Below are 52,656 nucleotides of genomic sequence, written 5' to 3' on the forward strand. Positions count from 1 at the left end.
GTCGACCTCGGCGAGGCGTTCCTGGGCGATCAGCGCGATCAGCTCGGCGCCGCGCCGGGACCGTACGAAGGCCACCGAGCGCACGGGCGCAGCCCCCGGGCGGGGCGGAAGGGGCGGCAGCCCCTGGTGATGGGACGGGTAGGGGCGGCGGGGGCGAAAATCAAGGCACAACCCCCGCCCGCCCGACATCGAGCAACGGCCCCAACAGGTCCCCGTACTCCCGCAGCCGTCCCTCCATGTCCCCCGCGAGAAAGCGGAGTTGAGCCACCGACCCGCACCCCTCCACCTCCCCCCACGTAACCGGCGCAGACACCCCCGGCTCACTCCGCGCCCGCAAGGTGTACGCCGTGGCGGTGGTCTTCCGCGCAGCGTTCTGACTCCAGTCGACGAACACCTTCCCCGCCCGCAGACTCCGCGTCATCCGATGCACGACGAGCCGAGGCAAAGCCTTCTCCGCCTCCACGGCCAACTCCTTCGCATACGCGACAGCCCGCTCCGAAGACACCGGCTCCACCCCCGCCAACAGATGCAACCCCTTCGCCCCGGACGTCTTGACGTACGCCTCGATCCCGTCCGCGACGAGCCGCTCCCGCAGCCACACCGCGACCTCACAGCACTCCACGACGGTCGCCGGCGCCCCCGGATCGAGGTCGAAGACGAGCCGGTCGGCGAGGCCGGGCGCCCCGATCACCCACTGCGGCGTATGGAACTCGGTGACGAGGTTCGCCGCCCACATCAGACTCGCCAGATCCTGCACCAGCACCATCCGGGCCGGCCCCTCCGACCGGGGCACTTCCGCGGTGGTGACCCAGTCGGGCGTACCCGGCGGCACGTTCTTGGCGAAGAAGACCTGACCCTCCGGCCCGTCCGGATACCGCAGGAAGGACACCGGCCGGTCACGCAGATGGGGCAGCAGAACCTCGGCCGTGGTCGCGTAGTAGTGCAGAACCTCGCCCTTGGTGAACCCGGTCGCCGGGTACAGCACCTTGTCCAGGTTGCTGAGCGCGAGCCTTCGCCCCTCCACCTCTGTGATCGGCGTCATACGATGAGAATCCCACGGAAACGTGACGAACCGGACGCGATCCGGAATCGGAAACCGGAAGTGAAGCCGGAATCGGAAGGCGGGTGCGGCAGGTGCGATCCATATGGAACGGCGCCATCTCCTTCGGCCTGGTCAGCATCCCGATCAAGCTGGTGAACGCGACCGAGAGCCACTCCATCTCCTTCCGCCAGATCCACACGGAGGACGGCGGCCGTATCCGCTACCGCAAGGTCTGCGAACTGGAGGACCGCGAGGTCGCCCAGGCCGAGATCGGCAAGGCGTACGAGGCCGCGGACGGCACGATGATCCCGATCACGGACGAGGACCTGGCCCAGTTGCCGATCCCGACCGCGAAGACGATCGAGATCGTGGCGTTCGTGCCGGCCGACCGGATCGACCCGCTCCAGATGGACGCGGCGTACTACCTCTCCGCGAACGGCGTCCCCGCGGCCAAGCCGTACACGCTGCTGCGCGAGGCGCTGAAGCGGAGCCAGAAGGTGGCCATCGCGAAGTACGCGCTGCGGGGCCGGGAACGCCTCGGCATGCTGCGCGTGGTCGATGACGTGATCGCCATGCACGGCCTGCTCTGGCCGGACGAGATCCGCGTCCCCGAGGGCGTCGCCCCCGACACGAACGTCACCGTCCGCGACAAGGAACTCGACCTCGCGGACGCCCTGATGGACACGCTGGGCGAGGTCGACCTCGACGACCTCCACGACGACTACCGCGAAGCGGTCGAGGAGATGATCACCGCGAAGGCCTCCGGCGAACAGCCCGCGGCATCTCCGTCCCCGGCCCCCGGTGCGAAGGTCCTCGACCTGATGGCGGCCCTGGAGAAGAGCGTCCGCGAGGCGAAGGAGTCGCGCGGAGAGGAAACGGACGGCAAGGAAACGGGAACGAAGGCCGAGGTCAGACGTATCTCACCCCGAGCAACCCCCAAACAGACCCCCGGCAAGAAGTCGACCTCCACGGCAACGAAGAAGACGACATCGGCGAAGAAGTCCCAGTCCCAGGCATCGGCACCGGCGAAGAAATCAACACGGACGACCAAAAAGCCGACGGCGACGAAGTCAACGGCGACCAAGTCCACCGCCGCCGCGAAGAAGACCCCACCAAAGAAGGCAACTCCCCGCAAACGAACGGCCTGAGCGGCAGCCCCCTCGCCGGTCCCGCGCAGCGTTACCCCACCCGCCGTCACCGCGACGAAGCCCACGGCGACCGCGAAGAACCCCTCGGCGAAGACCCGGCAACGAAGCCCCCCGGCAAGCCAACCGCTTGAGCCGCAGCCTCCTTGCCGGTCCCGCGCAGCGTTACCCCACCCACCGCCCCCGCGACCGCGAAGAAACCCCCGGCAAGGACCCCGGCAACGAAGCTATCCCCGCGCAAGCGAACGGCCTGATCTGCAGTCCCTTCGCCAGCCCCCCCGCGTAGCGTCACCCACCCACCGCCACGGCAACCAAGCCCACCGTCACCGCGAAGAAAACCCCGCCGAGCTCCCCGCCCAGGCCCCCGCCAAAGAAGGCCCCCGCAAGCGAACTCCCTGAGCCCCAGCCCCCCGCCCCCTCGCCGGTCCCCGCGAAGCGCTACCCCACCCGCCGCAAAGCCAACACAGCGTTATGCCCCCCAAACCCAAACGAATTGCTCAACGCGAGATCCCCGTCCCCAGGCCGCCCCGCAGGCAACTCCCGAGCCACCCCCGTCACCACATCAAGCCCGATCGCGTCATCCAGCTCACTCACCGCCCCCACAGTCGCCGGCACCACCCCGTGATGCAGCGTGAGCACCGTCGCCACGGCCTCGACCCCGCCCGCAGCCCCCTGCAGATGACCGAGATGCCCCTTGATCGCGGTGACAGGAACGTTTCTCCGGCCGAATACCGCCCGCAATGCCCCCGCCTCGGCGAGATCCCCCTCCACCGTCGCCGTGGCGTGCGCGTTCACGTGGACGACGTCCACGACATGCCCGCCCGCGTCCCGCACCGCCCGGCGCACGGCGAGTGCGACCCCGGCCCCGGACGGATCCGGCGCCGCCATGTGGTGCGCGTCGGCGGACAGCCCCCACCCGGCGGCCTCGCAGTAGATCCGCGCTCCACGCGCGCGTGCGTGTTCCTCGGCCTCCAGGACGAGCACCCCCGCACCCTCCCCGTTCACGAACCCGTCCCGGTCCTTGCCGAACGGCCGTGACGGCGACGAACCGTCCGCCAACCCCCGCGTGGACAACGCCCGCATCGCCGCGAACGACGCCATGATCGCCGGCGTGACGACCGCCTCGGCCCCGCCCGCGAGGGCGATGTCGACACGGCCGTACCGTATGCGGTCGATGGCCGCCCCGATCGCCTCGGTGCCGGAGGCACACGCCGCTGTGACGGTGCGGGCCTCGCCGGTGATGTGCAGGTCGAGGGAGACCTGGGACGCGGCCTGCGACGGAACGGTCATCGGGGTGGTGAGCGGCGAGACGCCGCGCGGCCCCTTGTCCCGCAGCTTGCGGTCACCGCCGACGAGCACGGACGCGTCCCCGAGGATCGCCCCGAGGCTCACGCCGACCCGTTCCGGATCGAGCCCGCTCTCCCGGGTGCCGCCCGCCACGAACCCGGCGTCACCCCACGCCTCCCGCGCGGCGAGCACGGCGAACTGCGCGGCCCGGTTCATCCGCCGCGCCGCCTGACGCGGCAGCAGTTCCGCCGGATCGACGGGCACGGTCCCGGCCAGCCGCACGGGCAGTTCCGCGAACTCCTCGCCGTCCAGCTCCCGTATCCCGTGCCGACCGTCGAGCAGCCCCCGCCACAGCTCGTCGACCCCGACCCCGAGCGGTGTGACGGCCCCCAGCCCGGTGACCACGACCCGCCGCGGCCCGGCCACGGCCGCCGCACGCTCCGGCCGCGGATGATGCCGTACGACGAACTCGCCACCGACCCCCGCACCAGCCCCCGGCGCTCCCGCACCAGCAGCCGCCGCACCAGCCCCCGGCGCCTCCGAGCCGGCCCCCGCACCACCCCACCCGCGCACCTGCGCATCGGTCACGACGTCATCCCCCGTCCCCCCGTCGAGGTCCCGATGCCACACACCCCAACGCCGTACGTACGACTCCTCGTCGGCCGCCGGATCGACCACCCGCAGCGAGGTCACCCGGTCGCCCTCCCGGAACTCGACGGACGTGAGGTCGTCGGAGACGAGTCGCGGCACCGCCCCGGCGTCCAGTCGCCGGCACGCGCTGGTCACGCGGCGGTCGCGGTCGAGCACCTCGTCGTGGTCCGTCCCGCCGAGCGGAGGCCGCAGGGTGACCCGGATCGTCTCGGGCGTCTCGGGGAGGGTGTGGGTCACGACGTACCAGCAGGCGCGTTCGGCGTCGTCCGGGGTCAGGGCGATCAGGTCGCCCGGGATGACTTCGGCGGCGGTCACCGGGTGGGGAGCGAAGGGGACTTGGGATGAATCGGACGAATTGGACATATCTGTACACGCTTCCTGGGGACGGAACGGGCTTATGCCCTATGGCAAACCATCCCGAAGTGAACTAGATCAAATCGGAAAAAGCCACGGTTGAAAGATGAACCTGTTGCACTCCCGAGGCCCTCAAGGGCCGCCCGAATGGGGTGAGTTGCCCGGATTAGTCAACGGACTTATGTGTGGAACGTCACTTTCGCCGTCGCGGCCGCCGTCCCCGCACTCACTTGTTCCCGGGATTTAACGTGAGGCCCTCTGGCAACTCCCTTTCTACGCGCGTAACTTGAGCCGACTCCCCACAGGCACCCGGTATCGGCAGCTACACGAAGCACGAGGAGACCGCCAGCGTGTCCAGACCTGAAGGGCGCAGACCCCGCGCCCGCCGCACCGCCCAAGCGATCGTCTCGGTGGGCGCGGCGGGAGCGTTCGCCTTCACCGCCCTGCCCACCGCGTCCGCAACTCCCTCTGCCTCGGCGGTCATTGCCGAGGTGTACGGCGGCGGGGGCAACTCGGGAGCGACCCTGACCCGGGACTTCGTCGAACTCGGCAACGCCGGTGCGACGGCCTACGACCTGTCGGGATACAGCGTCCAGTACCTGTCCGGTACGCCTTCCTCCGGCTCCACTTGGCAGGTCACCGCGCTCACCGGCGCGATCGCCCCCGGCGCCCGCTACCTGGTCGGCGAGGGCACCGGCAGCGGCGGCACGACCGCGCTGCCGACCACCGACGCCACCGGCTCGATCGCGATGAGCGCCACCTCCGGCACGATCGCCCTGGTCTCCGGCGCCACCGCGCTGACCTGCAAGACCGCCGCGGACTGCGCGGCCGACCCGAGCGTCGTCGACCTCACGGGCTACGGCACCGCGGTCGTCCGCGAGGGCAGCGGCCCGGCCACCGGCGCCTCCAACACGGCCGCCGTCGCCCGCGCCGACTCGCTCGCCGACACCGACGACAACGCGGCGGACTTCACGAGTGGTACCCCGTCACCGGTCAACTCGGCCGGACAGACGCCGGGTTCGGGCGACGGCGGAGGTGACGGCGGTGGCGGCGGCTCGCCCACCGACCCCGGCACCGTCCGCGTCCACGACATCCAGGGCACGACCCGTCTCTCGCCGTACTCCGGCCAGACGGTCACCCGCGTCCCGGGCATCGTCACCGGCGTCCGCAGCAGCGGTTCCCTCGGCTACTGGATCCAGGACCCGGCACCCGACACCGACCCGCGCACCAGCGAGGCCGTGTTCGTCTACACCGGTTCCGCCAAGCCCACCGTGGCGGTGGGTGATTCGGTCCTGGTCACCGGCAAGGTCAGCGAGTACTACCCGAGCAGCACCAGCCAGTCGAACACCGAGATCGCCGGCCCGACCACCACGGTCCTCTCCAGCGGCAACGCCCTTCCCGACGCCGTCGCGCTGAACGCCACCTCGGTTCCCGACGCCTACATCCCGACCGCGTCCGGCGGCAGCATCGAGTCCCTCGCCCTCCAACCGACCGTCTACGCCCAGGATTTTTACGAGTCCCTGGAGGGCGTGCGGGTCACCTTCGCCGACGCCCGAGTGGTCGGCGCGAGCGACGCGTACGGCGAGCTGTGGGTCACCGTGAAGCCGGACGAGAGTGCCACGGCGCGCGGCGGCACCCTCTACTCCTCGTACGACCAGCCCAACACCGGCCGTATCGAGGTGATGTCGCTCGACACCACCTCAACCTTCCCCGTGGCCAACGTCGGTGACGAACTGTCAGGCGCGACCACCGGTCCCCTCGACTACTCCACCTACGGCGGCTACAACGTCCAGGCCACCCAGCTCGGCACGCTCGTCGACAACGGTCTGAAGCAGGAAGTGACACGCCGTCAGAAGAAGGACGAGCTGGCGGTAGCCACGTACAACGTGGAGAACCTGGACGCGCTCGACACCCAGGAGAAGTTCGCCCGCCTCGCCGAGGGCGTCGCGGTCAACCTCAACTCGCCCGACATCGTGGCCCTGGAGGAGATCCAGGACGACAACGGTGCGACGAACGACGGCACGGTGACGGCCGAGGCCACCCTGAAGCGTTTCACGGACGCGGTCCGCGCGGCCGGCGGCCCGGTGTACAAGTGGCGTTACATCTCGCCGACCAACGACGAGGACGGCGGCGAACCCGGCGGCAACATCCGCCAGGTCTTCCTCTTCAACCCCAAGCGGGTCTCCTTCACCGACCACAAGGGCGGCGACGCGACCACCGCCACGAGCGTGGTGAAGACCCGCAAGGGCGTCGAACTCACCTACTCCCCGGGCCGTATCGACCCGACCAACGCGGCCTGGGAGGACAGCCGCAAGCCCCTGGCCGGCGAGTTCACCTTCCAGGGCGAGCAGGTCTTCGTGATCGCCAACCACTTCATCTCCAAGGGCGGCGACCAGCCGATCCACGGCCGCTACCAGCCCCCGGCCCGCAGCTCCGAGACGCAGCGCGCGGCCCAGGCGGCGGAGGTCAACACCTTCGTCACGTCCCTGCTGGCGGCGGACAAGAACGCCAAGGCGGTCGTCCTCGGCGACCTGAACGACTACGAGTTCTCGCAGACGGTGACCACTCTGACGGCCGGCAAGGTCCTCAAGCCCCTGATCACCACCCTCCCGGCCGCCGAGCGCTACACCTACGTCTACGACGGCAACTCCCAGACCCTGGACCACATCCTGACCAGCCCCGCGGTGACGTCCTTCAACTACGACGTCGTGCACATCAACGCGGAGTTCGCGGACCAGGCGAGCGACCACGACCCGCAGATCGTCCGGATCGACCTGTCGAAGTGCCGTAGGCGCTGAGGCCGAAGTTCCCTAAGCAACAAGGCAGTTGGAGGGTCAGCCACCAAGGCTGTTGTGCAGTGACGGGGCGGGACGGCGCACGCTGTTCCGCCCCGTCACCATGACCAGCCCGACCCCCACCGCGAGACCCAGCGCGGGCAGCACCGGGAACCGCCCGTCATAGGCGAACCCGTGCCCGGCGAACCATGTCAGCGCACTCACACTCGCCGCCAGGCCGACCCACAACGCCCAAGGCCGACGCGGGAGTTCAAACGGGAGATCACCCGGCCGCGTCCGCTCGTACGCCAACGCGAGCCCACGTTCCAACGGCCGCAGCGCCGCTACGACCCCCACCAGCACGACCCCGAGCACGGCCAGCCAGGGCACCCGCAGCGCCCACCAACTCCCCGACCCGTAGGCGGGTTCGGGAGCGAGCCCGGTGAGATAGAAGGCGGCGGCGATGATCAGCACCGGCAGCATGTGCCACAGGTAGAGCGTCATGCTGGCGCCGCCCAACGGGCGTACCAGTCCCCAGAGTTGCTCGCGTTCCAACAGCCGTCGTAGCACGGGCGCGAGAAGCAGCGCCAGCCCCACCTGGCCGACTGCCCAGGCCAGCATCGCGGCGGACGGGGGATTGGTGTTGCTGGGGCTCTGTCCGGTCACCAGGATCAGGCTCACCGGGAACGGCCCGAGGGCGACCAGCACGGCGAAGGCGACCGCACCGCCCGCGGCCATGCAGGCGGGGAGGGCGGACCGTTCGGTGAGAAGCATGTCCCGCCAGCAGAAACCCAGTTGATAGGCGACGCCCCACACGAGCACGTAGTCGATCAGCCCGACGAAGGGCGCGTGCACGGTGACCACCAGTGTGTCGGCGACCAGGGCGACCACCCCCATCGCCACGGGCACACGCAACCCCCACCGCCGATGTGCCGCGTGCAGAACCGGAGTTGCCGCGCTGAGCAGCAGATACACCGGCAGGAACCAGAACTGCATGGCCATGGCCCACCCGACGAGCGCGAGGATGCCGGGGTCCACCCCGACCACCGAGCAGATCGCCACGGCGACCAGCACCAGCCCGCTGTACACCCCGGCCGGCAGCAGCAGCCGTAGCGCCCGCTGCCCCACCCAACCGGTCGCCGTACGGCCCTCGGTGCGGGCCCGCGCCCAGGAACCGCCTGCGGCATGTCCGCCGGCCAGGAAGAACAGCGGCATGATCTGGAAGCCCAGGGTGAGCCACTGCGTCCAGGGCACGGTGGCGAGCAACTCCGGTGCGCTGATTACCCCGTTGGGGTCCCGCACCAATCCGGTGATCAGCCAGTGCCCGAACACCACCAGCACGATCGCCCACGCCCGCAGAAAGTCGACGTAGCGATCCCGGCCCCCGCTCAAGGTCCCCATGGGACGTCATGGTGCCGTCGGTGGGCGGTAGTTGTGGGGGAGTGGCGCCGTCCCGCAACCAATCCGTGCCCGTCATGACACCGGCACTACTTCCGCGGCGTCCAACCGGGTTCGTACACCGTGAGCTACCCCGCCACCGGCACGGTCTCCCCGACCGAAAGCCTTTCCCTGCCCGGCACTTGGACCCAGTGCGCGCTGTCGGGCGGCACGCGCGCGGTCTCCGGCACGAAGACCGTCGCGTTCGGAGCACAGGGCAAGTTCGCCTACACCACGACGAGTTCAGCAAGCGCCTGCACCACAGCCACCTTCGGCGACCCGGCGAGCGGCATCGCGAAGGCCTGCTACGTCCAGTCCGCACCGCCGACCACGAACGTCTGGTCCCAGTGCGCGACCGAGAACGCCACCTGCGCCTTCACCGGCGCGATGACAGTGGCCTACGGCGCGAACGGCAGCTACCGCTACGCGACGTTGTCCGACGGCACCCCCTGCACCAACGCGGTCTTCGGCGACCCGATCTCAGGCACGGCGAAGTCCTGCCACGTCGTATCGCCGCCCCCATCCTTCGCGACCTGGACGACATGCGCGGCGGAGAACGGAGCCTGCTCCTTCTCAGGCACGCACGAGGTGGCGTACGGAGCCAACGGTCAGTACTTCTACGGCTCGTTCAACGGCGGCACCCCCTGCACCAACGGGGTGTTCGGTGACCCGGCATCAGGAACGGCGAAGAACTGTTACTACCAGTAACAATGCGCAGGTGGGAGGCCCACCGTTACTCACTTTCGGGTGACGCTCCCGGCGGGCCTGGGGTGGCGCACCCTGGCGACCGCGGAGCTCGGCCCAGTGCCCACAAGACCCCTCCGCTCGCCAGGGCGTCAACCTGGTGCATCACGCACATAAATGGACGGTACAGGCGACAGTGACGGAAATACGACCGACTCGTAACACGATTCACGTATCGCTCATATCCCATCCGCCCGGTGGAGAAGGTGTGGGTGCGCGGCCAACAGGCCGCCACCCGCACACCGCACAGCCCGGGATCCGGCCGTAGCCGTATCCAGGGAGGTGCCCGCACCATGCTGGGGGAACCCGTGACCTCTTCACCTTCCGTGTCCGTCCGCCGTCTGGCCGCAGCCGCTCTCGCGGCCGGCGCTCTCGTCGGCGCGGCGGCACTGCCGGCGACCGCTGCCGACCACCACGCGGCCCGGGCGAACGTGGAGATCAGCCGCGTGCAGTACGACTCTCCGGGACCGGAGGACCGCTCCAACCGCTCCCTGAACAACGAGTGGGTGGAGATCACCAACCACACCCGCAGCGCCGTCAACCTCGACGGCTGGAAGCTGTCGAACAAGGACGGCCAGACCTACACCTTCCGCCACTACCGCCTCGACGGCCACGCCACCGTCCGCGTCCACACCGGGGTGGGCCGCGACACCAACCGCGACCTCTACCAGGACCGCCACAACTACGCCTGGGACAACCGCTCCGACACCGCCACCCTCCGCAGCGACCACCGCCGCCTCGTGGACGACACGTCCTGGGGCAACCACGAGGGCGGCCACGGTGGTGGCGGTCACAACGGCGGTGGCGGCCACAATGGTGGTGGCGGTCACAACGGTGGTGGCGGCCACAACGGCGGTGGCGGTCACAACGGTGGCGGCGGCCACGGTGGCGGCGGCCACCACTGATCACCCGCACTACGACGTCATGACGCTACGACGCCGTGACGCCATGAGGTGACGTGAGACCTGCGGCGCGCTTCCCCATCCAGGGGCGGCGCGCCGCTCGCGTCTGTGCCGGAGGGGCTGGTCGGCAGCTTGCTCGCCCGCCCGCCCGCCCGCACCGAGGGCACGTATGGGTAGCCTCGTCCGGACCACACAGCAGCGTCGGGGGCGTTCACGCGATGGCGAAGAAGCCGGTACGCGCGGCACTGGGAGACATCTGGCTCAAGTGCCAGGTCTGCCAAGGAGATCTGTTCCGAGAGCGGGGCATCCTCCTCAACAGCACCGGCATGGAATTCATGAAGCTGGCCTGGGCCGACGAGAACGCCACCGGCCTGATCTGCTGGCGCTGCGGCTACGTCCACCTGTTCGTGAACAAGGACATCAAGCTCTACCGGGCGGACAAGTAGCAAAGACCGTGGAACCAAGTGGACTGGTCGGCCGGCCTGTTGGGATCGGCAGCCGACACCGGAGAGGCTATTTGGCCACCGGAGAGGCGAGTTGGCGAACGACGCGAGCAACGCGAATCCGAACCGCCTCACCTCCGCACACGGCGTCTACTGAGTCCCGGCAACCGGTCCGGCGGCCTGGGCCCGCTCTACGGCGAGTAGGTGCGCGAGGCCATCGCGCGAGCTGTCGAGCGTGGCGAGCATCTGCAAACGGGTCTGCTCGAAGTGACCGGGCTCACGTGAAGGAGTTCGGGACTGCTAAGGAAGAGCGCGTGTTCGGCAATGAGCGCGGGGGAGTGGTCGGCTCATCCACCTACTGGCGGGTGTGGGAGGAGGCCCGAGACTATGCGTTGCCGCCGGAGCGTGCCGCCTCACCGTTGGCTGGACGTCCGTACGACCTGCGGCACGCGTGCATCACGCGGTGGCTGAACGCCGGGGTGCCGATCGCTGAGGTGGCCCGGCGGGTCGGCAACTCCCCAGAGGTAATTCACCGTCGATACCACGGCCGCGTTGACGGCCATGAAGAAGCAGCCAATGCGAAGATAGCAAAGGCACTGAAGGATGAGGGTGATTGATCCTAGCGGGCTCAAGAGGCAGGTGGCGCCGCGCTGTCAGCGGCGCCTGCTGCTTAGGTAGAAATCGTAACGACAATTTTCTGGTCACGGAGCATCCACGGGAAGCGCGGCCGGATTATGCCCGAAAGACGGCAGGACGACGAATTGTCCTGATCCAATGGGTTGCTCGACGGAAGCGTTCCTGATGCGTTGAGCCCAGCCCTTCGGCCATTTAGTGGTGCGCTCATCCCAGATTAGCCAGCTTAGGTCTATTCCAGTTAGTTTAGCCGTCCGGAGGTCAGAATTTCGAAAATCGTTAGCTGTGTTCCTCAACTCTTTGATAGCGCTTTCCAGATCCCTTGCGCGATTCTCGGCTAGATCTCCCTCTATGGCCAGGAGGAGGGTATGGGCTCGCTCGCGAGCACGAATCAAATCCCGACCTATCGATCGATCGAGAGCGCGAGCCAGATCCAGGGCGCGGGCGCGGGCGTAGATGATTTCGATGGCGATCTCATTCGTCAATTCTTCGGCGCGTGCGCGAATGATCGAGAGGTCGAGAGCGAACGTGAATTCATGGAACGGGTTGTCGTCCCCCTCTGTGCCGTAGGTGCCATTGATGTCACGGTCGAGGGCATCATCAAGAACACTCGCGAGGTTCCGAATGAAGGTACGGACAGTCGTTCGCTGATCTGCGGTTCGGAGGGCTTGATCGCGGTCCAGGGCTGCGTTAAGTTCACGGGCGTGCAGGCGGTCACTGGCGCGATCACGGTCTAGAGAATCGGGACTGGTAAGCGATAGTTCGAGGTTTTGCGTCATCTTTCGCGCTAGTAGGAGTGCGCGGGGTTTGTCGATTTGAAGGCTGAAATTTTCTTGACGAATATCGGCCTCAAGGTCAAGAGAGAGTGCCATCGATATGTCACGAGCGAGGCTGCGAGTCAATTCTCGAATGTAGGGATAGTCGAGGTTCTGGGGACGGTCGCTATCCAGGGCGCGGACCAGCGACTGTCCGCGTTCACGAGCTTTGCCTAGGTCGAGGTTCCTGGCCAGACTATTGGCCATATCGCATGCGCCTGCGAGTGCATCGGCCACTTGTTGGATGTTAGAGCGGTGGTAAAGGCGATCGGTCGCTGGCCTTTCTTTCATCCGTTCAGTGGTGGTGGTGATTCCCTTGGTCACTTCGCCCTTTTCCGCGGTGGAAATATCTGCGGGCCGCAGTGAAGTGCGTTGAGCCTGGATAGGGTGGAAAGCCAAAGCCGCGCGGAGCCAAAATGTGAAGCTTGACTCGGGTGAGAGACTGCGTCGCGTGTGGCTTGGGATTGCAGCTAGTTGGTCGCGTATGGCGCGTAGGAAAGAGGGATTGTCACTGGCCATCGGGACTCCCGTGGTCTGTGGCAGGGGTTACATGTTGAGTGTGCTGCTTGTCTGTATTGCTCGAATGTTCCGAGGTTTCGAGGCGCGCGGGCGAGGGTGTGAAAGCCTCGTTATCGAGCCGCTCATCAAAGGCGGATTCTTGCTTCTTTGGTAAAGTCCCCTCGGCTAACTGCTGGATAAACATAGGGGCCGCGATTCCTAAAGTAAGGGCTCCTAGAGAGCCCGTTACCTGGTTGGCTGAAGCGTATGCGGCGTTGATTCCGCCAGCCATGAAGAATCGTATTGCCACTGCCGCCACATAAGGTTTCGCTTGGGCGCGTCCGTCGAGCTTCCAAGGGAACTCGTTGTTTTGGCGATAGAGTTGCCACATCTCTTTCGCTTCGATTAGCCCAGCACCCAGCAAACCCCAGAGGCATGCCTCCCATATCGCCATCGCAGCCCCCCTCTGGCCAAGATATACCTATGAACTACGCCCTACGCGGCAAGGCGGTCCATCACGATCCCGCTCAGAAGTAGCAGACTAGCTGGCATGATCGTGACCCTTTCGGGGAAGTTGCTCAAGATCAAAAATAACCTCTCTGCTCATAGTGTTCCCCGGGCAGTTCCTGGCCAGTCCCGGAATCTGTAGATCCATTTACATGGCTGCCTGTGCGCCCTTGCCTTCAACTTTCGTCCACGGAGCCCGTTCCGTGGTGGCCAATTGACCAAGCGCACCCATCAAGGTCGGTATGCCTAGTTCCCAGAGGTAAGGGTCATGCCAGCCTTGCTCCCGTCCAGCCACCCGCCCCGGGCTTTTTCGGGAGTGCAGCTAGAACCTTTCGGCTGACCCACCTGATCGCTGGCGGCTGAGGCCAAATCTCCGATCAGGTCGCATCCGTCGGCGATCAGGCCCGCCAATCCATCACCTCTCGGATCATCCTCAACGCCGCTGGCGCGGCATGCCGCAGCGCATTACGGCTGACGAGTGTGTCGGAGGTGTGTCGCGAACGCTGAGAGACAACGAGAAAGAGCGGGAGTCAGTGAGACTGACTCCCGCTCTCTCATGCTGGCATCCGCACAGGTCAGAACCCGGTTTTAAGTCTCTGACTGGCGAGTGCCCCCGGCAGGATTCGAACCTGCGCACACGGCTCCGGAGGCCGTCGGATTCCCGTGTTTTTTCGCAGGTCAGCGGCTTATCTGGCACTCTGTCAGGCCCGTCGTCCCGCGCATGTCCCGCGAGAATGAAATGGCCTATTCGCTCGCCTTGTCCGGATCATTCCCTGTCGCGGCCGATCCATGCACCATGACGTGGATCAAGACTTCCTCGGGCAAGCGTAGGGGTATACGGTGCGCCCCTCAATCGAACAGGGAGGCTGTCCGGAGCGCGCAGGTAGGCCAAGCGAGCCGGTTGTGCGCCGGGGGTGGCGGGGCTGCTCCCGCATGGTGGCAGGTTGAACGATGGCTGGCGGGCGTGTCCCGCCGTCTCTCGTCCGGATGCCTTGAGGGCATTCGTTCATGCTGGGCTTCCGGCAGGCCGGGTGGGAGGTCCATCGTTGACGAGGTGCCGTAGTCGCCACCACGTGCTGGCCTGCGAGTTGGTGTTGGCCGCACAGCGCGGTCAGGTCCTCGGGGTCCGAGGTGAAGATCGTGACAGGGCTGGGGGCGACGATTGCTATGGCGCTGAGCATGGCGTATTTGTGGCCGTGCAGGCCGGTGTCGGCGAGAAGGGCTGCGGCGCGACGGGTGACGGGCTCGGTGACCGGCTCGACGGCCAGGCAGGAGAGTGTCCACTCCAGGGCCGGGCGGTTGATCCGGGGGTGGACCACCTCCACCAGGGGGCCGCGTACGTGATCGCGCGCAGGTCGTCGGCGCAGGCCAGGGCGAGCCATCCGGTGACGGATCGGTCGCGCAGTACGGCCTTGGCTGACCATCCCCGCCCTTCCTGGCGGCATCCTGGTCATGGACAGAGAGGGCCGGGCCGACGCTGCGAGCTGTTCCTTTAGGCGTCGTTCTCTCGCCGTTGGCGGGGAGCCTGATCAGCTGGTGAGGTCCAGCCCCAAGCCCTATGGTTCGATTGGCGAAAACACCACCACTCCCGAATGGGAAAGGGTTCGAATGAACGCCTTTACATCTGACGCGGCATATCAATTTGAAGAACTGTGGCAAAGATTTGAGTCGTGGCTCATTCATAATGCGCGTGAAGATCATCAGGCGCTTCGTCCAGGTGCCACCAGCGCGGAGATATCCAACCTGGAACGGGAGATCGGGTTCTCGGTCAATGATGATCTTAAGCTGCTACTCTCGAAGCGCAACGGTGTTGCCCCGCGTCGGTCGAGCATGCAGGCCGGCGCCTTCCTCCTCGGTTACAGCCTGCTCGACACGGAGGGGATTCTGGAGTGGCAGCAGAAACTCGCCGCAATGTCGCGGGAGGCCGCAGAAGACGGCTACGAGGAAGAGGTGGTCGGGTACATCGCGCATGAGCGGTGGGTGCCCTTCGCGCAAAGCCTCACCGGCGATCTGTTGTTCATCGACCACCGGAGCGACCACTACGGGGACATAGGGGAAATTTCGTTCGGTGCCCCTGAGTATCTCTGGCTGTGGCCGGGTATGCGTTTGATGCTTCACGACCTGTGCGACTCGGTCGAGGGTATGTCTCCTCTTCCCACGCTGGGCCGCCGCCCTTCAGTTCATGAAGGACGCATGGTGGAGTGGGTTGCTGCCTGACATTCCGGAACAGGGATCGGCCCGCTGGACACAGAGGTCCAGCGGGCCGATCCGGTGGGCTGTTTTCTAGCTGATGTTGCAGACGGATCTGATGTCGCAGCCTTCGAATCCAGTCTGGACGAAGTACGCATCATCGTCCAGGAGCCGGACGTCCGTAGTGAGCCGTCCGAGGTCGCCGCCCGCATCGGTGTTCTGTTGGGTCGGAACTGCGGCCCGGCCGCAGACCTCGTTCCAGGACGGCAGAGGGTAGTTGTTGTCCAGTTCCAGCATCCAGGAGCCATCGGTCTGCTTGGCAGCGTACAACTGGGCGCAGTACTTACCCGAGCTGAGTGTCATCCCGCCGCTCTCTTTTGACTTGGCGAAGGGATACTCGTCGCAGCTTGTTCCGTCCGCGTTCGGGTTCGGGTTCCATTCCGCCACGGCGAGTAGGCACATCTTGTTCTGGTTGTCCCTGGCCGTCGTGTCGTTGGCCAGGCGGTGCAGCGGATTGTTGTATTTCTCGCTGCCCGGGTGGGATGCCAGTTTCTCCATGAGCACCCAGTAGTAGGCGGCAGCAGCAGGGTATTTTTTCGTGTTCAGCAACAGTGTCGGGGTGTACTTCGGGAATACGCACCCCACGTTACGGCCCACCTTGTCGTCACACCGGATGTCGAAAGCGTTGTTGCTCCACTTCGGAACCGCCTCGACGACGGCCTCCGGTGTGGACCAACTGCTGTTCCAGGTGAAGTTGAGGAGATCCTCACCACCGGTGACCTTGTTCCACGAGTAGGTGTTGGTGCGCGTGGCGACGTGCGGGTCCCCTGCAGTCCATGTGGTGCTACCGGTCCAAGTGCCGTTGCTCTCGGTGCAGGCGGTGGTGGTCCAGCATTCTTCGTCGAACGAGGTCAGAGTGGTCGAGCTGATGCCCGTCATGTTGACCAGGGAGAGCTCGGTCCATGTGGTGAACTGATTCGTCTTGGGGTCGAGTTTGATCTCTTGGATGACTTTCATGGTCGCGTTGCCGACGGGAGCACCGTCGCGGGTCGCGGTCAGGACGAGAAGTCCGCGCAGACAGCCGTCCGTCCTTGTCTGCAGGGCAGCCCCGTTGACGTCCTGACACCATGTGACGGGACCCGTCGCAGCGGCGGTCAAGGCTTGCTCGGCGGCCTGTGACGACTTCACGCTTTTCGTGTTTGTCTCGTTCAGTGGCTTGTACCTGGCGCAGATGGTGGCGCCGTCGTTGCCGGTCGAGCACGATTCCTTGCCCGAGGTACCGCTGAGCGACGAGGACGTGAGCGACGAGGTGGCGCTGACTTCCTTCGCGTCCTGAGCGGCTACGAAGTCGATGTCGGGGGCGTTCGGGTCCGCTTCCGGGAACGTAATGGCGTTCAGGCCGTCGTAGTCGCCGGGTACGAACGCGACGGCGTCGTAGGCCACGTCCTTGTCGGCGGCGCCGTCCGACGTGGAGTTGGTCAGCTGTACCTCCGGTGCCTGGTTGTTGAAGTTGTAGGCGCCCAGGGAGACCCAGCTGTTGTTGTGGGTGTTCTGGTTGATGGTCTTGGTGACCGCCCCGAAGGGTGTGATGACCTTGTAGGTGGCGTTGGAGACCTGCGCGCCGGTGTCCGGGACGTGTACGAAGACCTCGGCTTGCCTACCGGAGATGGCGGAGTTCAGTTTCCAGTCGCCGAGGATGGTCATGCGTCCGCCGTCGCCGCCGAGGTGGTCGGTGTCGCGTGCGTGGGTGAACCAGAAGTGGCCGTTGTAGCCGCCGCCGATCTGGTGCAGGTCGGCCTTGGCGTCGTATTGGCCCAGTCCTGGTCCGGTCGCGTTCGGGTCGGGGTAGAAGGTGAACTGGAACGAGCCGTCGGTCGTGGTCGTTCCGCAGTCGCTCCAGGTGTTGGTGCCTGCGGGGACGGACTCGACGACCTTCGCGCCCGAGGGTGCGCCGGAGCATACGGGGGTGCCGTACTGCAGGCGGTAGCCGCGGCCGGGCTCATTGATCGGGGTCAGGTACTTGATGCGCTCGATACCGCAGCTGGCGGAGCAGTCGGACTTCCAGGTGGTGTTGGATTCGTGCCACCAGTACTGCGTGTAGCAGCCCGCGTCGGGGCAGTCGGGTGGGTTGGCGGTGTCGCAGTTGTTCTTGGTGTTGCAGAATGCGTCGAGTGGCGGCGAGACGTGCGCGCGGCGGTATTTCCCGCTGGCCGGGTCGATGACGCTCCCGGTGGTGCCGTTCCAGGTGGCAGGGTAGAAGCCGGCGGAGGAGAAGCCGGACTCGCCCGGCCAGTCCTGCCGGCCGGAGGTGGCGTAGGAGTAGCCCGCGTCCTGAGACCAGGCGGCCCAGCCCATCACCTTCTCCTCGTACGGCCAGTTCTGGGGATGAGCGGCGTCCTTGTTGGCCAGCGGGTCGAGGTCGGTGTTCATGAAGGCCAGCCGGGACGCGGGATAGACGGGGTTGGCGGGGTTGTTGAACCAGCCGAGCCCCCAGTTGCCGTTGGTGCCCTCGTCCGCCTTCTTGTTGAAGCCGAGGTTGTAGTTCCATACGGCGGTGAACCAGTTCTCGGGTTTGGCCGAGTCGTCGTTGTTCACCGCGATGGTCTGGCCGGACTCGTGCACCTCGTTCCATTTGTCGGCGAGGATGTAGAGCGAGGCAGCGATGTTGGTGGCGTAGTCGATGGCGATCGCACGCTGCGTGGCAACGTCGTGAGAGGTCTCGCCGTCCTTCTCGTGTCCGGCCAGGCGCATGCCGTCGGTGACCTGGCCGACGCCGTAGCCGCAGTCGGACTTGTTCCAGTTGATGGTCCAGAAGCTGTCGAGGGTGCCGCCGGTCTGGTGGCCGTAGAAGCCGTCGACGGCCGCGAGCGGGCTGCCCATCTGGCCGGGGATGGAACCGGATTCGGCCTGCCACAGGTTGGACTCCTGGGCGAGGATGCCCAGTTGGACCTGTGCGGGGATGCTTCCACCACCGTTCAGAGGGGGTTTGGGGAACATACCCTGTGGATCGATGGTGGAGATCCCGGTCTGTGATCGCCAGCCGCCCTGCGTGAGGTAGTTGGAGCGCAGTTTTCCCTGGACGGCCATGTCCACGGCCCACTCGACCTGGTTAGGCGTCGGCTGGAGGGCCTGGGTGGCGACGTCGTTGCGGGGCACGGAACACCAACGGTCGGTGTCCACAGGGTCGTTGGCCCTGGGGTCGGCGTCGGCCGTGGTCGCGGTGCTCATCGTCGATATCTGCGGCTTCGAGGAACCAGTCAGCGCCGGCGATGGCTTGCCGCCCGCGGTGGTGCCGGGCTCGGCGGCCTTCTGGCTTGTGTGCTTGCCCGTGCCCGGCACCGAGCCGGTGATGGTCAGGGCATGGCTGGTGCGGCCAGTGGTCGTCTCCGCCGCCGGTTCTTTGGTCGCGGTACCGGTGAAGCCGCGGCCGGCGTTCTTGATGGTGGCGACGCCTGACTGCACCGCCGGGGAGACGACCGGGTCGACGGCCAGGCGGCCACGCGTGGACAGGTCCGCGTCGGGGGAGACGGCCAGCGCCTTGATGCCGCTGGCCGCAAAGCCCTTGCCGTGGCTGGTCTTTCCGGTGAGATAGATGGTGCCGTCGGTGCCCTGGCGCAGGTTCATCTCGGTGAGCCTGCCGCTCGCGACAGTGGTTTTCCTGCCGTGCGCGTAGGTCTGCACGTTGGCTTCTGTGTTGCCGGTGCGGTCGATGTAGCCGACTGTTCCATCGTCGGCTACGCGGATGCCGTACGGGGCGTGTTTCGTGGCGGCGAGCTTGGTTGTCCTGCCCTTGTGGTCGACGTGGACGAGCCGGTTTCCGGCGGCACCGATCACACCGTCCTTGGTGGGGACAGCAGAGGTGATCTCACCCTCGGCGGTGGTGTCGGCGACCGTGGTGCCTTTGCTGTCCACCGTGATCAGGCGCGTTTTGCTGTCACGCAGCGCGGTGAAGACGGCGGTGTGCGTGGCCGGGCTGCACGTGGGGTCGAAGTAGGCCAGGGACGCGGTGAACGGGAGCTTGGTGACGCTTCCGTCGTCCAGGTTCACGATCGCGGTGAACGCGCCGCCCATCATCAGGTCGGGCTTGTTGGTGAAAGTGCGGGGAGCGTAGACGACAGCCGCGTGATGGTCGTCCATGACACAGCTGTTGCCGATCCAGGTGTCGGCCGGAAGCTGAGGCTCACTCAGGACGGCAGCCGTCCTCCAGGCGTAGCCGTCCTTGCTGTCCGCGACCAGGAGGTGCAGTCCGTCGCTGTCGGCTGCCGCCGTCACGGCCCGGTCGGCAGAGGTCTTCCAGCCTTTCCCGAGAACGGTGTCACGTTCCTTCAGCGGGACTGCCGACGCGGACTTCTTCTCCGGTGTGACGGCCGGTTTCTGCGCCGACTTCTTGGGCGGGTTCGGTATCGCTGCTTGTGCGGTGCTCGTGGTGAAGGTGGAAGCGATCAGCGCGGTTGCTGCGGTGATAACCAGTGCGGATGACTGTCTCCTCCTTCTTGCCCGTGTTGGATAGTGCATGATGTGCTGGTTGTCCTTCCAGTAAGTGGCCGGCCCGGCAAGGCAGTTGCTGGTTTCTGCGGAATGGGTCAGTAGTCACAGCACCGTGCGTCCACTGTCACGGTGTCGATCCGGACCGACGAAGTTCTCGCCCGCGCCTTCAGTAGGTTTCCAGCGCGTCGACGTAGATCTTCGGTTGCTGCGGAATGGGTCCGAGGTGTGGTCCGCCTACCGTGCTGGCGTGGCTCTTGACGCCGTGGGCCGGCACGCCTTCGATGCGGAACTTGTTTGAGGCGACCCAGTCGACACCGTCGCCGACGCTGACATCGATGTCGTAATTGACGGGCTTGCCAGTGTCGTTGTGGACTGTGACGGTCGTGAAGATGCCGTCATCCTCCGGCGTGGCATCCACTTCTGTGTTGCCGTAGTACAGGACTCTGGTCTTTCCGTTCTGTGAGAACGAGGCCGTCGGCTCCGGGTCCTGCGGTGGTTCGCTGGACGCGGCCGAGGGCCATGGCGTGCTCGGCTGCGCGGGGTCCGTCACCGGGTGCTTAACGCCAGGGATTCCGCTGTTCTCGGTTCCGCCAAGGCACCCGCCAGTCAGAAGCGCCAGGGCGAGGACGATGCTCCCCCGGACGAAGACGGGTCCGCGGGATCGTACGTGTGGCAGTGGCGTCAGTCGCATGTGCCGACACTGAGGTAGTTGTCGACGTCGACCTTGCCGCTCGACTCCTCCATGTAGGAGTACGCCTTACCGCAGTAACCCTTGTTCTGGTAGACGGGGCCGGCGTACGAGGAATAGGCGCCGAAGTCCTCAGTGTCCGCGGTGGCGGTGTAGTTGTCCGCCAGACGGACGCCCATGTACCGGGTGGAGCCGAGGTCGTTGAAGAACACGGCGCAGATGGGGCGGTCGTAGAGGTGGTTGGTCCCGCTGTAGGTGTTGTTCCACCAGGTGTAGGCGGTGCCGTAGGTCCCGTAGCGGGCGGCGCCGGTGGAGACGGTGTAGCCCGAGCCACACACGTTCGCGGCCGCGGCCGCCGCGACGGCGTTGGACTCCAGGATCTCCTTGGTGCCCTCCGGCGCATTCGCCGCCATGGCCAGGCCCTTGCCCTGCCCGCCGGCGAACTGCACCGTCTCCAACGGTGTGTTCGCGCCCGACTCAGCCGCCGAAGCGTACGGCGCGGCCGTCATGAAGCCCAGCACGGCCACGGCAGCAACACACACACACGTAATGCAGTTCTCAATTTCACTCCTCGGATTAGGCATGACCATGTCATGCCGATTTCGGTTCTGTCGTACAAGAAGGCATCAAGATGGGAAGCGGGCGACCGGTGCGGCACGCAAATACGCGTTTAAGTTAGCCGGGATTTCATCAGGTCGTGCAGAATTTCCATACGCATCGGAACCCTGCAAACCTCTGGAATTCCCCACGGTTCCACTGCAATTCAGGCTTTGCAGCCCTTGCGCCAGAAGCCGGGTATGCCCCTTGCTCCCGACCTCGGCAGTTCAAGGGGTTCAGGGCTGGGGCGCCCCGCGATCCGATTATCAGCCGACCGCCGGCCACGGCATCGATGCGCGCGGCGACATTCCTGCGTCACCGGTCACGGGGCAAGAACGGCCCTTAAGGGCTTGGCTGACTGTGCGACTGAGACCAGGAAAAACCTGTTGAACTCAGCACGCGACAACGAATTCGCCGTTCGGCAGCGCAGACCCGCATGACTTCCCCCTCTGTTGAGCACTTTATGCTCGTAACCGCGGGAAGATCCGGATTCAAGAACACCGGACTGTACGTGCCCCCACGCCTCGCGGTCAGCAAGAGCCTATATCAGGCTCAGGGATTGCGAGAAGGGCTCCGGGATCGCAGGGTCCCGGTTTGCTGGGGAATGCTGTCACCGACAGTTTCACGCCATGCCTGGTTTCACTCTGTATGCGGCATGTTCCCCGTTTGCTGACTTTCTTGCGGGCTGTCGGATTCAAGTTGGCGAATCTCAGCCACTCATGCGCATGCCCGCAGGCCCGATTGCACATTCCCAGAGGTCTGGACCAGAAGGCGGCGGACCCCTTTAGCTGGCGAAGTGTTGGGGTATTGCATGGGCAGGTCGCCACCCGTGCCAGGCTTGTGATTTTCAGCCGAACCGTGCGCCGGGCCGAGGTGGAACGTCTCTGCTGTGGCGTGAGCAGAGAGTAGCCGATGCGAGAATGTGGTCTTGCTCATACTCGGCAGTTGTAGTTCTTGATCGTCATCGTGGTGTCATGTGGTCGCGTCGGCGGTGATGTCATTTCAGCGCTGGTGGCAGGCTTGCGTGGTGGCTCGATGACGGCGTCGCCAGGCGGACCAGTTCAGCAGTTGGTCGGTGTTGTGGCGGAGCGGGGGCAGGGTGGTTGCCCGCAGGACGGTCAGCAGCTCGCGTGTGCTGACCGGGGTGAGGCCGAGGGCTGTGGTGCGGGTGCGGTTGAAGCCCCAACGGTTGTCGAGCGGTTGAGTGCGTTCAGGGTCTGTCGCGTGGTTCTCGCCATGCATCCCCCCACGGTGTCCGTGCCCCGGCTGGCCGGGAACGGTAGTTCGGCACATCGGGGCGCATGCAAGTGCGCATAGCGCGCCAAGGGCCGCAACCGGCCACACCGGGACCGGATATGACCAGTGGCGACGCAAGCCGGGCTGAACGTCTGACAGTCCGCGCTCGTCAACCGGATGCTGCCCGAGTGCCCTCTTGCGAGGGGATGTTGGAGTGGGTGTGCCGGGCAGTCATGCTCCCGCCGATCAGAAGGAGGCGGGTATGGACCTGAACGAGTACCACGGTGCTGCACCTCTTCCAGAGCAGCCTGCGGACCGATCCCCGGTGCAGCCGCATGGTGGTGGACGGCCGGACGGCGGCAGCGCGGTCGCGGGCTTGGCGGGCGAGTTCGGTGCGGAGCTGGTGCGGGCCATCCGCGTGGGACTGGCCGAGGTGAGCAGCTCCGGCCAGGGGTCCCGGGGGCCGTCGCAGCTGAGCTGGTACGACTTTGCGGCCGAGTACGCGCGGGCGCACTGGCCGGGTCGGGCGGCGAAGACCCGGGACGAGGTCAGCGACGCGCTGACCACCGTCACGCAGGCGATGCTGTGGGACCTTCCGGGCCGGCCGACCGGACAGCTGCTGCGCCGCGCTCTGCGGCACTGGGCGTTCGTCGTGCCCGGGCCGGGACGGGGGGAGATGCCGGCGCAGGACCGGTTGGTGCTGCAGTGGGTGGCGAAGGCGTCCAGGCCCCTGGTGGACCTGAGTGATCCGGTACTGGCGCGGGATGTGCTGGAGTCGCTGCGCCGCAAGCTGGACGGCGGTGAGGCGGCGGTGGAGACGATGCGCCGCAAGCGCAAGGTGCTGGTGCACGCGCTCCACTACGCAGTGGAGCGTGGCGAGTTGGGCAGCCACCCGTTGAACAGGGTCCGCTGGCGGGTGCCCAAGCCGGCGGTCACGGTGGACCCGCGGGTGGTGGCCAACCCTTACCAGGCACGGGATCTGCTGGACGCCGTCTCCTACGTGGGCGGCTACCGGCGGGCCCGCGGCCGTCGGCTGGTCGGGTTCTTCGCCGGCATGTACTACGCGGGTCTGCGTCCGGAGGAGGCGGTCGCGGTGGCGCTGCCGGACTGCCGCCTGCCCCGCACCGGTTGGGGGCGGTTGATCCTGCACCGTACCCGGCCGCAGGCGGGCAAGCGCTGGACCGACAGCGGCGAGTTCCACGACGAGCGCGGGCTGAAGAACCGCCCGCCGGGGGAAACGCGGGTGGTGCCGCTGCCTCCGCATCTGGTGGCCCTGTGGCGCGAGCATGTCGCGACGTTCGGCACGGCCGACGACGGTCGGTTGTTCTTCACCGAACAGGGGCGGGTCATCAGCTACGGCACCTACCACCGGGTCTGGCACGAGAGCCGCGACCTTGCCCTGCCGCCCGCTCTCACCGGCACTCCGCTCGCGAAACGGCCTTACGACCTGCGGCACTCGGCGCTGTCCACGTGGCTGTGCGCGGGTGCGGACCCGGCAGAGGTAGCCCAGCGGGCCGGCAACAGCGTCGAGGTCCTGCTGAGCCGGTACGCGAAGTGCCTGTACGACCGGCAGTCCATCAACAACCTGCGCATCGAAGGGCTGTTGAGCGAGTACGACCAGCCACGCGAGCCCGGCGAGCCGGACGAGGAGTAGCCCTTCCTCTCTTCCGGATGCGCAGTGCCGGATGCCGGAGTGGTGCCGAACAGACGAGTTCTGCCCGTTGGATCAGGGTGCGCCCGACGGTCTGTAACGGCTTTTGGTTGGCTACTGCCGCCGGTCGTGCCCCGCGTTGGTCAAACCCCTCCTGCAGAAGGGCTTGCCGGGCCTGTTGGGCGGGCGAGGTGCTCCGGCTCCGTCACGCCGGTGCGAGGTGCGGCAGTCCGAGTGCTGTGACGGCGTCCGTCAGCTCTTTGTCGTAGGTGACGAAGCCGTCCAGTTCCCGGTGCAGAGGGGCGGCTGTTGCCAGGTGAATGGCGTCCAGGGTGCCGAGTCTTTGCACTTCGAAGCCGGCGGCGCGGGCCAGGACGTCGTCGCCGAGGATGATCTGGTCAATCCCGGTGAGCGTGTTGCCGACCAGGAACGGCACGCGCTGCCGGTCGACACCGGCTCGCCGGAACGTGCGCGCGATCTCCACCCCGGCCAGCTGGGAGGTCACCAGGCGGCCGTCGACGCCCAGCGCTGACCGCCAGCTGCGAAGCGCCTGCGTCTCTGCCTGCTGCTGCACGAACTTCAGCAGAGCGCAGGTGTCCATGTAATAGATGCTCAACGCGTGCGCTCCCGGTCGCGCTCGGCGATCAGCGCATCCGACAGTGAAGGCAGCTCGGCCAGATCGCTGATCAGCTCGGGCAGCGCGCCCGGATTCACTGCACGACGCACCTGGCCGGTCGCCATCAGCTGGTCCAGGGCCGACGTGGGCTCTTCGGCGGGTGACATGCGGATGACAGGCTTGCCGTGCTCAGTCACGACGAGCGTCTCACCAGCGCGAACCCTCGCTGTGACTTTCGACGGATGGTGGTTCAGCTCTCCCAGCGGAATAGTCTCCATGACATAAAGGTACACAAATAATGTGCACAATGGGAGGTCGAAGTGAGGTAGGTCTTCTGTGTTCACGCTCAGATCTTGATCGCAGCGACCTGCCCGCCGCAGAGTGCCGTCAGGTCCTCGGGATCGGAAGTGAGGATCGTAACGGGGCCGGGAGCGGCGGGCATGGCGTACCTGTGGCCGTGCAGGCCGGTGCCGGCGAGGAGAGTGGCAGCGTGGCGGGCGATGGGCTCGGTGACTGGCTCGACGACGAGTCGGGAAGGGGTCCACTTCAGGGCCGGGCGGTTGATCCGCGGGTGGACGACTTCCACCAGGGTGGCTGCGGAGGTGATCACTCGTAGATCGTCGGCTCGGGCCAGGGCGAGCCAGGCGGTGACGGTCCGGTCGCGCAGGACGGCCTTGGCCAGTCCCTCGCTGTCCAGCACCAGGGTGCCGCCAGGGACGGCGGGAGAACGGCTCACGCGGCGTTCGCTCCGCCCGCCCCCTCGGCGTAGCGGGCCTGGTGGAGCTGGTCACGCAGGGCCGGCCTGCACGATCCGATCCTCAAGAGATATCCACAAACAGGGGCAAATCTCACCCCACCTCGTCACCCTCGTCCGAGCAGGCGCCAGCTTCGGACACAGCCAGCTCGTCGAGCGTTCCGACGACGAGTCAGGAGGTGACTCTCGAACCGCGTTGGCTGTCGTCACTCGATCCAACGGGCAGCGGCCTCGTAGGTCCTGGCTGGGGTGCTGTTGAACGCGATAGCCGCATCGGGTGCGTGCCGCCGGACCAGGTTGATTACCTGCTCAAGGAGTCCAACCTGATCGTCTGAGTGCCGCAGGCCACCGCCGACGGTGACGCACTCCCACGGATGTGCTCGCAGCGCGTTCCCGACAACCGTTTCCACGTCGTCACTTCCGTCGAGACCGATCAGGCAGGTCTCGACGCCCACGCCGTGTTCGGCGAACTTGGCCAGTCCCGCCTCGATCGCCGTGGCTACCGGCTTGGGATCCCACGGTCCGGGCACCCGATACGGATCAAGCCCGATGACCAGGACTCGGGGTGAAGCAGTGGTGTCCATGTCGGGACGATACGCGTCGAACGCCCCGGTCAGAAGGTGATGCTCAAGTCGCGCGTATTCCGGCGCCTTGATCCGCTGCACCACGTGGCGGGACGCCACCGAGCACCACACGGCAAATCGGCTCGACGCCGAACACCTTCTTGGACTGGTCGATGAACGCTACGAGCGCTTCGACGGCCGGTCGAAATCGACTGACGCGAAGAAAGCCGACTTCAAGATCTCGTTGGCCCGCCGCAGTTGGGCGTTCTCGGCCCGCAGTCGCTTGATCTCCGCGGCTTCCTCCGGGGTGGTGCCGGGCCGCTGGCCGGCGTCCGCCTGCGCTTTGCTGACCCAGGTCCGCACCGTCTCAGCTGCTCCGATGCCCAGCTTGGCTGCGACTGCCTTCATTGCGGCCCACTCGGTCGGGTAGTTCGGGCGGATCTCCGCGACCAGGCGCACCGCACGCTCACGAAGCTCGGGCAGGCAGGGGGACGGACGTGCCGTGACGCGATCCTCTCAGCGAACCGAGTCTCCATAAGACTCGGAGCGCTTCACCGACCGACTAGTGGACTCCGGCTACACCTACGACGCCATCGGCCGCACCACTACGGCTCCCGGCACCACACTGGCCTACTACGCCAACGACCTGGTGCGCCAGCAGACCGCAGACACCCAGCGGCAGACCTGGACCCTCGGCTCCCAACTGCGATTCCGCGGCTGGACCGTGGAATCCAACTCCTCCGGCAGCTGGGCGCAGACCCAGTCCAAGGTCAATCACTACAGCTCAGACGCGGACACCCCGCGCTGGACCGTGGAGGACACCGCCACCGCAGCGCTCACCCGCAACATCAACGGATTTGACGGGCAACTGGTAGCTACGACCGCCAAGACCGGCTCGACCTCTCGACCCGAACTCAGGTAACCACAGCACGTGGTGCCACGGAGGCGACGCCTGGCTCGTTCCGCCGTTCCAATTGGCCATTACGTGGTTCTGACCGCAATTCCGTGAAAGAGCTTCGGATCCGTCGGCCCGGGGCAACACGCTCCTATTTCGCGGCCGAAGGGCTGCGGCGCCGAGAGGGAAGAGCACGATCATCCGCGGAAACGCGGGCAGAGCCAATGACGTGATCGTCGACAGTGGTGTCAGGATCAGTCGCGTCGGCGCCCCTGGGAGCGGACGCCCCTTCGGGTTCGGTGCCCCCATGCAACGTTGACAAAACCCGGTGAGTCGCCTCAATGAATCCGCGAAGAGAGGGTTTCCACCACGTCAGCAGGGTTACGCATGAGTCATGCATGATGAATCTCGTACAGCGAATCTTTTGGGGGCCGCTGCGCTGGCCCTCAGTGACGCGGTGGTAGCCGAAGCGACCAGAGCTGCCGGCACCAGTTCAAGCGGGGCTGCCGCGCTGGTGGTGCTGTCCACCACCTCCGGCTTGAGCGTCACCGAGCTTGGGCGGCGGGTGGGACTGAGCCAATCCGCGGCGGCCCGCATGGTCGGGGGCCTGGAGAAACAGGGGCTGATACGCAAAGAAGCGAGCTGGGGAGGGTGGGTCCGTCTCCAGCTCAGCGATCTGGGCGCGCAGGCGGCGCACACCCTCCTCGCTTCCCGGGGCGACGTGCTGCGGCAGGCCCTGAGCCGCCTCGACGATCAAGAGCAGGAGCAGCTCGGCGAGTTACTGAGCAAGCTCCTGACGGGTTTGTACCGACAGCCCGGTGACGCCGAACGCATCTGCCGGCTGTGCGACCGGTGCGCATGCGTCCGGGACAGCGCGATCTGTCCGGTGGGCCAGGCGGACGGGGACCACCGCGTGAGCAACGAGCGTGACCATGGGTGAACTGCTCGCGCTGCTGTCCGCTCTGTGTTTCGGTGTCACGCACTTCGTCAACGGGCTGGTGTCGCGCAGACACAACGGGCTGACCGTGGCATTCCATGCCCAACTGGGCGGCACCGTTCTGGGGTTGCTCCTGGCCCTGTTCCTGCACGCCGGGTCCGCAACGGTCGGGGACTACGGGTGGGGCGCGCTGTCGGGGGTGGGGACTGGAGTGGGTGTGGCCTTCCTGTACCGGGCGATGTCGCAGGGGGCGATGAGCGTGGTCGTCCCGGTCAGCGATGTCGGGGCCGTGGCTCTTCCGGTCGTGGTCGGGGTGTGTTTCCTGGGGGAACGTCCGGCGCTTCCCGCGTGGGTGGGGATCGCCGCTGTCCTTCCGGCGCTGTGGCTGGTCTCGCAGGCTTCGCCGGGTCCCGACGACAAGCGGCACGGCGCGGTGTCCGCGGGGGTGCCCAGTGCCCTGGTCGCCAGCGTGGGGTTCGGCGTGCAGTTCCTGGCCATGGCGCAGGTGGGCAAAGACAGCGGCCTGTGGCCGGTGGTGCTGAGCCGTGTGGTCTCCGTCGCGGTCATCGCCGCGGTCGTGAGTTCCTACGGTGCCGGCTGGAGGCTGACGGGACGGGCATGGGCGGCGACGGTGGCGGCCGGCGCCCTGGGCACACTCGCGATCGTGCTGTACCTGGAGGCCACCAGACAACAGCTCATGGCCGTCGCCACCGTGCTCGCCGCCCTCTATCCCGCCATTCCCGTCCTCCTCGCCCTCGTGCTCCTGAAGGAGCGCCTGAACCGCCATCAGGCGGCCGGACTGGCCTGCGCGGCACTCGCCATCGGTCTCATCGCGCTGCGCTGAACCCGCCGGCCCGCAGTCTCAGGGGCCGGCGGATGTGTCTACGACCCGAGGTAGGTCATGACGTGCTTGATGCGGGTGTAGTCCTCCAGACTGTAGGACGAGAGGTCCTTGCCGTAGCCGGAGTGCTTGAACCCGCCGTGCGGCATCTCGGCGGCGACCGGGATGTGACAGTTGATCCAGACACAGCCCGCGTCGATCCTCCGGGCCATGGTCATCGCGCGTTTGTGGTCCCGCGTCCAGACCGAGGACGCGAGGCCGTAGCGCACACCGTTGGCGAGGCGGAGGGCTTCTTCGTCGCCGCTCGACGGCTGGACGGTGATGACGGGACCGAAGATCTCCTCCTGGATGGCCCGGTCCTCCTGTCGCAGGCCCGTCACCACGGTGGGCTGATGGAAGTAGCCCCGGTCGGGCAGGCTCCCATCCCCGGCGATCACCTGGGCGTGCGCGGGAAGCTCCCGGAGATGTTCCTGGACCCTGGAGAGCTGCGCGGCGCTGTTCAGCGGGCCGAAGAAGACGGTCGGGTCCTCGGGGGGACCGGTGGTGAGAGCTTTGGCTTCCCGTGTGAGCGCTGCCACGAACTCGTCGTGCACGGACTGGTCCACGATGACGCGGCAGGCCGACGCGCAATCCTGTCCGGCGTTGAAGAGGGCCGCCTGGGCAATGCCCTGGGCCGCCTGGTCCAGATCGGCGTCGGCGGCGACCACGACCGGTGCTTTACCGCCCAGCTCCAGATGAAGGCGTTTGACGTCCAGGGCTGCGGTCCCGGCGACCTCGGTTCCGGCGCGGACGCTTCCGGTGACCGACACCATGGCCGGCACAGGATGCCGGACCAGTCGGCGCCCAGTCTCCCGGGTTCCGCAGATGACGTTGAACACGCCGTCGGGCAGGAACTCGGCGGCCAGTTCCGCGAGCATCAACGTCGTCAGAGGTGTGGTGTCGGACGGCTTCAATACCACTGTGTTGCCCGCCGCCACGGCGGGAGCGAACTTCCACACGGCCATCATCAAGGGGTAGTTCCACGGCGTGACCTGGGCACATACTCCGAGCGGCTCGCGGCGCACGAACGACGTGTGCTCCGCGATGTACTCCCCGGCGGACTTGCCCTCAAGGAAGCGCGCGGCGCCCGCGAAGAACCGGATCTGGTCGATCATCGGGCCCATTTCCTCGGCCGCCGTGACATGCAGAGGCTTGCCTGTATGGATCGCCTCCGCGCGGACGAACTCGTCGGCACGGTGCTCCAGGGCGTCGGCTATACGCATCAGGCTGAGCTGGCGCTGCGCCGGAGCCGTGTCCCGCCACGTCTCGAACGCGGTGTGTGCGGTGCTGCAGGCGAGATCGACGTCCGCGTCTCCGGACACGGGTGCGCTGCCGGTGACCTGGCCGGTCGCGGGGTCGGTCAGGTCGAGTGACTCCTCGGACATAGCCTGGCAGTGGCGTCCGCCCATGAAATTCTGCAGTGTTTTGTGCTCAGTCACCGTCTTCACCTCGGCACGGGCGTGAAATCACGGCTGGCGATGTGCGGCGGCCGTGGGGCGGGGGCACCGAAGGGGGTGCCGAGGACGTTGTCGACGCTGTTGAAGACGATGAAGATGTTGGACCTCGGATAGGGCGTGATATTGCCGTTCGATCCGTGCATGCAGTTGGAGTCGAAGAAGGTGGCGGACCCGGGAGGCCCGGTGAACTGCTCGATGCCGCCCGCCTGGTGCGCAAGTTGGCTCACCGAGTCCTGGTCCGGCATCCCGACGGCCACCGAGTTTGTGCGCAGGGAGTTGCGGTGGTGGTCGTGCGGTGTCCTGCCCACGCACGGCACGAAGGTGCGGTGGGAACCAGGAATGATCATCAGGCTGCCGTTGTAGGGGTAGTTCTCGGTGAGGGCGATGGAGACGCTGACCGCACGCGGCGCCGGCATGCCGTCCTCCGCATGCCACGTCTCGAAGTCGGAGTGCCAGTAGAAGGGGCCTCCGCCGAAGCCTGGCTTGTAATTGACCCGGCTCTGGTGGACGTACACCTCGGAGCCGAGCATCTGCCGGGCCAGGCCGGCCACCCGCGGATCAGCGGTCAGGCGGGCGAAGATCTCGCTGGTGCGGTGCACCTCGAAGACCGAGCGGACCTCCTGCGACTTCTCCTCGATGACGGTGCGCTCGTCCTCGTTCAGGACGGCGTGGGCGGCGAGACGCGCGGCTTCTCCCTGGAGGGCCTCGACCTCCTGCGGGGTGAGCAGAGACTGTTCCGTGTGATAGCCGAGCCGGTCGAAGGCGTCCAGCCGGTCGGCTGCGAGTGGGCCGTCTGCGGCCGTGCCCCAGGCCGTCGGGTCTTCACGCGCTTGGGCGGGGGCTGGGGAGAGCAGACGAGTGGGGTAACGGTCCGTCAGAGTGGTGCTCATGATGCCGGTGCCTTTCGTCTAGAAGGGGTTCTGGTCGTGGCAGGCCGTGGTGCTGCCGCATCCGTCCGGAGCGGGCACGTCCAGGGCGGGATTGCCGTCGAAGAATCCGTTGGGCCGCAGGGCGAAGCCGGTGCTCACCACGGGCATGGCGGGCCAGTCCTCGGGGCGCACGACGTGGTGCTCACCGAACGTGTGCCACACCACCACGTCGGTGTCGGCCAGCGGCCGGTCCTGTTGCACGAAGGCGGGCAGTCCCTCGCCGCCGCGGCTCTGGTTGGGGTAGTCGCCGGCCGCGTAGAACTGTGTGGGGTCGTACGCGGTCACCCACAGGTGTCCGTAGCAGAAGCGTGCCCGCTCCCATGCCTGGCTGCCCTCGGGCTGCATCGGCAGAAGACCCGAGCTGGGCACCAGCTTGTAGCCCACGGGTTCCCCCAGGCCGTTGCGCTGCTGCGGATTGACGATGTTCCAGAATCGGCCGGTGGCGGCGTGTGCGGTGCGCTGCTGTGCCTGCTGCTCGGATTCCAGCAGCCGGTGCCGGGTGCGCCAGGCATTGGCGTGCGGGTTGCGCTCGTCGACGGGAAGGGCCACGGAGTCGACCTCGTAGACCGAGTTGCGCGGGCCGTCGATGGCCATGTCGAGACGCATGGAGAAGAAGTGCTGGTGATGGGGGCCGTAGAGACCGGGGGCGATGGCCGTGCCGTACGGCGGGCACTCCCCCGTGAAGGCGCCGGTGGAGACCATGCCGGTGAGCTTGACCTCGAACTTGATCGTTCCGTCGAGGTAGAGGTACCAGAAGTAGCCGTACTGGTAGTTGCCCAGGACGGCGAAGGAGGAGATGACCAGTCGCCGCTGACGCCTGGTCACCACCTTGCCGGTGCGGAAGTCGGTGTGCTTCCAGGCGATGTTCATGTCCTCTTCGTGCATGCACACGGCATTGGGCAGCGTCATGGGTTCGCCGTCCTGGTCGTGCACCACGGCGTCGAAGTAGTGGATCTCGCCCAGGCAGTCGCAGCCCAGTTCCAGGGCGTTGACCATGAATCCGGCACCGTATTCGCCCTCGTCGAAGGCGTTCTTGCGGTAGTGGGTGAAGCCCGGGTCTCCGTAGGGGGTGTACATCTCGGCCAGCGAGGCGCGGTGCAGGACCGACCGGGTCCGGCCCTGGTCCTGGTACCCGACCTGGTGCAGTACGAGTCCCTCGCGCACGGTGAAGCCGATGCGGAAGTGCCACTTCTGCCACTCCACCGCGTAGCCGTCCACGGTGAAGCTCGGCCCCTCGGGCTGCGTGATGTCGATCGGTTTGAGGTCTCGGCGCTCTTCCACCACCGTCGGCCAGTTGCTGTCGGGAGTGCGCACTGCCGGGTCGTAGTTGCCCGACAGTGGCGGCAGCGGCACGGTCCCCTTGTCGGTCACCTCAAGCACTTCCATGCTGTCGAGGTCGATCAGCGCCACGAGGTTCTCCACGGGGCGGGCGTATCCGTTGTCCCCTGGATGGGCGCGTACATAGGTCAGCGGGCAGGCCAGCCGGCGCCCGGAGGCATCGTCCAGTTCCCCGGTGTACCCGGTGGGCCAGGCATCCACCATGGCCAGGGAGAAGTCCTCCACCCCGCGGCGTCGCATCGCCTGCTGCCAGCGGGCATCGGAGCGCACAGCGGCATCGCACTGGGCAAATTCCTCTTCGGTGACGGCTGTCTGCACGCCCGGCAGGTACCGCCAGTCGATGACTTTCGCCGCGTCCAGGGAGACGACGGCTTCGTAGGACCGGCGCTGCTTTCGGTCGCGCAGCACCAGGAAGACCTCCCGGGGGAGAGCCTCCTGACCGTCATAGTGCAGCAGGCGCTGCTTGTCCGGTTCCTGGAGAGAGATCATCACGAAGCGGGTATCGGCGGTGAACTCCTGCTGGGTCTTCACCACCTTCACCGCTTGCCGGATCTCCTGCGGAGTCAGTGGGGCCAGCGGGTGGGGGACGGTGGACGTCTCGCGGGTCGACATTGTGGTCATAGGCCCTCCGTGAGCCAGGGGCAGTCGGTGTCGGGAAGTCAGGGGAGAAGGCGGTGCCCGGTGCCCGGTGCCCGTCAGCGGCGTACTGTCCTTGCTGCCTCCTGCAAGTCGCCTCGCAGGGCCCGCAGGAGAGGGCCGCGGGCGTTGTCGAGGTAGAAGTGGTCGCCGGCGAACACGCGGTGCCGGACGGGACGCATGCTGGTGACCCGGTCCCACTCCGTCAGCTGCCTGCGGGGCACGCTGGAGTCCGTATCGCCCGCGTACACGGCCACGGGACAGTCGAGCGGCGCGTCGGCGGCGGGCGCGTAGGTCTCGGCGGCGGTGAAGTCCGCTCGCAGGACGGGGAGCATGACCTGGATGAGTTCGGGCTCGTCGAGGGCGGCGTGGGGGACGCCGCCGAGGCGGACGACTTCGGTGAGGAACTCCGCGTCGGGCAGGGTGTGGCAGGTGCGCCTCGCTGCGGCTGCCCGGTGGGGAGGTGCGCTGCCGGAAGCGATGAGCAGGGCGGGCGGATGGTGCGCGTCGCTCAGGACGTGTGCCGTTTCATACGCCAGCACGGCACCCAGGCTGTGCCCGAAGAAGGCGTAGGGGACGTGGTGCTCCTGGTCGAACAGGACCGGCCGCAGGCCCTCCGCGGCGGCCCGGGCCAGTTGCGCCAGATCCGTGCACGGCGCCTCGCGGTACCTGCTGTCGCGCCCCGGAAGGACGATGGGCAGGACGTCCACGTCCGGAGCGAGCAGCGCCATCCACGGCCGGTAGGTGAGCGTGCCCCCGCCGGCCTGCGGGAAGCACACCAGGCGGACGCGGCAGGCGTCGCGTCCCGCACCGGAGTGCACCACCCAGCCGGCGGGGTCAGTCATGGCCGACTCCCGCCCCGTCGTCTGACTGGTCGTGGATCGCCTTGAGCAGACCTCGGATGGTGGGTGCGGCGAAGAACTGCTCCAGGCGGACGTCGAAACCGCATTCCGCGCGTACCCGCGACACGAAGCGCGCGGCGTGCAGGGAACTTCCCCCGGCCGCGAAGAAGTCGTCGGTCGCGCTCAGGCGCTCCACACCGAGCACACGGGTGGCCAGTGCCGTCAGGTCACGTTCGTCAGGGCTGCCGCCGATCGTCGTCCCGCCGTCCTCCGGGGCCGGCTGCGCTGTGCGGACCGGCGGCAGAGCTCCATGATCGATCTTTCCGTTCCGCGTCATGGGCAGGGAGCCGACGACGGCGAGCGCGGAGGGGACCATGTACTCCGGCAGCGCGGAGCGGACGTGGCGCAATAGCCCGTCGACACGGGGCACGCCAGCAGGAGCAGGAGGGGGAACGATGTGAGCCTCGATGCGTCCGTTCATGACCCGGACCACCGCTGTCCGCACCTCTGGGTGCCGCTCCAGGGTGCACCTGATCTCGTCCAACTCGATGCGGTGACCGCGTACTTTGACCTGTCCGTCCGACCGGCCGATGAAGTGCAGTACCCCGTCCCTGCTCATCCGGACCAGGTCACCGGTGCGATAGAGCCGCCCCGGCGGCCGGGAGGTGAAGGGATCGGGCACGAAGCGCTCCGCAGTGAGGTCGGGCCGGTTGCGGTAGCCGCGGGCAACGCCCGCTCCCCCCACATACAGTTCACCGGGATACCCCGGCGGAACGACGGCGCCCGCCTCGTCGAGCACATGGACGCTGACATGGTCCAGTGGACGGCCGATGGGAACCTGAGACAGGCCAGCCTGTGGCCGGCAGTGCCAGGAGGTCACATCGATGGTGCATTCGCTGGGGCCGTAGAAGTTGTGGAGTTCGGCCGACGACTCAAGAGCGTGAAAACGTCGGCACAGCTCAGGAGAGAGCGTCTCCCCTCCGCAGAAGACGTAGCGCAGGCCGGGGATGTCGGCGAGCGCCGGCTGCTGCTCCTCCAGCAGCACATCCAGCAGGGAGGGAACGCAGGCGAGGACCGACACACCGCTGCGGCGCATCTCCTGCAGCAGCCGGTGTGGGTCACGTGAGAGTCCTGGGGCTCCCACGACGAGAGTCGCCCCCGAGATCAGCGGGGTGAAGATCTCCCACACCGAGATGTCGAAACTCAACGACGTGTGGTGCATGACCGCGTCGCCCGGCCCCAGGGGGAAGGTGGCGGCGTCCCATTGCAGGCGATTGGCCAGGTTGCGGTGCTCCACCTCGACTCCCTTGGGCGTGCCGGTGGATCCGGAGGTGTAGATCAGGTAGGCGAGGGAGTCCGGGCGAGCCCGCGCGGGGATCACATCGGAGTGGGCCGGGCCGCACCAGGACTGCAGCTGTTCCCAGGTCAGGAGGGGAGCGGCCACTTTCAGGGGCGGGGAGCTCGGCTGCTGATCGGTGACGACGGCGGTGGCTTGGCTGTCCTGCACCATGAACGCGATGCGCTCCGGCGGATACCCGGGATCCAGGGGGAGGTAGGAAGCTCCCGCCTTGAGGACGGCGAGCATGGTCACGACGGTGTCAGCGCTGTGTTCCATGTGGAGGCCGACGATGTCGTCGATGCCGACCCCCTGCTGCCGCAGGGCTTGTGCGATTCGCTCGGCCCGGTTATTCAGTTCCCGGTAGGTGATCTCGCTCGTCGCCGTGCGTAGTGCCACCTCCTCGGAGTGGCGTGCGACCGCTTGTTCGACCATCTCGTGGATGCACGAGGCGGCCGGAGGGGCGGCGTCGCTGTCCCGGACGGCAGCGAGTTCCCGCCGCTGTGCCAGCTTTCGGGGATGGGCGCTATGGCGTCGGCCGATGCCCCGCAGCGGTTCGCTGTCTCGTGCTGGTGCCGGCGACGTCCGGGCACGCCGCTGTGTTCCCAGCCCAAGTCGGACCGCTTCGGCCAGAAGGAGACGGTAGCCGACAGCCACCAGCTGGCCGTCCTGCAGGCCCGAGGCCCCGTGGATGTGCACGGCATGCTGCACGCACTCGCACAGCAAGGGCCACACAGCGTCGGTCACCGCGGTCGCGTCGGCGTCGATGGCGGCGAATTCTGCGGCAGGTGCAGCGTTCTGCGGCCACCGCAGAACGCACTCGTCGAGCCTGAGCAACTGAGCTTGGTTCTCCATCCGCAGCGCCTCCAGCCGTGCCCGCTGCGTGGCCAGGGGGAAGGACACCGCCTGCTGCGTGCCGATGGTCCGGCCAAACTGCCGCCGGGTGCGGGCTCGGCCGGTGGCCGTCTCCACCGCGGTCAGTGCCATGCCCAGGAAGTGCGCGTTGCGCAACAGTGTGGTGGCGGCCCACAGCGAGGCGGCCGGCGCCCGGAACACCTCCGCGGCACCGACTGCGTCGGCGGACAGCTCCCACAGGTCACCGCCCGGAGTGGGGCGGCGGACAGCGTCGTCGGCCGTCGCTTCGACACTGCGGACCTGGTCGGGCGATCCGGCCACCGGCAGAAGCACGAAGCGAGGAAGGCTCTCCGTGAAGGTGCAGCCTGTCTGCGGCATTTCCTCAGGAACCTGCCTCCTCCCGTCCGGAGCTCGCGGCCCACTGCGCGAAAGGCGAGGCCCGTACATCTGCGCCGGCGTGACTATCCCGATGGCGGACGTGCCGTCCATGACGGCCTCGGCCTCGCGCGGTGCGGCAGCGCTCAGGACCGGGAGGGCGACGACCGTGTCGATGGTGTCGCTCGGTGCCCAGATCCGGCCGAGTTGTTCGGCCAGCGACGCGGCCTCGGCCCACATGAGACCCAGCCCACCGTCGTCCGCGCTCAGACACAAGCTGGCCCATCCCTGACCCGTCAGAGCCTGACGGGCGCCTGCCGCAGTCCCACAGGTGCCTGGAGAAGTCAGAACCTCGGCGAACTCATGGACGAGTTGCTGCTGCCATTCGGTCGGATTCGGCATGTCAGTTCTGCTCCTCCCACGGGTCGCCGCCGTCCAGGAGATCGGTGGCCACGGTGGTCAGCTGAATTTCGGAGGTGCCGGCGGCCAAGGTCAGACCTGGGGCCTCCCGAGCAGCCAGAGCCAGGTCGGGGAAATGGGCATCCCGGTCGGCTGCCGGACCGAGCAGCTCCCAGGCCAGCCAAGCCACGCGCTGGGCCAGCTCGCTGGACCACCATTTGGCCGCCGCTGCCGCCGAGGCGTTCAGACCGCCTTCGTCCACCCCCTGCACGGCGCGCCACGCCAGCAGTCGGCTGGAGCGGATCTCGGCATCCAGGCGTCCCAGACCGTGTTCGTCCTCGGCCCCGGTCAACTCCCCACGCGCGCGGAGGCCGGCGACGAGCTGGTCGAACCAACGCCGGGCCCGGCCGGCGAAGCAGATACCGGTCCGTTCCAGTCCCAGCGCCTCAGCAAGCAGGGACCACCCCTGGCCCGGCTTTCCCACCAGGGCGTCGGAAGGGAGAACAACGTCGTCGAATCGGACGGAAAAGAACTTCTCCGGGTTGAACGTGTCAATCGGCTCAACAAGTACACGCGGATGGTCTAACGGAACGATGAACATGCCGGTGGCGGCATAGGCGTTGTCGCCGTGACCCTGGGTGCGCGCCGCGCAGAGACCGAACTGTGCCCGGGACGTGCGAGCATTCCAGGTCTTCGATCCCGTCAGGCGCCAACTGTCGCCCGCCGGTTCGGCACATGTCGTGATACCACCCAGGTCGCTCCCCGCATGCGGCTCGGTGAACAACACGGAGAAGACGGTTTCTCCCGCTGCCATTCCCGGGCAGTATCGGCGCCGCTGCTCCTCGCTCCCGGCCGCCAGAATCGTGGCTCCGGCGTTGTCGATCGTGTTCACGCGCACACTGTCCGGAACGCCGTGCAGAGCGAGTTCCTCGGCTGTCACCGCAGCGGCGTAGGCACTCGCCCCCAGCCCGCCGTACTCCTGTGGCCAGTGCGGTGCCAGCCAGCCGCGCGCCCCGAGCTCCCTGTACACCGCCTCAGGATGAGGGTATTCCTCGCGAGAAGGCGTCGCCCATACACGTTCAAGTTCATCGCGTATATCCGGCCGGGCCAGCAGATCTCGAAGTCCATCACGTAATTCGGGCTCTCCCACAACCAAACAGGAAGACACAGGATCTCCGTCTCGGAGCTGAGAAAAATAAGGCTAGGAAAAAGGCGGGCCGCACCGGGAGGGTGAGTCCGCGCGTCGCCTGGACAGGCGCACGGCAGGCGGGGCACTGAACTGGGCTGCCCCAGCGGCAATCTCAGTGTGCGGGGAGGAACCGCGCCTATGTCAACCCCCTGCGATCTCACGCGGGTTGAGGCTCGAAGATCGACAACAGGCCCTTCCCAATACGAGAGTTTCAAACGCGCGAGATTCCGCCCCGACACCCGATGGAAAACCCACAGAGCTTCTTCATTTTTCTAGATATCTGCTCGCTTGCAGGTCACCACGTCTGTGGGCAGACCAATACGAGGCCGGGACGAAGCCTGGTCGTTGACAGTTCCACGTAGCCGTTCCTACGGTCGGAGTTCAAGCAGACGCCGGCTACTGGCCTACGCCAGGTCAGCCGTAGTCGTTCGGCAGTCCGTGGTGCGGTCCACCTGCGTCGCCCGGTCGGCAGTGCGTCTCTCCGCTGCCTCTCGTCGCGCGTCACCCCACGGCCTCGCGCCCACGGAAGCAACCGCACCCAGGAACAGCTCGATCTCACCCGCTGCCCCTACCCTCTCCAGAAGGCGGTCATGAACCGCTCCTTGGCATCCCCTTCTCCTCCTCTCCGTCCCGTGCCCTCCCCGCTGACGACATCAGGGCCCAGCTGTGACGGCCTCCCACGCCCTGACGCACATCACCGCGCATTCCGAGACACTCGGGTCGACAGCGAGGTGGGCACCTTACGCAGAGTCCTCACCCACCGACCGGCACAAGAACTGCGGCGGCTGCTTCCCGGCAACCACGCCGACCTGCTATTCGACGAGATTCCCTGGCTGGAAGCGGCGCAGACCGAACATGACCGATTCACCGGGCTGCTCCAGGAGAACGGCGTGGACACCGTGGAACTGTCGTCAGTGCTGACCGCGGCTCTCGCAGCGCCGGATGTGTGCCGACAGATCGTTTCGGACGCCGCGCGACCACAGCATCTCGGCCAAGCCGTTGCCGCCTCATTGGAGGATCTGCTCGTCTCCAGCCCCGCGGCACGGAGAACCGAGCTCCTCCTCACCGGAGTGACGTTGAGCGAATTGGCAGCGTCTTCACCCGACAGCATCGGCAGCGCCCTGAGCGCCCAACGCCGGCCTGCGGACTGGTTCGTCCTGCCACCACTGGTGAACTCCATGTTCGTCCGTGACAGCAGCAGTTGGATCGGCGATCGGTACAGCGCGAATTCCATGGCCAGCACAACCCGCAGACTCGAAAGCCGACTGCTGAGCGCCGCAGCCGATGCTGCGGGTGCTCAGCGCATCCGGGAAAGGGAACTCCTTGAGCCTGCCGCCCTGGAAGGAGGAGACCTTCTCGTGGCAGGAGCAGGATGCGTGGTGATCGGCGTCGGCGAACGGACCACGGCTGACGCTGCCGAGCAGACAGCCCGGTCCCTGCTGAGTTCCGGCCTGGCCACTCACGTATTCGCCGTTCTGCTGCCCAACGAGCGTCGGTGCATGCACCTGGACACCCTGATGACGATGGTCGATCAGGAAAGCTTCCTGGTCAGTGGAGTGCACCGCGACCAGTGCCACTGGTTCTCACTGAGGCTGAACGCCGATGCCACGGTGCGAGCCGCCAGCCTGGACGACCCATTCGCGGCCCTGGCCACTTCCTTGGGCCTGAGCGGTATTCGCCTGATCGAGACCGGCGACGACGACTCCACCATGCAACGCGAGCAGTGGAGCGACGCCGCCAACGTGCTCACACTCCGCCCAGGGACGGTTATCGCCTACGACCGGAACACCATGGCCAATGACCGGCTCAGTGCGGCCGACATCAGCGTCCTTACCATCCCCAGCGCAGAGTTGGTCCGCGGTAGAGGCGGTCCGCACTGCCTCTCGTGCCCCCTGCTTCGCGACCCCCTGGCGATCTGAGAAACGCCACAGCAGCTCCGCGCGCTCCGCCACGACAAGCGACGGTGGGAAAAACGCCGCGCCTGCAGCCTCCGTATCAATCCACCAGCGAAAGAGGGAATCAGTATGACGACCTATGAGCAGTCGGCCGCATTAGGCGACGCCGATCAGCAGCCCGAGGAGGAGAAGGCAACGGTCAAGTCGGTCTATCAACAGGTCGCGAACGAGTACGACGGGCGGATACCCGGTCGCGGTCCCAGCGACGACATGTTCACTGAGTCGGAGCGGGACTTTCTCCTGGAGACCATTCGTTCCGGTGAGAAGGTTCTCGACATCGGATGCGGTACCGGCCGGTTCACCGTCCCCATGGCCGAGAAAGGTGCGCACGTCAGCGGACTTGACATCTCGCGTCCCATGCTGGACGTGGCTTCGAGCAAGCTCGCCGAACGCGGCCTGAGCGCGGATCTACGCGAGGGCGACATGGCTCATCTCCCCTTCCCGGACGATTCCTTCGACACCGTCACCAGCATGCTGGCGCTGATGCACGTCCCCCTTCAGGACAGGCAGGCGGTGTTCGGTGAGGTCGCCCGCGTCCTCCGTCCCGGCGGCAGGATGCTGCTGGGCGTGAAGAACTCCGTCTTCGAGGAGATGTTCACCGGTGACCGTTTCGCCTCGGTCGATGTCACCGACGTGGCGGGCAAACAGCTCCTCTTCACCAATACCCTCAGCGGAGATGAGTACGTCGCCCCCTGGTACAGCTTCAGTCCCCGGGACCTCACCACCCTGTTCGCCACCGTCGGGATGACCGTCACCCGGCTGCGCGGCAACTCGCCCCTCGCTGTCTGGCTGGCTGACGAAGTCCTGCGGGACGAGTCGGTCAGGGCCTTCGTCAGGAAGACCGAGTGCTTCCTCGCCGAAGTGCCTCCCTTCAACCACTTCGGCTATCACCTCTTGGTCGAGGCGACCAAGCCGAGGTAATCGGGACGGACCGGCCGGCCTCTTCCCCTTCAACGGGACAGAGGCCGGCCGCCCGACCAGCGCGAACCGGTGTCGCCCGCGGTGGCGCATCGCGAGCAACGCGTCCCCGGCGCAACTGCCGGACGGCAGGGACATCGGATGGTGTGTCGACCGCCTGGACGTTCTGGTGGAGGCGCGCACCATCGACCAGGTCGAGGCGGAGGCCATGGCGCGACTCGTACCACTGGTGGAAGCGTGCCTGGGCGAGAAACCGCTGTACGAGGAAGTCGAGGAGGTCATGATCTGGCTGATCTCCCGATACATCGCCCGCAGCGCCCTTGAACTGCGACCGAGAACCTTCACCGCGGACGACTTCGGCGCGGCCTTCGATGACAGCGTGCGCAGAGCCAGCGGGCGGCGGCGAGGCGGTTCCACCGAACTGTTGACGAAGCTCAAGCACAAGCTGCGGGCTGCCGAAATACCGGAGCCCGAGGCGGAAGCCCAGCACGATGCCATGCTCGCCTACCGCCGTACCTACCGCGCCAGTGTCGGCACCCGGCGCCGCGCGTACGACGATCTGGCCGATCAGATCAACGCCATCTGCACGCTCACGATGGCGAAGCGCCGCGCCGGGCGTCTCGACGCCGGCTCGGCGGCGTACTTGACCAGTCATGCGGCGCAGGAGGCGTGCCCGCCTGCGGGTTCGTCTCTCTGGTACGGGTAGCTGACGTCGTGCGCGACTCAGGACCAAGCTCCCGGCGGGTTACGACACCGTTGGCGAATTGTGTCCACGGGATCCGCGGGGGCATGAGGAAGGCTGTGTCGGTTCAGCACTCGTAGGCAAAGGGGGCCGGCTTGCGTAGCTTGTCGGCCCGGTGGTCCTCGGGGGCGAGTGCGGGGTTGTCCTTGGCCGATCAGTGCCGTGGTGGTGTGTCGACGAGGGCGGGAGGTTCGGGCCTTGTTCGAGGGCTTTGAGAGCAGGCGGGTTCAGGTCGATGAAGCGTCGATTCTCCTTCGCTACGGCGGGGAAGGGCCGCCAGTGGTGCTGCTGCACGGCCACCCCCGGACGTCCGCGACCTGGCATCGCGTCGCCGCGCTCCTCGTCCGGCGCGGTTTCACCGTGGTCTGTCCCGATCTCCGGGGGTACGGCCGGTCCGCCGGTCCGGTGCCTACCGCAGACCACGCGGGATACTCCAAGCGCGCCGTCGCCGGTGACGTGGTCGAGGTGATGCGCTCCCTCGGCCATGCCCGGTTCGCGCTCGCCGGGCACGACCGCGGAGGCAGTGTCGCGCTGCGTCTCGCACTCGATCATCCCGACGCGGTCTCGCGGGTGGCGCTGCTCGACTGTCTGCCCCTCACCGAGCATCTGTCCCGCATCACGGTCGACTTCGCCACGCAGTGGTGGCACTGGTTCTTCTTCGCCCAGCCGGACATTCCCGAGCGGGTCATCAACGCCGATCCGGCCAGCTGGTACCACGGTGATCCCCAGAGCATGGGGCAGGAGAATTACGACGAGTGGCGCGCGGCCACGAGAAACCCCGACGTGGTGCGGGCGATGCTGGAGGACTACCGCGCCGGCCTCACCATCGACCGGCGGCACGAGGAGGACGACCGCGCCGCCGGGAGGCAGATCCAGTGCCCGGCACTGATCCTGTGGTCGCTCCGGGACGACCTGGAGGAACTGTACGGGGATCCGGTGGAGATCTGGCGGCAGTGGGCACCGGACGTACGCGGCCACGGCATCGACTCCGGGCACCACATGGCCGAAGAGGCTCCAGAAGCGCTCGTGTCCTCCCTCGCGGGCTTCTTCGCCGGGCGGTCTGAGTAAGGGACCTCTGGGCCGCCTCCCGCAGAACGGTGTAGGGGAGTGCTCAGCGCACGAGTTCAATCCGGCCGGCCGCAGGGGTGGCAGATGGGATGTGCGGGTGCCGGCCCTCGGGGTGGAGCAATTGTCAATTCCTGTGGATGTCGTCGCGTGACTTGATGCCTCGGGATGCGGGTGGCTGTGCCGTTCTGGCGTTGATGGTTGGCGGATTGATCGGGCGTGCGAGGGTGTCGTCATGTTGATCGCGATGGCGGGGCTGCCCGGTACGGGGAAGAGTTCGGTCGCCGTGACGCTGGGGCGCAAGCTGTCTGCTCCGGTCGTGTCCGTGGACCCGATCGAGGCGGCGATGTGGCGTGCGGGGGTGGCCCGTGACCAGCCCACGGGCCTGGCGGCGTATGTCGTGGCCGAGGCCGTGGTCGATGGTGTGCTCGACATGGGCCAGACCGTAATTGTCGATGCGGTCAACGCCGTGGAGGCGGCGCGGGGACAGTGGCGGTCCCTGGCGGATCGTCATGGAGTGCCGGTGGTGTTCATCGAGGTGGTGTGTTCGGATCTGGCGGTGCACCGTCGGCGGTTGGAGAACCGGTCCCGGGCGATCGAGGGCTTCGCTGAGCCGACGTGGGAAATGGTGGAAGGTCTGCGGGAGGAGTTCGCCTCGTGGGCCGGTCACCGGTTGGTGTTGGATGCGATGACCGACCTGTCGTCGAACGTTGCGACGGCTCTTGAGTTTCTCTCCGCGACAGCCTGATCTTCAAACGATGCAAGATCAGTGGTCAAGGTCTCTGGAGATCGGGAGGCAGTTTTCAGGCTGCGTGGACTTTGGGGCGTTCGACGAGGTGTCCGCATTCGAAGCGGGCTCCGGCGCGGACGAGGGCCACGAGGTGGGGCGCGTTGACCGGCGCGTTGACCGTCCTCCATCGCACCTGGGCAAACTCGACGAACTCGAAGCCCATGGCAAGCGCGGCGGCCGCGCTGCCTGTGACCTTGGTCCTCAGCCGCACTGTCGCGAAGGTCGATGCGATGGGATTCGTCGTGCGCAGGTGAACCCAGTGTTCGGCCGGGAAGTCGTAGAACGTCAGTAGCTCGTCGACGTCGTCGGTGATCTTCTTGACGGCCTTGAGCCCCCTCGCGCAGTAGGTCTCTCGAATGCGGCGGCTCTACGACATGGTCGCGGCCTGGGCCGGTGGCGCCACCCTGGTCGTGCCGACCGCGCGGGACCTGTTGGCCCCCGTGCGCTGGGCCGCCGACAAGCGGCTCACTCACTGGTTCTCGGTGCCGTCCGTGGTGTCCTACGCCCGGCGCATGCGTGGCCTGGCGTCCGGCTCGCTCCCCGACCTGCGGTGGAGTCTCTTCTGCGGAGAGGCACTCACCCGGCCGCAGGCGGAGGCATGGGCAGCCGCGGCGCCCGACAGCACGCTGGCCAATCTCTACGGCCCCACCGAGCTGACCATCAGCTGCTCCGCGTACGTCCGCCCACGGGAGGGGGCCTGGCCGGCCACCGCCAACGGCACCGTGCCGATCGGCACGGTCCACCCCGGCCTCGAACATCTGGTGGTGGACGACTCCGGCAGGCCCTCGACGAACGGTGAGCTTCTCGTACGGGGACCTCAGCGCTTCCCCGGTTATCTGGACCCCGTGGACAACACCGGCCGCTTCGCGTCGTTCGAAGGCGACCGTGCCCAAGCGCTGGCCGACGACGAACGACCCGAAGACGAACACTGGTACCGCACAGGTGACCATGTGGCCCAGAAAAACGGGTACCTGATCCACCTGGGCCGACTGGACCACCAGGTCAAGGTGCACGGCTACCGAGTGGAACTGGGCGAGGTGGAGGGCGCGTTGCGCGCACAGCCCGGCGTCCAGGACACGGTGGCGGTCACCGTCGAGCGGCCAGGAGGAGACACCGTGATCCAAGCGGCGTACACCGGCGGCGCGCGACCGGATGACCTCATGCGGGCGCTCCGTGTCGACCTGCCCCCCTACATGGTGCCCCGCGACGTGACAGCCGTAGAGGAGCTGCCGTTGAACACCAACGGGAAAATCGACCGGCGAGCCGTCACCGAGATGCTTGCTCCGCAGCCCCGTGCCGGGGTGAGCCGCTGATGGCCGGCCGCATCCCTGCAACTCCCGAGCCCGTGAGGCCCCGCTCGGCGTCGGTGCTGTCCGGCGACTACCGGGACGCCATCTCACTGCTGCCCACCGGCGTCTCCGTGGTCACCGCCGCCCAGCCGGAGGGGCCGGCGGGCTGCACCGCCAACGCCGTCATGTCGCTGTCGCTCGACCCGCCGAGTCTGCTGGTCTCCCTGGCCACCGGCAGCCGCACCCTGCACGCGGTCCAGGAGGCGGGAGCATTCGCCGTGAACGTCCTGGCGTGGCCGGACCGGCATCTGGCACAGCGGTTTGCCACCGTCTCCCCACAGGAACGCTTCCATGACGTCCCGTGGTCACTCACTCGTGGAGCACCCGTGCTGACCGGAGCCACCCTCTCCGCGGTGTGCAACGTGAACGAGGCGGTCCCCCTCCTCGACCACACAGTGGTGGCCGGCACCGTCGTGTGGCTGCACACCGAGGACACCGAGCCCACCGTGCTCTACCGGCACCAGCAGCATGCCCTGCACCCGTGACGAACACGACGGAGACCGCCCCCCGATCCGGCGCCACGTCGGCACTCCCGGTGTATCTGACAGCGGCTGTCCTCGCCCGCAGCGCCGACGAAGGGGCCCGGGTCGGACTCGTCATGCTGGCCAGCCAGCGTGCCGACAGCCCGGCCCTCGGCGGCGCGCTGGTCGCCGCGCTGATGATCCCGCATGTCGCGGCGGCGCCCCTCGCGGGCGCTCTGGCCGACTCGGTGCGCCGCCGTCGGCTCTTCCACGGTGGTGCGGTGACGCTCTACGGTGCCGGGCTCGCCGCCCTGGCCGCACTGGTGGGCAGGACCGACGACTTCGTGGTTCTGTTCCTGGCCGTGGCCGTAGGCTGCCTCGCACCCCTGCTGACCGGAGGGCTCACCAGCCTGCTGGGCGAGCTGCTCAGCAAGGACCGGCTGACCAGGGCGTTCAGCGCGGATGCGGTGTCATACAACCTGGCGGGCATCTGCGGCCCCGCCGTCGCCGCGGCCCTGGGCACCGCGGTGGGCGCCGGAGCGGCTCTCACCGCCCTGGGCGCCGCAGCGATGGCGGGCGGCCTGCTGCTGTTCTCACTGCGGCTGCGCCCCCGGGACGGAGAACGGACTGAACCGGGCCGCCCGCGGCCCGCCGAACTGCTGCGCGGGGCCGCCGAGTTGGTCCACAACCGGCCGCTGCGATCTGTCACCTGGGCCAGCAGCCTGGCCCAGATGGGCGTGGGAGCACTGCCCATCGTGACCGTACTGCTGGCCGACGACTACCACGCGTCCTGGGCGACGGGCGGACTCATGACCGCATTCGCCGCCGGAGCCCTGACCGGTTCCCTCAGCTACGCCTACCGGCCCATCGGCGAGGAGCACCCGGAACGCGTGGTGCTCTGGGGCCTGCTGGCCACCGGCGTGCCACTGGCCGCGGTGCCGTGGACCCATAACGTCGCCCTCGCGGCGGCGCTGTTCGCCCTGGCCGGTTTCTGCACCGGCCCCCTCTTCAGCGCGTTGCTCGCCAGCCGCGAACGGTACGCCCCGACGGCCGTGCGCACCCAGATCTTCACCCTGGGCGCCGGACTCAAGAGCACCTTCGCAGCAGCCGGCGCCGCCGCGGCCGGTGCCCTCAGCGGTACGGGGACTGTCGCTCTGCTGCTGGGAATCGCCGGCTGTCAGGCCGTCGCCGCCGCGCTGGGGGCCGGCCTGCTGGCCGGTCACCGCGCAGTCCCCCAGGAGCGGGAAGCCGGGGCCGCCCGGCCTCTCCCTCACGATGCGCCCCCGGCCTCGGATCATTCAGACCCATCGCTGTGACGCACCACGTGACGCGCCTCGCACGACTCCGCGTCGCCATCCCCGCAGAGAGCACGGATCCCTTCCCACCAACCACGATCGGAGCCTGAAATGCGCATTCTCTTCGAGCCGATCGCCGGAGCCGTCGGCCTCGGCGCCATCACCCGCTGCCTCGCCCTGGCACAGGCGGCCGCTTTACGGGGCCACTCGGTGGCCTTCCACGCGCAGCCGTATCCCCTCCTGGAAGACTTCCCGGTCGGTGACCGGTACGACGCGGTCATCCCGACTCGGCCGAGGCCCCTGACAGACCCTCAGTCCTCGTCGTTCAGCGAGGCGCTGGGCATACGCGGCCTGAGCCGCCCCGACTACCTGCGCGAGGCGGTCCGGGCCGAACTGAAGACCATCGAACAGTACCGGCCCGATGTCATCGTGACCGAGTGGCAGCCGTCGGTACCCATAGCCGCCCACGCCGCCGGCGTGCCGTTCGTGGCCACCCTCGCCACGACAGAACTGTCCCGCCTGGCCGGCCGGCCGCTCGGCGCGGACGCCCCCTTCCACGAAGTCGACGGCGACATCGTCGGGGTGGCCCGGGAGTACGGCATCGACGACTGCACATCGGTCGACGAACTCCTCCACCTGCGGTCTCTGGCGAACATCGCACCGACCGTACCCGAACTCGAACCCCTGCTCACCGGCGTACCGCATACCCACTTCGTGGGACCCCTGCTCTTCCCGCCGCTCGAACTCCGCCGACCCGACATCCCCGCGCAACGCGCCGACAAAAAGATCCTCGTCTATCTGGGAGCCGGAGCCGTGTCCGTACCGAGCATGGTGAACGTGCTCGGTGAAGCCTTCCCTGCGCCCGAATACGACGTGCTCGTCGCCGCCCGCGAACGTGAGATCGACGGTGCGACGCTGCCCCTGCGCAGGGGCAGCGTCGCGATCGCCCATGAACCGGGCCTCATGGCGGCCTTGCAGGACTGCTCTGTCGCTGTGCTGCGGGGCTCGCAGAACGCAGTGGCGGCCAGCCTCATGTGTGGCGTGCCGATCGTGGGGCTGCCAGGCGACCGGGACAGTGAACCGATGTACAACATGCAGGTCATCGAAGCCCACGGGTGCGGGCGGCTACTCGCGGGCATGCCATCGCCGGCCGAGATCGCAACGGCCGCGGCCCAGGTCATGGCCGACGGTTCGGCGGAGCGAGCGGGAAGTCTGGGAGCCCTGCTCCGGGGCAAGGGCGGTCCCAGCGAGGCGATCACCGTCATCGAACGGGCTCTTCAAGCCTGACGGCCGCCGCCTACTGACTACCTCAACTGGCTTGATCATTCAACACCCCGAAATGCGGTGCTGATCGACCTCCTCCGCGCGGATCTGTCCGACAGCCGGATGAGCACGAGGGCGACGATGCCCGCCCGCCCTGATGCACCTGATCCTGGTCCACGTACTGCGACTGTGGCACGAACAGCACGGCGCGACCGGCTGGCCACGGAACGACAACCCGTCTATCGCCTCCGTGCTGCGTGAGATCCATGAGAACCCAGTGCTTCGGTGGACGGTGAGCGGACTCGGCGAGGCCGCGGGGTGTCCCGGACGGCGCTCACCAAACGATTCACCCCGGTGGTGGGCCAGTCCCCGATCAACTACCCGGCCGTCTGGTGCCTGAGCCAAGGACGCCCGCCTGCTCCGGGAAACGGACGCGACCCCGGCGGTCATCGCCCGCCGGATCGGCTACTCCACGGAGTTCGCCTTCTCGCCGGCCTTCCGCCGCGAATACGGCATCCCCCGAGCCGTTTCCGCCAAGCACCGACAGAACCCCACGTCGCTGAGGAGCACCCTGGAGATGTGCGATCAGGCAGCCAACGAGCGAGCCGCGGCTTGGGCCCGGTACCGGCCCGGTGTTGTACCGAACTCCCAAAGCAGGAGGAGGGGCCGGCGGACAGGGTGTGGGGCCGTGCGGGGGCGCGGCGACCATGCTGTGGGCGGCCCGCCCCTGGGGGAGAGGAAGACGGCGCCGGGGCAGCCGAGGACGGAGACCGCTCCGCCGGTCGCGGCGGCGGCGAAGGAGCGGAAGCCGACGGCGCTGCAGACTTCCAGGGTCGCCCGGTTGAGGGCCATAAAGGCGGGCGGCGGGCGCTTCGGCGCCCTGGCGGGCTCTGGCCTAGTGCAGGGCGACGGTGGCCAGGAGGCGTCGATGGTATCCCCGGCAGCACCGAGGACAGTCGAAGACTGTGGCACCTGAAGGACCTCGAACCCTTGGCTCGCACATCTGGTCGGCTAGGCGGTGGGCTGGCCGCGTTCGCCGGGCCCTTCTACCAGGCAGACGCGGAGGGCACCGTGTGGAGACACCCGGCCGCCGGGTGGGTGCCGGTGTGGAACCACCCGGCGGCCGTAGGCGGACTTCGGTCCGAGAGCCGTCATGGGGCACTGTCCGTCGAGCGTGATGCATGGACGGCAAGTCGGTGGCGGCGGCCTACCAGTAGTGCCTGCGTCCGCCGACCGCGTGGCCGACACCGCCGAGAATCCAGAGGGCGGCACCGACGACGAGGAGGATGACGCCGATCGTCCACAGGATGGAGACGCCGGTCAACAGACCGACGACGAGCAGGATGAGTCCGAGCGCGATCATGAGGTCCTCCGACCATGAGAGGTGCGTGGAGTGGGCATCCGCGGGGCGTTGGTGAGAAGTACTCCGCGGAGTGGGTCGCCGACGGCGTCACGCGCCGCCGCGTCTGGGGAGGAGGCCGCCGGGTCGGCGTCCTGCGAAGGTTCCGCGGTTCCGCCGGGCTTGTGGGCCGTGGTCAGTGGGTGGTGAGCATGCCGGCGCGCAGTCGGGCCAGGGTGCGGCCGAGCAGGCGCGAGACATGCATCTGGGAGACGCCGAGGTGTTCGCCGATCTGGGCCTGGGTGCGTTCCTCGACGAACCGCAGGTGGATGATGAGCCGGTCGCGTTCATCGAGTTCGGCGATGAGCGGGGGCAGGGCGTGGAAGTCCTCGACCAGTTCGAGGGCGGTGTCGTCGCTGCCGATGTGGTCGGCCAGGACGGTTTCGCCGTCGTCGCCGGCGTTGATGGTGGCGTCGAGGGAGGACGAGGTGTATCCGTTGGAGGCCAGCCTCGCTTCGTTGACCTCCTCCTCGCTCAGGCACATCAGCTGGGACAGTTCCCTGACTGTGGGGGTACGGCCGAGGCGGCTGCGGAGTTCTTCGGTGGCCTTGGCCAGGTGGACGCGTGCTTCCTGCAGTCGGCGGGGGACGTGGACGGCCCAGGTGGTGTCGCGGAAGAACCGCTTGATCTCGCCGATGATGTAGGGGATGGCGAAGGAGGTGAACTCCACCTCGCGGCTGATCTCGAATCGGTCGATGGCCTTGATCAGACCGATCATGCCGACCTGGACGATGTCCTCCATCCCCTCCTGACCCCGGCTGCGGAATCGGCCCGCGGCGAAACGGACGAGGGACATGTTCATCTCGATCAGCGTGCTGCGCACGTCCTGGTAGTGAGAAGTGCCTTCTTCGAGCACCCCCAACTGGTCGAAGAACAGCCTCGACAACTCCCGGGCATCCCTCGGGGCCACCTGTGAGGGCATCGCGACCTCCGGCAGTTCGGCGATGCGCGTTTCGGCCTTCACCGTCGCTGTCATGCTTTGCCCTCCCACGCGTCGGCCCCGTGCACGCCGGCCGCTGGCGGCCGACGATCGCCGGGTACCCCCGATCCGTGCCCGCACGCTCGCGAATGTCACGGTGAGCGGGCGGCGGGACGCTGACCCTCCCACTGGACCGAGCCGGGTACATGGCTGACGGAGGCACCGGTCCATGCCCTCGACGCCCTGGCGGCCGAGATCGCGGCTTGGCGCTCCTGGTACCGGCGCACCGTCGTACTCGACGCGCTCGAATACCTGCATCAGGACCGGGAAGCCTGCACATTGCCGCCCGTCGGGTGGCGCCCCGAGCGGCCGGGCGGTCAGCCGAAGCGCCGAAGTGCCGTACCCGAGCAAGGCGACTACGGAGGGAAGCACCCGCCTGTCTTTCCCCTCGTAAATCGAGGGGATTGACACCCTCCCCTTCCTGTCGACCGCGCATGGTCCCCTGAGTTTGCCGCACATCCCGGCCAGCAGACAGGGCTACTGGTCACGGAAAACATGCAGATCCGCGATGGTTTTACGCGCTGTTCAGGCGGCGGCGTCCACCGGTTCGGGACTCTCGGCGTTGCGCAGCAGGCAGATCAGGGCGTTGCGTGCGCGAGCCACCCGTGAGCGGATCGTGCCCACGGGGCAGTCGCTCACCAGCGCCGCCTCGGCGTAGGAGAGTCCCAGCAGCTGGGTGAGGACGAATGCCTCGCGGCGTTCGTCGGGGAGGCTGGCCAGCAGATCGGTGAGAGCGACTCCGTCGTCGAGACCGGGCAGCCCGGACGGCTGGGCGCGTTCGGCGGCGCGCTGCCAGTCGCCGGTGTCCGACAGCCGGGGCCGTGATGCGCGCTGGCGCAGGCTGTCGGCGACCACGCGCCGTGCGATGGACAACAGCCAGCTGCGGGCCGAGGACCGTCCCTCGAAACGGTGCAGGCTGCCCAGCGCACGCAGGAACGTGTCCTGGGTCAGATCCTCGGCCGCCTGAGGGTCCGCGCCGAGGTAGGTGACGTAGCGGCTGACGTCGCGCTGCAGAGCGCGAACAAACTGTTCGACAGCCCTCGGGTCACCGCCGCGGGCGGCGAGTGTCCAGGCCGTTGTCGACTCGTCGTGCGAGGGGGGCAGGGCGGGAGTGATCACCTGATGTCCTTCTCCGTGTCATCCGGGAGTCTGGACCTGAGCACGCGCGGGAGGGTCCCGCGGATGTGGGTGCGGCCGCACGGGCTGATCAGGTCTTGTCCGCGTTGCCGTCACCCGCTGTGGCCATGGCTGAAGAGTTCGCGGAGCGGGAGCCGACGAGCAGCAGGCACAGCACCGCGACGCCCGCGACCACACCGGCGAGCAGGAGCAGCGGATCGAGGGGGCGGGTGCTGGAGGCGGTGTCCTGCGTGGCCGTGGCGGGCTGCTGCGCCGGGGACGCGGAGGAGGGGGACGGGGCGTGCGTCGTCGCGGGGGCGGCGGCCTCGTGGGTGTGGTCGGCGTGGCCGGCCGCCGCAGTGGTGCGGGGAGAGGGGGTGGCGGGTTGTGCGGCTGCGGGGGCCGATGCGGCGGGCTGGTGCTGGGTCGGGTGGACGGTGGGGGTGGCCGCTGCCTGGACGACGAGCATGGCTGTCATGCCGGGGTGCACGGTGCACTCGTAGCCGTACGTACCCGGTGTGGTGAACGTGTGGCTGAAGGTGGCGCCCTTGCTCAGCATCGCGGACTGGACGGAGGCGGGGCCGGAGGTGGTCTTCACGTTGTGCGGGGCCTGGTCCTCGTTGACCCAGGTGACGGTGTCGCCGGCGGTGATGGTCAGGGAGCGGGGGCTGAACGCGTAGCCGGACATGACGACTTGGTGCGTGGTGGCCGCTTGTGCCGTGGCGGCGGGCAGGACGAGGGCGGCCGCGGTCAGGAGCAGGCCGCTCAGGAGGGCGCGCAGGGCGGTCAGGCGGGGCATGTGAACTCCGCGGCGACGAGCAGACGCAGGTGGTCTGCGGGGCGGATGCGGGACAGGGTGAAGCCCGTGGTGCGGCGCAGCGGGCCGTAGGGCACGTGGAGGGTGCCGAGGACGAGGAGCAGGTCGTCGGTGCGTTCGACGACGCGCAGGGTCAGGGTGGCCGGTACGGAGGGGACGGTCGGGTCGCCGGTGGCGAGTTCGCCCGTGACGCGCAGCCGTGAGCCTGCGGCTTCGGGTTCGGGTTCGGGTTCGGGTTCGAGGGTGGTGCTGACGAAGGTGAGTTCGTCACCGCCCAGTGCGTCGCCGGTGAGTTTCAGGCCCAGGACGCAGTCGTCGGCAGCCGGCGCGACGGTCAGAGTGGCGTCGTCCGCGGTGAGGCGGCGGCGCAGGGTGACCAACGGGCCGAACCGGGCGGTGAGTTCGACGATGCAGCGGTCGACTG

42 protein-coding genes, 1 tRNA gene and 5 pseudogenes are annotated in these 52,656 nt (G+C 67.5%); 20 read left to right on the plus strand and 28 right to left on the minus strand.

The genetic code is table 11. From position 1 onward, the window contains the following. Positions 1-160: 160 nt before the first annotated feature. Entirely contained in the window at positions 161-1,042 is an 882-nt protein-coding gene (ligD, locus tag ACFWP5_RS26515) for a non-homologous end-joining DNA ligase (RefSeq protein WP_384161417.1), read from the minus strand. A gap of 83 nt (positions 1,043-1,125) precedes the next feature. Between ligD and ACFWP5_RS26520 the strand changes: the two genes are divergently transcribed. Continuing rightward, positions 1,126-2,190 carry a Ku protein gene (locus ACFWP5_RS26520; protein WP_384161420.1) on the plus strand — a complete coding sequence of 355 codons (1,065 nt, stop codon included), beginning with the start codon at positions 1,126-1,128 and terminating at the stop codon, positions 2,188-2,190. A 435-nt stretch (positions 2,191-2,625) separates the two neighbouring features. Here the strand turns inward: ACFWP5_RS26520 and ACFWP5_RS26525 are convergent, their stop codons facing one another. Then, the gene (locus ACFWP5_RS26525; protein WP_384161423.1) at positions 2,626-4,488 is read right to left on the minus strand and encodes a beta-ketoacyl-[acyl-carrier-protein] synthase family protein; all 1,863 of its coding nucleotides are present in this window, start codon (positions 4,486-4,488) and stop codon (positions 2,626-2,628) included. Positions 4,489-4,889: 401 nt separating this feature from the next. On the opposite strand from ACFWP5_RS26525, the gene ACFWP5_RS26530 reads away from it, so the two are divergent. Then, positions 4,890-7,277 carry a lamin tail domain-containing protein gene (locus ACFWP5_RS26530; protein WP_384161531.1) on the plus strand — a complete coding sequence of 796 codons (2,388 nt, stop codon included), beginning with the start codon at positions 4,890-4,892 and terminating at the stop codon, positions 7,275-7,277. A 36-nt stretch (positions 7,278-7,313) separates the two neighbouring features. On the opposite strand, the gene ACFWP5_RS26535 is transcribed toward ACFWP5_RS26530, so the two are convergent. Further along, positions 7,314-8,654, minus strand: a complete 1,341-nt coding sequence (locus ACFWP5_RS26535) for an acyltransferase (protein ID WP_384161426.1) — start codon at positions 8,652-8,654, stop codon at positions 7,314-7,316. 120 nt (positions 8,655-8,774) lie between these two features. Between ACFWP5_RS26535 and ACFWP5_RS26540 the strand changes: the two genes are divergently transcribed. From ACFWP5_RS26540 to ACFWP5_RS26555, 4 genes and pseudogenes are all read left to right on the plus strand, one after another. Continuing rightward, complete coding sequence (locus ACFWP5_RS26540; protein ID WP_384161429.1) at positions 8,775-9,398, plus strand: hypothetical protein; 624 nt, start codon at positions 8,775-8,777, stop codon at positions 9,396-9,398. 233 nt (positions 9,399-9,631) lie between these two features. Further along, a complete protein-coding gene (locus tag ACFWP5_RS26545) occupies positions 9,632-10,339 on the plus strand; it encodes a lamin tail domain-containing protein (RefSeq protein ID WP_384161431.1) in 708 nt (235 codons plus the stop codon). A 215-nt stretch (positions 10,340-10,554) separates the two neighbouring features. Continuing rightward, positions 10,555-10,782, plus strand: coding sequence for a hypothetical protein (locus ACFWP5_RS26550; RefSeq protein ID WP_384161434.1), 228 nt, complete (start codon positions 10,555-10,557; stop codon positions 10,780-10,782). Positions 10,783-11,051: 269 nt separating this feature from the next. Further along, positions 11,052-11,396, plus strand: a pseudogene (locus ACFWP5_RS26555) (site-specific integrase); the annotation flags it as partial. A gap of 84 nt (positions 11,397-11,480) precedes the next feature. On the opposite strand, the gene ACFWP5_RS26560 reads toward ACFWP5_RS26555, so the two are convergent. The 4 genes and pseudogenes from ACFWP5_RS26560 to ACFWP5_RS26575 form a co-directional block, all read right to left on the minus strand. Next, positions 11,481-12,551, minus strand: coding sequence for a hypothetical protein (locus ACFWP5_RS26560; protein WP_384161437.1), 1,071 nt, complete (start codon positions 12,549-12,551; stop codon positions 11,481-11,483). A gap of 184 nt (positions 12,552-12,735) precedes the next feature. Next, positions 12,736-13,179 carry a hypothetical protein gene (locus tag ACFWP5_RS26565; protein ID WP_384161439.1) on the minus strand — a complete coding sequence of 148 codons (444 nt, stop codon included), beginning with the start codon at positions 13,177-13,179 and terminating at the stop codon, positions 12,736-12,738. A 661-nt stretch (positions 13,180-13,840) separates the two neighbouring features. After that, positions 13,841-13,927: transfer RNA gene (locus ACFWP5_RS26570), tRNA-Arg, on the minus strand. A gap of 402 nt (positions 13,928-14,329) precedes the next feature. Beyond that, positions 14,330-14,649, minus strand: a pseudogene (locus ACFWP5_RS26575) (DNA-binding protein); the annotation flags it as partial. Between the two features lie 119 nt (positions 14,650-14,768). Between ACFWP5_RS26575 and ACFWP5_RS26580 the strand changes: the two are divergent. Continuing rightward, positions 14,769-15,449: an SMI1/KNR4 family protein gene (locus tag ACFWP5_RS26580; protein ID WP_384161442.1), complete on the plus strand. Its 681-nt coding sequence runs from the start codon at positions 14,769-14,771 to the stop codon at positions 15,447-15,449. 66 nt (positions 15,450-15,515) lie between these two features. On the opposite strand, the gene ACFWP5_RS26585 is transcribed toward ACFWP5_RS26580, so the two are convergent. The 4 genes from ACFWP5_RS26585 to ACFWP5_RS26600 all read right to left on the minus strand — a co-directional run bounded on the left by ACFWP5_RS26585 (position 15,516) and on the right by ACFWP5_RS26600 (position 22,437). Beyond that, positions 15,516-19,937, minus strand: a complete 4,422-nt coding sequence (locus ACFWP5_RS26585; RefSeq protein ID WP_384161445.1) for a Tat pathway signal protein — start codon at positions 19,935-19,937, stop codon at positions 15,516-15,518. Between the two features lie 139 nt (positions 19,938-20,076). Further along, entirely contained in the window at positions 20,077-20,460 is a 384-nt protein-coding gene (locus ACFWP5_RS26590) for a hypothetical protein (protein ID WP_384161448.1), read from the minus strand. Positions 20,461-20,591: 131 nt separating this feature from the next. Beyond that, a complete protein-coding gene (locus ACFWP5_RS26595; protein ID WP_384161450.1) occupies positions 20,592-21,125 on the minus strand; it encodes a hypothetical protein in 534 nt (177 codons plus the stop codon). A gap of 1,072 nt (positions 21,126-22,197) precedes the next feature. Continuing rightward, complete coding sequence (locus tag ACFWP5_RS26600) at positions 22,198-22,437, minus strand: hypothetical protein (RefSeq protein WP_384161453.1); 240 nt, start codon at positions 22,435-22,437, stop codon at positions 22,198-22,200. Positions 22,438-22,693: 256 nt separating this feature from the next. On the opposite strand from ACFWP5_RS26600, the gene ACFWP5_RS26605 reads away from it, so the two are divergent. After that, complete coding sequence (locus ACFWP5_RS26605; RefSeq protein WP_384161456.1) at positions 22,694-24,085, plus strand: tyrosine-type recombinase/integrase; 1,392 nt, start codon at positions 22,694-22,696, stop codon at positions 24,083-24,085. A 202-nt stretch (positions 24,086-24,287) separates the two neighbouring features. On the opposite strand, the gene ACFWP5_RS26610 is transcribed toward ACFWP5_RS26605, so the two are convergent. The 5 genes and pseudogenes from ACFWP5_RS26610 to ACFWP5_RS26630 form a co-directional block, all read right to left on the minus strand. Further along, complete coding sequence (locus ACFWP5_RS26610) at positions 24,288-24,698, minus strand: type II toxin-antitoxin system VapC family toxin (protein ID WP_384161459.1); 411 nt, start codon at positions 24,696-24,698, stop codon at positions 24,288-24,290. Further along, entirely contained in the window at positions 24,695-24,976 is a 282-nt protein-coding gene (locus ACFWP5_RS26615; RefSeq protein ID WP_328829026.1) for a type II toxin-antitoxin system prevent-host-death family antitoxin, read from the minus strand. Before ACFWP5_RS26615 ends, ACFWP5_RS26610 begins: the two co-directional genes overlap by 4 nt. A 68-nt stretch (positions 24,977-25,044) precedes the next feature. Next, entirely contained in the window at positions 25,045-25,434 is a 390-nt protein-coding gene (locus tag ACFWP5_RS26620; protein ID WP_384161462.1) for a DNA-binding protein, read from the minus strand. A gap of 224 nt (positions 25,435-25,658) precedes the next feature. Continuing rightward, positions 25,659-26,120: a hypothetical protein gene (locus tag ACFWP5_RS26625; protein ID WP_384161465.1), complete on the minus strand. Its 462-nt coding sequence runs from the start codon at positions 26,118-26,120 to the stop codon at positions 25,659-25,661. Between the two features lie 120 nt (positions 26,121-26,240). Beyond that, positions 26,241-26,498, minus strand: a pseudogene (locus ACFWP5_RS26630) (transposase); the annotation flags it as partial. A 73-nt stretch (positions 26,499-26,571) separates the two neighbouring features. On the opposite strand from ACFWP5_RS26630, the pseudogene ACFWP5_RS26635 reads away from it, so the two are divergent. The 3 genes and pseudogenes from ACFWP5_RS26635 to ACFWP5_RS26645 all read left to right on the plus strand — a co-directional run. After that, positions 26,572-26,916 (plus strand): annotated as a pseudogene (locus tag ACFWP5_RS26635) (hypothetical protein); the annotation flags it as partial. Between the two features lie 388 nt (positions 26,917-27,304). Further along, positions 27,305-27,850 carry a MarR family winged helix-turn-helix transcriptional regulator gene (locus ACFWP5_RS26640; protein ID WP_384161468.1) on the plus strand — a complete coding sequence of 182 codons (546 nt, stop codon included), beginning with the start codon at positions 27,305-27,307 and terminating at the stop codon, positions 27,848-27,850. Continuing rightward, a complete protein-coding gene (locus ACFWP5_RS26645; protein ID WP_384161471.1) occupies positions 27,843-28,691 on the plus strand; it encodes an EamA family transporter in 849 nt (282 codons plus the stop codon). The genes ACFWP5_RS26640 and ACFWP5_RS26645 overlap by 8 nt, the downstream gene beginning before the upstream one ends. Before the next feature lie 38 nt (positions 28,692-28,729). On the opposite strand, the gene ACFWP5_RS26650 is transcribed toward ACFWP5_RS26645, so the two are convergent. From ACFWP5_RS26650 to ACFWP5_RS26675, 6 genes are all read right to left on the minus strand, one after another. After that, positions 28,730-30,136 (minus strand): gamma-aminobutyraldehyde dehydrogenase, encoded by a 1,407-nt coding sequence (locus tag ACFWP5_RS26650; RefSeq protein WP_384161534.1) that lies wholly within the window; start codon positions 30,134-30,136, stop codon positions 28,730-28,732. 35 nt (positions 30,137-30,171) lie between these two features. Beyond that, positions 30,172-31,074 carry an ectoine hydroxylase gene (gene thpD, locus ACFWP5_RS26655; protein ID WP_384161474.1) on the minus strand — a complete coding sequence of 301 codons (903 nt, stop codon included), beginning with the start codon at positions 31,072-31,074 and terminating at the stop codon, positions 30,172-30,174. An 18-nt stretch (positions 31,075-31,092) separates the two neighbouring features. After that, positions 31,093-33,072, minus strand: a complete 1,980-nt coding sequence (locus ACFWP5_RS26660) for a primary-amine oxidase (protein ID WP_384161477.1) — start codon at positions 33,070-33,072, stop codon at positions 31,093-31,095. A gap of 74 nt (positions 33,073-33,146) precedes the next feature. Continuing rightward, the gene (locus tag ACFWP5_RS26665; RefSeq protein ID WP_384161480.1) at positions 33,147-33,932 is read right to left on the minus strand and encodes a thioesterase II family protein; all 786 of its coding nucleotides are present in this window, start codon (positions 33,930-33,932) and stop codon (positions 33,147-33,149) included. After that, positions 33,925-36,897, minus strand: a complete 2,973-nt coding sequence (locus ACFWP5_RS26670) for an amino acid adenylation domain-containing protein (protein ID WP_384161482.1) — start codon at positions 36,895-36,897, stop codon at positions 33,925-33,927. The genes ACFWP5_RS26665 and ACFWP5_RS26670 overlap by 8 nt, the downstream gene beginning before the upstream one ends. A 1-nt stretch (position 36,898) precedes the next feature. Continuing rightward, positions 36,899-38,062 (minus strand): acyl-CoA dehydrogenase family protein, encoded by a 1,164-nt coding sequence (locus ACFWP5_RS26675; RefSeq protein WP_384161485.1) that lies wholly within the window; start codon positions 38,060-38,062, stop codon positions 36,899-36,901. 752 nt (positions 38,063-38,814) lie between these two features. On the opposite strand from ACFWP5_RS26675, the gene ACFWP5_RS26680 reads away from it, so the two are divergent. From ACFWP5_RS26680 to ACFWP5_RS26700, 5 genes are all read left to right on the plus strand, one after another. Next, the gene (locus ACFWP5_RS26680) at positions 38,815-40,002 is read left to right on the plus strand and encodes an arginine deiminase family protein (RefSeq protein WP_384161488.1); all 1,188 of its coding nucleotides are present in this window, start codon (positions 38,815-38,817) and stop codon (positions 40,000-40,002) included. A gap of 105 nt (positions 40,003-40,107) precedes the next feature. Beyond that, complete coding sequence (locus ACFWP5_RS26685) at positions 40,108-40,959, plus strand: class I SAM-dependent methyltransferase (protein WP_384161492.1); 852 nt, start codon at positions 40,108-40,110, stop codon at positions 40,957-40,959. A gap of 166 nt (positions 40,960-41,125) precedes the next feature. After that, on the plus strand, positions 41,126-41,662 hold the full coding sequence (locus tag ACFWP5_RS26690; protein WP_384161495.1) for a hypothetical protein: 537 nt from the start codon (positions 41,126-41,128) through the stop codon (positions 41,660-41,662). Positions 41,663-41,896: 234 nt separating this feature from the next. Further along, on the plus strand, positions 41,897-42,766 hold the full coding sequence (locus ACFWP5_RS26695; RefSeq protein WP_384161498.1) for an alpha/beta fold hydrolase: 870 nt from the start codon (positions 41,897-41,899) through the stop codon (positions 42,764-42,766). 232 nt (positions 42,767-42,998) lie between these two features. Beyond that, positions 42,999-43,511 (plus strand): AAA family ATPase, encoded by a 513-nt coding sequence (locus ACFWP5_RS26700; protein ID WP_384161501.1) that lies wholly within the window; start codon positions 42,999-43,001, stop codon positions 43,509-43,511. Between the two features lie 55 nt (positions 43,512-43,566). Here ACFWP5_RS26700 and ACFWP5_RS26705 read toward each other — a convergent pair. After that, a pseudogene (locus ACFWP5_RS26705) lies at positions 43,567-43,899 on the minus strand (transposase); the annotation flags it as partial. Between the two features lie 10 nt (positions 43,900-43,909). Here ACFWP5_RS26705 and ACFWP5_RS26710 point away from each other — a divergent pair. From ACFWP5_RS26710 to ACFWP5_RS26725, 4 genes are all read left to right on the plus strand, one after another. Next, positions 43,910-44,866, plus strand: coding sequence for an AMP-binding protein (locus ACFWP5_RS26710; protein ID WP_384161504.1), 957 nt, complete (start codon positions 43,910-43,912; stop codon positions 44,864-44,866). After that, positions 44,866-45,387, plus strand: coding sequence for a flavin reductase family protein (locus ACFWP5_RS26715; RefSeq protein ID WP_384161507.1), 522 nt, complete (start codon positions 44,866-44,868; stop codon positions 45,385-45,387). Before ACFWP5_RS26710 ends, ACFWP5_RS26715 begins: the two co-directional genes overlap by 1 nt. Continuing rightward, entirely contained in the window at positions 45,384-46,679 is a 1,296-nt protein-coding gene (locus ACFWP5_RS26720) for an MFS transporter (RefSeq protein ID WP_384161510.1), read from the plus strand. The genes ACFWP5_RS26715 and ACFWP5_RS26720 overlap by 4 nt, the downstream gene beginning before the upstream one ends. A 90-nt stretch (positions 46,680-46,769) precedes the next feature. Further along, positions 46,770-47,945, plus strand: a complete 1,176-nt coding sequence (locus ACFWP5_RS26725) for a glycosyltransferase (RefSeq protein ID WP_384161513.1) — start codon at positions 46,770-46,772, stop codon at positions 47,943-47,945. A gap of 1,183 nt (positions 47,946-49,128) precedes the next feature. Here the strand turns inward: ACFWP5_RS26725 and ACFWP5_RS26730 are convergent. The 5 genes from ACFWP5_RS26730 to ACFWP5_RS26750 form a co-directional block, all read right to left on the minus strand. Continuing rightward, positions 49,129-49,284, minus strand: coding sequence for a DUF6131 family protein (locus tag ACFWP5_RS26730; protein ID WP_384161516.1), 156 nt, complete (start codon positions 49,282-49,284; stop codon positions 49,129-49,131). A gap of 172 nt (positions 49,285-49,456) precedes the next feature. After that, a complete protein-coding gene (locus tag ACFWP5_RS26735; protein WP_384161519.1) occupies positions 49,457-50,296 on the minus strand; it encodes an RNA polymerase sigma factor SigF in 840 nt (279 codons plus the stop codon). Between the two features lie 528 nt (positions 50,297-50,824). Next, positions 50,825-51,418, minus strand: coding sequence for a sigma-70 family RNA polymerase sigma factor (locus ACFWP5_RS26740; RefSeq protein ID WP_384161522.1), 594 nt, complete (start codon positions 51,416-51,418; stop codon positions 50,825-50,827). An 88-nt stretch (positions 51,419-51,506) separates the two neighbouring features. Beyond that, complete coding sequence (locus ACFWP5_RS26745) at positions 51,507-52,214, minus strand: plastocyanin/azurin family copper-binding protein (protein ID WP_384161525.1); 708 nt, start codon at positions 52,212-52,214, stop codon at positions 51,507-51,509. Beyond that, positions 52,202-52,656: hypothetical protein (locus ACFWP5_RS26750; RefSeq protein WP_384161528.1), on the minus strand; the 455-nt coding region annotated here is incomplete at its 5' end. The genes ACFWP5_RS26745 and ACFWP5_RS26750, both read right to left, overlap by 13 nt.

Origin of the sequence: Streptomyces sp. NPDC058469 (assembly GCF_042721125.1) — a bacterium.
Lineage (GTDB): Bacteria > Actinomycetota > Actinomycetes > Streptomycetales > Streptomycetaceae > Streptomyces.

What these genes read in the sequence shown, in the direction of transcription:
- ACFWP5_RS26640 (WP_384161468.1), top strand. Translation starts at nt 27,305, where the DNA reads ATGCATGATGAATCTCGTACAGCGAATCTTTTGGGGGCCGCTGCGCTG.
- ACFWP5_RS26700 (WP_384161501.1), top strand. Translation starts at nt 42,999, where the DNA reads ATGTTGATCGCGATGGCGGGGCTGCCCGGTACGGGGAAGAGTTCGGTC.
- ACFWP5_RS26585 (WP_384161445.1), bottom strand. Translation starts at nt 19,937, where the DNA reads ATGCACTATCCAACACGGGCAAGAAGGAGGAGACAGTCATCCGCACTG.
- ACFWP5_RS26715 (WP_384161507.1), top strand. Translation starts at nt 44,866, where the DNA reads ATGGCCGGCCGCATCCCTGCAACTCCCGAGCCCGTGAGGCCCCGCTCG.
- ACFWP5_RS26650 (WP_384161534.1), bottom strand. Translation starts at nt 30,136, where the DNA reads ATGGGCGGACGCCACTGCCAGGCTATGTCCGAGGAGTCACTCGACCTG.
- ACFWP5_RS26725 (WP_384161513.1), top strand. Translation starts at nt 46,770, where the DNA reads ATGCGCATTCTCTTCGAGCCGATCGCCGGAGCCGTCGGCCTCGGCGCC.
- ACFWP5_RS26660 (WP_384161477.1), bottom strand. Translation starts at nt 33,072, where the DNA reads ATGACCACAATGTCGACCCGCGAGACGTCCACCGTCCCCCACCCGCTG.
- ACFWP5_RS26535 (WP_384161426.1), bottom strand. Translation starts at nt 8,654, where the DNA reads ATGGGGACCTTGAGCGGGGGCCGGGATCGCTACGTCGACTTTCTGCGG.
- ACFWP5_RS26525 (WP_384161423.1), bottom strand. Translation starts at nt 4,488, where the DNA reads ATGTCCAATTCGTCCGATTCATCCCAAGTCCCCTTCGCTCCCCACCCG.
- ACFWP5_RS26735 (WP_384161519.1), bottom strand. Translation starts at nt 50,296, where the DNA reads ATGACAGCGACGGTGAAGGCCGAAACGCGCATCGCCGAACTGCCGGAG.
- ACFWP5_RS26745 (WP_384161525.1), bottom strand. Translation starts at nt 52,214, where the DNA reads ATGCCCCGCCTGACCGCCCTGCGCGCCCTCCTGAGCGGCCTGCTCCTG.
- ACFWP5_RS26565 (WP_384161439.1), bottom strand. Translation starts at nt 13,179, where the DNA reads ATGGCGATATGGGAGGCATGCCTCTGGGGTTTGCTGGGTGCTGGGCTA.
- ACFWP5_RS26670 (WP_384161482.1), bottom strand. Translation starts at nt 36,897, where the DNA reads ATGCCGAATCCGACCGAATGGCAGCAGCAACTCGTCCATGAGTTCGCC.
- ACFWP5_RS26605 (WP_384161456.1), top strand. Translation starts at nt 22,694, where the DNA reads ATGGACCTGAACGAGTACCACGGTGCTGCACCTCTTCCAGAGCAGCCT.
- ACFWP5_RS26730 (WP_384161516.1), bottom strand. Translation starts at nt 49,284, where the DNA reads ATGATCGCGCTCGGACTCATCCTGCTCGTCGTCGGTCTGTTGACCGGC.
- ACFWP5_RS26550 (WP_384161434.1), top strand. Translation starts at nt 10,555, where the DNA reads ATGGCGAAGAAGCCGGTACGCGCGGCACTGGGAGACATCTGGCTCAAG.
- thpD (WP_384161474.1), bottom strand. Translation starts at nt 31,074, where the DNA reads ATGAGCACCACTCTGACGGACCGTTACCCCACTCGTCTGCTCTCCCCA.
- ACFWP5_RS26600 (WP_384161453.1), bottom strand. Translation starts at nt 22,437, where the DNA reads ATGCATGGCGAGAACCACGCGACAGACCCTGAACGCACTCAACCGCTC.
- ACFWP5_RS26710 (WP_384161504.1), top strand. Translation starts at nt 43,910, where the DNA reads ATGCGGCGGCTCTACGACATGGTCGCGGCCTGGGCCGGTGGCGCCACC.
- ligD (WP_384161417.1), bottom strand. Translation starts at nt 1,042, where the DNA reads ATGACGCCGATCACAGAGGTGGAGGGGCGAAGGCTCGCGCTCAGCAAC.
- ACFWP5_RS26685 (WP_384161492.1), top strand. Translation starts at nt 40,108, where the DNA reads ATGACGACCTATGAGCAGTCGGCCGCATTAGGCGACGCCGATCAGCAG.
- ACFWP5_RS26665 (WP_384161480.1), bottom strand. Translation starts at nt 33,932, where the DNA reads ATGACTGACCCCGCCGGCTGGGTGGTGCACTCCGGTGCGGGACGCGAC.
- ACFWP5_RS26615 (WP_328829026.1), bottom strand. Translation starts at nt 24,976, where the DNA reads ATGGAGACTATTCCGCTGGGAGAGCTGAACCACCATCCGTCGAAAGTC.
- ACFWP5_RS26645 (WP_384161471.1), top strand. Translation starts at nt 27,843, where the DNA reads ATGGGTGAACTGCTCGCGCTGCTGTCCGCTCTGTGTTTCGGTGTCACG.